The organism is Kribbella catacumbae DSM 19601 (assembly GCF_000372465.1).
Taxonomy (GTDB): Bacteria; Actinomycetota; Actinomycetes; order Propionibacteriales; family Kribbellaceae; genus Kribbella; species Kribbella catacumbae.
The window spans coordinates 1-55,800 of record NZ_AQUZ01000046.1 but is presented as its reverse complement, the minus strand read 5'-3'; the positions used below and the strand labels follow the sequence as shown (position 1 = coordinate 55,800).

The 55,800-nt window shown below is 67.7% G+C and carries 57 protein-coding genes (1 of these 57 only partly in view); 37 read left to right on the top strand and 20 right to left on the bottom strand.

All coding sequences use genetic code 11. From position 1 onward, the window contains the following. Positions 1-537 carry the 3' end of a hypothetical protein gene (locus tag A3ES_RS0134170; protein WP_020391352.1) on the top strand. It extends 768 nt beyond the left edge of the window, so the window shows 537 of its 1,305 coding nt (coding positions 769-1,305); its start codon lies off the left edge, out of view; the stop codon is at positions 535-537. Next, entirely contained in the window at positions 537-1,031 is a 495-nt protein-coding gene (locus A3ES_RS0134165; RefSeq protein WP_020391351.1) for a hypothetical protein, read from the top strand. Before A3ES_RS0134170 ends, A3ES_RS0134165 begins: the two co-directional genes overlap by 1 nt. A 96-nt stretch (positions 1,032-1,127) precedes the next feature. Here the strand turns inward: A3ES_RS0134165 and A3ES_RS0134160 are convergent, their stop codons facing one another. Further along, on the bottom strand, positions 1,128-2,228 hold the full coding sequence (locus A3ES_RS0134160; RefSeq protein ID WP_020391350.1) for a CU044_5270 family protein: 1,101 nt from the start codon (positions 2,226-2,228) through the stop codon (positions 1,128-1,130). Then, positions 2,225-2,857 (bottom strand): RNA polymerase sigma factor, encoded by a 633-nt coding sequence (locus A3ES_RS0134155; RefSeq protein WP_020391349.1) that lies wholly within the window; start codon positions 2,855-2,857, stop codon positions 2,225-2,227. Before A3ES_RS0134155 ends, A3ES_RS0134160 begins: the two co-directional genes overlap by 4 nt. Before the next feature lie 236 nt (positions 2,858-3,093). Here A3ES_RS0134155 and A3ES_RS0134150 point away from each other — a divergent pair, with 236 nt between their 5' ends. Further along, positions 3,094-3,318, top strand: coding sequence for a hypothetical protein (locus tag A3ES_RS0134150; RefSeq protein ID WP_026163465.1), 225 nt, complete (start codon positions 3,094-3,096; stop codon positions 3,316-3,318). Next, positions 3,315-3,677 carry a hypothetical protein gene (locus A3ES_RS51805; protein WP_020391347.1) on the top strand — a complete coding sequence of 121 codons (363 nt, stop codon included), beginning with the start codon at positions 3,315-3,317 and terminating at the stop codon, positions 3,675-3,677. The genes A3ES_RS0134150 and A3ES_RS51805 overlap by 4 nt, the downstream gene beginning before the upstream one ends. A gap of 52 nt (positions 3,678-3,729) precedes the next feature. Here the strand turns inward: A3ES_RS51805 and A3ES_RS0134140 are convergent, their stop codons facing one another. After that, positions 3,730-4,038 (bottom strand): hypothetical protein, encoded by a 309-nt coding sequence (locus A3ES_RS0134140; RefSeq protein ID WP_020391346.1) that lies wholly within the window; start codon positions 4,036-4,038, stop codon positions 3,730-3,732. Positions 4,039-4,213: 175 nt separating this feature from the next. Here A3ES_RS0134140 and A3ES_RS0134135 point away from each other — a divergent pair, with 175 nt between their 5' ends. Then, positions 4,214-5,203, top strand: coding sequence for an NAD-dependent epimerase/dehydratase family protein (locus A3ES_RS0134135; protein ID WP_020391345.1), 990 nt, complete (start codon positions 4,214-4,216; stop codon positions 5,201-5,203). On the opposite strand, the gene A3ES_RS0134130 is transcribed toward A3ES_RS0134135, so the two are convergent. Both A3ES_RS0134130 and A3ES_RS0134125 read right to left on the bottom strand, forming a co-directional pair. Continuing rightward, positions 5,184-5,411, bottom strand: coding sequence for a hypothetical protein (locus A3ES_RS0134130; protein WP_020391344.1), 228 nt, complete (start codon positions 5,409-5,411; stop codon positions 5,184-5,186). The two genes, A3ES_RS0134135 and A3ES_RS0134130, sit on opposite strands and share 20 nt — an antisense overlap. Positions 5,412-5,418: 7 nt before the next feature. Beyond that, positions 5,419-5,805 carry a GntR family transcriptional regulator gene (locus tag A3ES_RS0134125; RefSeq protein ID WP_020391343.1) on the bottom strand — a complete coding sequence of 129 codons (387 nt, stop codon included), beginning with the start codon at positions 5,803-5,805 and terminating at the stop codon, positions 5,419-5,421. A 64-nt stretch (positions 5,806-5,869) separates the two neighbouring features. Here A3ES_RS0134125 and A3ES_RS0134120 point away from each other — a divergent pair, with 64 nt between their 5' ends. From A3ES_RS0134120 to A3ES_RS0134110, 3 genes are read left to right on the top strand one after another with little or no spacing between them, the layout of a single operon-like run. Then, complete coding sequence (locus A3ES_RS0134120; RefSeq protein WP_020391342.1) at positions 5,870-6,943, top strand: Gfo/Idh/MocA family protein; 1,074 nt, start codon at positions 5,870-5,872, stop codon at positions 6,941-6,943. Next, the gene (locus A3ES_RS0134115; RefSeq protein WP_020391341.1) at positions 6,933-7,289 is read left to right on the top strand and encodes a cupin domain-containing protein; all 357 of its coding nucleotides are present in this window, start codon (positions 6,933-6,935) and stop codon (positions 7,287-7,289) included. Before A3ES_RS0134120 ends, A3ES_RS0134115 begins: the two co-directional genes overlap by 11 nt. A gap of 5 nt (positions 7,290-7,294) precedes the next feature. Next, a complete protein-coding gene (locus tag A3ES_RS0134110) occupies positions 7,295-7,786 on the top strand; it encodes a metallophosphoesterase family protein (RefSeq protein ID WP_020391340.1) in 492 nt (163 codons plus the stop codon). Here A3ES_RS0134110 and A3ES_RS55215 read toward each other — a convergent pair. Next, on the bottom strand, positions 7,783-7,938 hold the full coding sequence (locus tag A3ES_RS55215) for a hypothetical protein (protein ID WP_020391339.1): 156 nt from the start codon (positions 7,936-7,938) through the stop codon (positions 7,783-7,785). The genes A3ES_RS0134110 and A3ES_RS55215 overlap by 4 nt on opposite strands. Before the next feature lie 17 nt (positions 7,939-7,955). Here A3ES_RS55215 and A3ES_RS0134100 point away from each other — a divergent pair, with 17 nt between their 5' ends. Beyond that, positions 7,956-8,591 carry a hypothetical protein gene (locus A3ES_RS0134100; RefSeq protein ID WP_020391338.1) on the top strand — a complete coding sequence of 212 codons (636 nt, stop codon included), beginning with the start codon at positions 7,956-7,958 and terminating at the stop codon, positions 8,589-8,591. 50 nt (positions 8,592-8,641) lie between these two features. Here A3ES_RS0134100 and A3ES_RS51800 read toward each other — a convergent pair whose 3' ends face one another. Continuing rightward, positions 8,642-9,304, bottom strand: coding sequence for a DUF6308 family protein (locus A3ES_RS51800; protein ID WP_020391337.1), 663 nt, complete (start codon positions 9,302-9,304; stop codon positions 8,642-8,644). A 175-nt stretch (positions 9,305-9,479) separates the two neighbouring features. Here A3ES_RS51800 and A3ES_RS0134090 point away from each other — a divergent pair, with 175 nt between their 5' ends. Both A3ES_RS0134090 and pyrE read left to right on the top strand, forming a co-directional pair. Then, the gene (locus tag A3ES_RS0134090) at positions 9,480-10,709 is read left to right on the top strand and encodes an exonuclease domain-containing protein (protein WP_020391336.1); all 1,230 of its coding nucleotides are present in this window, start codon (positions 9,480-9,482) and stop codon (positions 10,707-10,709) included. 22 nt (positions 10,710-10,731) lie between these two features. Next, a complete protein-coding gene (pyrE, locus tag A3ES_RS0134085; protein ID WP_020391335.1) occupies positions 10,732-11,250 on the top strand; it encodes an orotate phosphoribosyltransferase in 519 nt (172 codons plus the stop codon). 75 nt (positions 11,251-11,325) lie between these two features. Here pyrE and A3ES_RS0134080 read toward each other — a convergent pair whose 3' ends face one another. The 3 genes from A3ES_RS0134080 to A3ES_RS0134070 all read right to left on the bottom strand — a co-directional run bounded on the left by A3ES_RS0134080 (position 11,326) and on the right by A3ES_RS0134070 (position 12,783). Then, on the bottom strand, positions 11,326-11,589 hold the full coding sequence (locus A3ES_RS0134080) for a hypothetical protein (protein WP_020391334.1): 264 nt from the start codon (positions 11,587-11,589) through the stop codon (positions 11,326-11,328). A 221-nt stretch (positions 11,590-11,810) separates the two neighbouring features. Beyond that, positions 11,811-12,299: an FBP domain-containing protein gene (locus A3ES_RS0134075; RefSeq protein WP_020391333.1), complete on the bottom strand. Its 489-nt coding sequence runs from the start codon at positions 12,297-12,299 to the stop codon at positions 11,811-11,813. Between the two features lie 43 nt (positions 12,300-12,342). Then, a complete protein-coding gene (locus A3ES_RS0134070) occupies positions 12,343-12,783 on the bottom strand; it encodes a hypothetical protein (RefSeq protein ID WP_020391332.1) in 441 nt (146 codons plus the stop codon). Positions 12,784-12,924: 141 nt separating this feature from the next. Here A3ES_RS0134070 and A3ES_RS0134065 point away from each other — a divergent pair, with 141 nt between their 5' ends. Both A3ES_RS0134065 and A3ES_RS0134060 read left to right on the top strand, forming a co-directional pair. Then, on the top strand, positions 12,925-13,476 hold the full coding sequence (locus A3ES_RS0134065; protein WP_020391331.1) for a YceI family protein: 552 nt from the start codon (positions 12,925-12,927) through the stop codon (positions 13,474-13,476). A gap of 387 nt (positions 13,477-13,863) precedes the next feature. After that, positions 13,864-14,277 (top strand): hypothetical protein, encoded by a 414-nt coding sequence (locus A3ES_RS0134060; RefSeq protein ID WP_020391330.1) that lies wholly within the window; start codon positions 13,864-13,866, stop codon positions 14,275-14,277. A 168-nt stretch (positions 14,278-14,445) separates the two neighbouring features. Here A3ES_RS0134060 and A3ES_RS0134055 read toward each other — a convergent pair whose 3' ends face one another. Further along, on the bottom strand, positions 14,446-15,015 hold the full coding sequence (locus A3ES_RS0134055) for a hypothetical protein (protein WP_020391329.1): 570 nt from the start codon (positions 15,013-15,015) through the stop codon (positions 14,446-14,448). A 504-nt stretch (positions 15,016-15,519) separates the two neighbouring features. On the opposite strand from A3ES_RS0134055, the gene A3ES_RS51795 reads away from it, so the two are divergent. The 4 genes from A3ES_RS51795 to A3ES_RS0134035 are packed head-to-tail and all read left to right on the top strand — an operon-like array spanning position 15,520 to position 18,119. Beyond that, complete coding sequence (locus tag A3ES_RS51795) at positions 15,520-15,858, top strand: hypothetical protein (RefSeq protein WP_157630893.1); 339 nt, start codon at positions 15,520-15,522, stop codon at positions 15,856-15,858. Positions 15,859-15,884: 26 nt separating this feature from the next. Then, a complete protein-coding gene (locus A3ES_RS0134045; protein ID WP_020391327.1) occupies positions 15,885-17,063 on the top strand; it encodes a sensor histidine kinase in 1,179 nt (392 codons plus the stop codon). After that, positions 17,047-17,724: a response regulator gene (locus A3ES_RS0134040; protein ID WP_237745140.1), complete on the top strand. Its 678-nt coding sequence runs from the start codon at positions 17,047-17,049 to the stop codon at positions 17,722-17,724. The genes A3ES_RS0134045 and A3ES_RS0134040 overlap by 17 nt, the downstream gene beginning before the upstream one ends. Before the next feature lie 20 nt (positions 17,725-17,744). Further along, complete coding sequence (locus tag A3ES_RS0134035) at positions 17,745-18,119, top strand: MmcQ/YjbR family DNA-binding protein (RefSeq protein ID WP_026163464.1); 375 nt, start codon at positions 17,745-17,747, stop codon at positions 18,117-18,119. Here A3ES_RS0134035 and A3ES_RS0134030 read toward each other — a convergent pair. Together A3ES_RS0134030 and A3ES_RS49405 are read right to left on the bottom strand one after the other, a co-directional pair. Then, the gene (locus A3ES_RS0134030) at positions 18,075-19,001 is read right to left on the bottom strand and encodes a hypothetical protein (protein ID WP_020391324.1); all 927 of its coding nucleotides are present in this window, start codon (positions 18,999-19,001) and stop codon (positions 18,075-18,077) included. The two genes, A3ES_RS0134035 and A3ES_RS0134030, sit on opposite strands and share 45 nt — an antisense overlap. A gap of 53 nt (positions 19,002-19,054) precedes the next feature. Then, a complete protein-coding gene (locus A3ES_RS49405; RefSeq protein ID WP_020391323.1) occupies positions 19,055-19,738 on the bottom strand; it encodes a maleylpyruvate isomerase N-terminal domain-containing protein in 684 nt (227 codons plus the stop codon). 183 nt (positions 19,739-19,921) lie between these two features. On the opposite strand from A3ES_RS49405, the gene A3ES_RS0134020 reads away from it, so the two are divergent. The 3 genes from A3ES_RS0134020 to pgm all read left to right on the top strand — a co-directional run bounded on the left by A3ES_RS0134020 (position 19,922) and on the right by pgm (position 25,908). After that, on the top strand, positions 19,922-22,693 hold the full coding sequence (locus tag A3ES_RS0134020) for a heparinase II/III family protein (RefSeq protein WP_020391322.1): 2,772 nt from the start codon (positions 19,922-19,924) through the stop codon (positions 22,691-22,693). A gap of 23 nt (positions 22,694-22,716) precedes the next feature. After that, positions 22,717-24,222 carry a fused MFS/spermidine synthase gene (locus tag A3ES_RS0134015; RefSeq protein WP_040456244.1) on the top strand — a complete coding sequence of 502 codons (1,506 nt, stop codon included), beginning with the start codon at positions 22,717-22,719 and terminating at the stop codon, positions 24,220-24,222. 63 nt (positions 24,223-24,285) lie between these two features. Further along, complete coding sequence (gene pgm, locus A3ES_RS0134010; protein ID WP_026163462.1) at positions 24,286-25,908, top strand: phosphoglucomutase (alpha-D-glucose-1,6-bisphosphate-dependent); 1,623 nt, start codon at positions 24,286-24,288, stop codon at positions 25,906-25,908. Here the strand turns inward: pgm and A3ES_RS0134005 are convergent. Both A3ES_RS0134005 and A3ES_RS0134000 read right to left on the bottom strand, forming a co-directional pair. Continuing rightward, positions 25,905-26,285: a DUF3037 domain-containing protein gene (locus A3ES_RS0134005; RefSeq protein WP_020391319.1), complete on the bottom strand. Its 381-nt coding sequence runs from the start codon at positions 26,283-26,285 to the stop codon at positions 25,905-25,907. The two genes, pgm and A3ES_RS0134005, sit on opposite strands and share 4 nt — an antisense overlap. After that, positions 26,282-27,019 carry a HipA family kinase gene (locus A3ES_RS0134000; RefSeq protein WP_020391318.1) on the bottom strand — a complete coding sequence of 246 codons (738 nt, stop codon included), beginning with the start codon at positions 27,017-27,019 and terminating at the stop codon, positions 26,282-26,284. Before A3ES_RS0134000 ends, A3ES_RS0134005 begins: the two co-directional genes overlap by 4 nt. 77 nt (positions 27,020-27,096) lie before the next feature. Here A3ES_RS0134000 and A3ES_RS0133995 point away from each other — a divergent pair, with 77 nt between their 5' ends. Further along, complete coding sequence (locus A3ES_RS0133995) at positions 27,097-28,152, top strand: carboxylate-amine ligase (RefSeq protein ID WP_202806658.1); 1,056 nt, start codon at positions 27,097-27,099, stop codon at positions 28,150-28,152. A 275-nt stretch (positions 28,153-28,427) separates the two neighbouring features. On the opposite strand, the gene A3ES_RS0133990 is transcribed toward A3ES_RS0133995, so the two are convergent. The 4 genes from A3ES_RS0133990 to A3ES_RS0133975 all read right to left on the bottom strand — a co-directional run bounded on the left by A3ES_RS0133990 (position 28,428) and on the right by A3ES_RS0133975 (position 35,042). Further along, positions 28,428-30,215 (bottom strand): glycerophosphodiester phosphodiesterase family protein, encoded by a 1,788-nt coding sequence (locus A3ES_RS0133990; RefSeq protein ID WP_020391316.1) that lies wholly within the window; start codon positions 30,213-30,215, stop codon positions 28,428-28,430. 149 nt (positions 30,216-30,364) lie between these two features. Then, the gene (locus tag A3ES_RS49400) at positions 30,365-33,145 is read right to left on the bottom strand and encodes an ABC transporter permease (protein ID WP_020391315.1); all 2,781 of its coding nucleotides are present in this window, start codon (positions 33,143-33,145) and stop codon (positions 30,365-30,367) included. A gap of 52 nt (positions 33,146-33,197) precedes the next feature. Further along, positions 33,198-33,935, bottom strand: coding sequence for an ABC transporter ATP-binding protein (locus tag A3ES_RS0133980; protein ID WP_020391314.1), 738 nt, complete (start codon positions 33,933-33,935; stop codon positions 33,198-33,200). A gap of 129 nt (positions 33,936-34,064) precedes the next feature. Then, complete coding sequence (locus A3ES_RS0133975) at positions 34,065-35,042, bottom strand: helix-turn-helix domain-containing protein (protein WP_020391313.1); 978 nt, start codon at positions 35,040-35,042, stop codon at positions 34,065-34,067. Between the two features lie 145 nt (positions 35,043-35,187). Between A3ES_RS0133975 and A3ES_RS49395 the strand changes: the two genes are divergently transcribed. Beyond that, on the top strand, positions 35,188-37,857 hold the full coding sequence (locus tag A3ES_RS49395) for a S8 family serine peptidase (protein WP_020391312.1): 2,670 nt from the start codon (positions 35,188-35,190) through the stop codon (positions 37,855-37,857). 21 nt (positions 37,858-37,878) lie between these two features. Continuing rightward, on the top strand, positions 37,879-38,541 hold the full coding sequence (locus A3ES_RS51790; RefSeq protein ID WP_020391311.1) for a hypothetical protein: 663 nt from the start codon (positions 37,879-37,881) through the stop codon (positions 38,539-38,541). Positions 38,542-38,880: 339 nt separating this feature from the next. Here the strand turns inward: A3ES_RS51790 and A3ES_RS0133965 are convergent, their stop codons facing one another. Further along, a complete protein-coding gene (locus tag A3ES_RS0133965; protein ID WP_020391310.1) occupies positions 38,881-39,486 on the bottom strand; it encodes a hypothetical protein in 606 nt (201 codons plus the stop codon). A 66-nt stretch (positions 39,487-39,552) separates the two neighbouring features. Between A3ES_RS0133965 and A3ES_RS0133960 the strand changes: the two genes are divergently transcribed. The 14 genes from A3ES_RS0133960 to A3ES_RS0133895 all read left to right on the top strand — a co-directional run bounded on the left by A3ES_RS0133960 (position 39,553) and on the right by A3ES_RS0133895 (position 55,546). Further along, positions 39,553-39,951 carry a hypothetical protein gene (locus A3ES_RS0133960; RefSeq protein WP_040456242.1) on the top strand — a complete coding sequence of 133 codons (399 nt, stop codon included), beginning with the start codon at positions 39,553-39,555 and terminating at the stop codon, positions 39,949-39,951. Between the two features lie 83 nt (positions 39,952-40,034). Then, entirely contained in the window at positions 40,035-41,021 is a 987-nt protein-coding gene (locus tag A3ES_RS0133955; RefSeq protein ID WP_020391308.1) for a GNAT family N-acetyltransferase, read from the top strand. Continuing rightward, positions 40,987-42,069 carry a potassium channel family protein gene (locus A3ES_RS0133950; RefSeq protein WP_420323162.1) on the top strand — a complete coding sequence of 361 codons (1,083 nt, stop codon included), beginning with the start codon at positions 40,987-40,989 and terminating at the stop codon, positions 42,067-42,069. The genes A3ES_RS0133955 and A3ES_RS0133950 overlap by 35 nt, the downstream gene beginning before the upstream one ends. A 372-nt stretch (positions 42,070-42,441) precedes the next feature. Further along, positions 42,442-43,533 (top strand): LacI family DNA-binding transcriptional regulator, encoded by a 1,092-nt coding sequence (locus A3ES_RS0133945; protein WP_020391306.1) that lies wholly within the window; start codon positions 42,442-42,444, stop codon positions 43,531-43,533. Then, a complete protein-coding gene (locus tag A3ES_RS0133940; RefSeq protein WP_020391305.1) occupies positions 43,530-44,453 on the top strand; it encodes a carbohydrate ABC transporter permease in 924 nt (307 codons plus the stop codon). The genes A3ES_RS0133945 and A3ES_RS0133940 overlap by 4 nt, the downstream gene beginning before the upstream one ends. After that, positions 44,450-45,283: a carbohydrate ABC transporter permease gene (locus A3ES_RS0133935; protein WP_020391304.1), complete on the top strand. Its 834-nt coding sequence runs from the start codon at positions 44,450-44,452 to the stop codon at positions 45,281-45,283. Before A3ES_RS0133940 ends, A3ES_RS0133935 begins: the two co-directional genes overlap by 4 nt. 21 nt (positions 45,284-45,304) lie before the next feature. Continuing rightward, positions 45,305-46,591, top strand: coding sequence for an ABC transporter substrate-binding protein (locus tag A3ES_RS0133930; RefSeq protein ID WP_020391303.1), 1,287 nt, complete (start codon positions 45,305-45,307; stop codon positions 46,589-46,591). Beyond that, the gene (locus A3ES_RS0133925) at positions 46,591-47,727 is read left to right on the top strand and encodes an ADP-ribosylglycohydrolase family protein (protein ID WP_020391302.1); all 1,137 of its coding nucleotides are present in this window, start codon (positions 46,591-46,593) and stop codon (positions 47,725-47,727) included. The genes A3ES_RS0133930 and A3ES_RS0133925 overlap by 1 nt, the downstream gene beginning before the upstream one ends. Further along, positions 47,724-49,028: an ADP-ribosylglycohydrolase family protein gene (locus A3ES_RS0133920; RefSeq protein WP_026163460.1), complete on the top strand. Its 1,305-nt coding sequence runs from the start codon at positions 47,724-47,726 to the stop codon at positions 49,026-49,028. Before A3ES_RS0133925 ends, A3ES_RS0133920 begins: the two co-directional genes overlap by 4 nt. Then, positions 49,021-49,905: a ribokinase gene (locus A3ES_RS0133915; RefSeq protein WP_020391300.1), complete on the top strand. Its 885-nt coding sequence runs from the start codon at positions 49,021-49,023 to the stop codon at positions 49,903-49,905. The genes A3ES_RS0133920 and A3ES_RS0133915 overlap by 8 nt, the downstream gene beginning before the upstream one ends. After that, complete coding sequence (locus A3ES_RS0133910; protein ID WP_020391299.1) at positions 49,902-51,893, top strand: SUMF1/EgtB/PvdO family nonheme iron enzyme; 1,992 nt, start codon at positions 49,902-49,904, stop codon at positions 51,891-51,893. Before A3ES_RS0133915 ends, A3ES_RS0133910 begins: the two co-directional genes overlap by 4 nt. A gap of 28 nt (positions 51,894-51,921) precedes the next feature. Continuing rightward, the gene (locus tag A3ES_RS0133905) at positions 51,922-53,109 is read left to right on the top strand and encodes a CaiB/BaiF CoA transferase family protein (protein ID WP_020391298.1); all 1,188 of its coding nucleotides are present in this window, start codon (positions 51,922-51,924) and stop codon (positions 53,107-53,109) included. Beyond that, on the top strand, positions 53,110-53,931 hold the full coding sequence (locus A3ES_RS0133900) for an HpcH/HpaI aldolase/citrate lyase family protein (RefSeq protein WP_020391297.1): 822 nt from the start codon (positions 53,110-53,112) through the stop codon (positions 53,929-53,931). Between the two features lie 28 nt (positions 53,932-53,959). Next, on the top strand, positions 53,960-55,546 hold the full coding sequence (locus A3ES_RS0133895) for a phytoene desaturase family protein (protein ID WP_020391296.1): 1,587 nt from the start codon (positions 53,960-53,962) through the stop codon (positions 55,544-55,546). Positions 55,547-55,800: the final 254 nt, after the last annotated feature.

The following is a 55,800-nucleotide window of genomic DNA, read 5'->3' as shown; positions in this document are numbered from 1 at the left end:
GCCTCGGATGGCGACAACCAGTCCCCAGGCCAAGTCGAAGCACCGGAGATCGACGTCCCCCTCGACGATGGCCCGGACTTCGATCCCGCCTTCCACCCCCGAGCACTCGGCGACGACTTCGCTCCAGGCGTCCACGATCCTCGGAACAAGTTCCTGGCCACTGAGTGGGATACGGCCAATCGACTGGCAGCCGAGGGCTGGCGAGTCGCTGGTCGTCTTGAAGACCCCACTGTGCAGCACAAGAAGAACCCTGATTCGATGGTGCGCAAGCATCGCGCCGATCGAGGCAAGATCGTTGAGTTCAAGACCCCCACGAGCGGGACCGCCAATGCGATCAAGCGAAACATCAACGACGCCAGCGAGCAGGTGTTGCCGGCGGGTGAGGTTGTCATCGATGGTCGGCAAGTCGGACTGACCGAAGGTGACGCCCTGCGCGCCTTCCGCAGAGCATGCGGTCAGCCCGGCAAGACTGTGGCGGACGTAGTACACGTCATCCTCGGTGACGGGCGGTTGGTCACCTACGTGAAGGAGAACTGATGTCGACTGTCGAGAGCATCTTTCTCGGTACGGACTTGCCGGTTCAGCAGGTGCTCGACGATTGGCTGGTGCCTTTGTTCGGGCTCGAGAGTGTGCCTGACGAACCTCCGGAAGGCGAGGAGTTCTACGTCCGTGGCCGAGCCATTGATGCTGATGGATGGCTGGGGTTCGTGGTTCGCCCCAACGGCTATGCGGCGGTCGCCCCGGAGCCTGACGATGTGCAGGCCTTTGATGCGTACCCACTGGAGATTGCCGTCCGCTACGGCGCCCGGATCGAGGGTGTCCAGGAGCAGCAGGCGAGGCTCGTCTTCGAGAAACTGGTCGAGGCACGACCGGACGTACCAATGCTCCTGGTGCATGACTTGGACCGACTCGTCGGCGCTCACCTTCCCGGAGGCGGTACGCAGTACTGGCCAGAGCCACCGACCGTTGACGCACCTGATCAGGACAAGTGGCGCTCGTGGGTGAGGAGCGTCCCGACCGACAGGACATAGTGCCTGTACTGCGGTCGGCCGGCGCGTCTGTGAGCGTGCTGGCTGGCCGGATTGCCGACTATGTCCTGTCGGTCGGGACAGCGAATCTGGGGCGGGTTACTTCGTGGGTGGGTGGGTGGCGGTGATTTGGGTGGTGATGGAGGTGGCGTTGTAGATGTCGCCGGGGCGTAGGTGGCCGGAGACGTTTGATTCGCCGTTGAGTGGGGCGGTGTCGGCTACGACCAGGCGTGAGCCGAGGCTCTGGCCGTTCGAGGGGGAGATGATGATGTCCTGGCGGTAGCCGTTGTAGACGAAGCCGATCGCGCGGCCGTGCCTGCCGTCCAGGGTCACTACGTCATCCAGAAGCTGGATTCCGGGGATTTTCCGGGCGGCTTGGTAGAGGGCTGCTCGCAGGTCGGCCGGCAGAATTCCCGAGGCCAGCGCACCGCTGATGCGGTTGAAAGCCTTCTGGTCCGGAGGCGTGTTCTTCTCGCGGGTGTCCTGAAGACGCGTCATCGGACCCTTGACCAGGGGCTCATTGCGCAGCTTGGCGAGCAGGGCGTCCGGATCCCGTGGCTGCTTGGCGAGAAACTCAGCTGTCGGGTGATGCCAATCGGGCGTGCACGGCGCCTTGAGAACTTGCGGTTGAGTCCTCTGATCGATGACGGCGCCCTTGCAGGTGACGCGGTAGATGCTTGGCTTCGGGCGCTGGAACAGCTGGGGCGCCAACGTGCGGGCGGCCGCCTTGGCCTCGGGAGTCGCGAAGTCCACCCTGACCGGTGACAGGACCCTTTCCAGATGCTGGCGGGTGGCGTCGGCCGGGAGCCATTCGTCGACCTGCATTAGCGTCGTTGCCCTGAACTTGTGGTCGGGGCCGAACTCGTAGATGTAGGTCTGCAGAGTTGTGACCTGGCGGTACTGTCCCGGCGGGATCGGTGCCTCTGGATGGGCCGCGGCCTGCGCGGCGGCGTCGGCGAGGAAGGTGCTGGCGTCGGCGACCGTGCCGGGCAGAGGGCTCTTGTCGGGGCTGATCACGTCGACGGCCAGGAAGCCGCCGGCCAGGGGCAGGGTGAGGGCGGCGGCGACGAGTACGCGCGGTCGCGTGGTACGGCGTACCGGGGGAGGGGACAGCAGGCGTTGGCGCGCTCGGGCCAGGACGACAGGATCAGGGTCTGGTACGTCGTTGCGTACCTGCTTGAGCAGGTCTAGTTCGTTCATGACAGGTTCTCCTCGAATTCGGGGCCGAGGGCCGAGCGGAGGGCTCGACGGGCTCGGTGGAGGCGGGATCGGACGGTCCCGAGGGGGAGGTTCAGGGCTTCGGCGATCTCGGCGTAGCTGAGGTCCTCCCACGCGTAGAGGAGCAGTACGTCGCGCTCCACCTGGCGCAGGCCGGCCAGTACGCCGGTCAGAACCCGTGACACCGAGGCGGCATCGACTCGCGCCGCGACCTCGGTGGCGAGCGGGTCGCTGAGCTGGTCGAAGCCGGCCGGTTCGGAGCGGGCGTACGCGCGGTACTGGCGGACCTCGTCGCGGCGTCGGCGGTGGATCAGGTTGGTGGCGATGCCGTAGAGCCAGGGCAGCGCGCCGGCCGGCGTACCGACGTAGCGGTGTCTTCGTTCGAAGGCGATCAGGAAGGTCTGGCTGAGCAGATCGTCGGCCTCGGTACGCCCGAGCCGACGGGCGCCGTAGCGGTGGATGGTGACGGCGTGCCGGTCGAACAGCCGGGCGAAATCCTCCGCCGTCTCGCCGATCTGGATCGGGTCGGTGGTCGGCTGGATCTGGACAACATCGGCGACATACGGCTCGATCGGGGAGGCCTCGGCGGTGGCGAGTCGGAGTCGGTGCATACCTGCTTCTGCCCGCTCAGCCTGATCCGGTTCCCGCCCCATTCCCCGGAGCCTGCCACCGGCCGAGGGCAAAGCTGAAAAAAGTTCTCCGGAATTCGCGTCATGAAGCCGTCACGGGCACGTCGCTACGAGTGAACCCATCCCCACAGGGAAGTGGAAGTGATCGACGTGAACCGCAGAGTTTCGAAGTCGCTGATGGGAACACCGAGTGGCACTAGCGGGCGGCGGGTGCACTGATGTCCGATGACCCCGCTGGACCGCAACGTCGCCGCGTACGAGTGTGGTTCGGGGACCACGTCGTCGCGGACTACCGGGCGGAGGCCGATGTGGCCGACCGCTATGCAGCCGCCATGTCGCGCCGGTTCGCCGGCTTGCGCGTGACGAGTGAACCGATCCCCGCTTTGGACCCCGGCGGCCGGTCGCTGCCGGGGGAGAGGTTGTGGGAGGTAGCACCGAAATGACTGCCCGTCGCTTCCGGCTGATTCGCCATCAAGACGTCTCCGGGGTGAGTGGTACCGGCCCCGTCGCCGAAGGCGTCCAGTTCACCGACGAAGCCGTCGCGCTCCGCTGGTACGGCGACTATCCGACCACCACGGTCTGGGACGGCATCGAGTCGGTGATCGCGATCCACGGTCACCAGGGCGCCACCGAGATCGAGTGGCTCGACCCCGATCCGGGCCCGGACCCGGAGTTGCCGCGCCGCGCCGATCTGCCACCTCAGCCGTGGCCGGAGCTGCACTCGGCCCCCGAACCCCCGCCGGACGAGTTCGCGTCCGGCCGGCAGACCACGACCGGATCCGGCGCCGCGGACCCGGTCTGACCCGGAACGGGCCGGCGCCGAACTCCCTCCGGCGCCGGCCCGCTCATACCCCTCAGCCCATCTCCATGGTCTCCTCGAGGTCCAGGTTGTAGAACTTCGTGGGACCGTCGCACAGCTCCATCATCTTGGCGGCGAACTCGGAGGTGTCCGCGCGGTCGGAGTTCGCCTTCGCTTCCTCGTAGGAGCCGAACTCGACGATGGTGAAGTAGCGGCCCGGCTCGTCCCGGTCGGCGCAGGACATCGCCCTGGTCGGCCCGGGATCCTCGTCGGCCTCGCGGTCCTTGCTGTACTGCTCGGTGAGCGCCCGTACTTCGTCCGGCTTCGACGTCCGGTACTCGATGATCTGAACGAAACCAGCCATGTCTTCCCCCTTGGTTGCTTGAACGTCCTAAACCTGACAGTGCGCTTGGCGACCCGGAGGCCGCAAGAGGTGAAACACAGCTGTGACGCGGTGCGGACGGCAGGCCACGAAGCGTGGTTGTCTGCCCTCGGCAGAGCGGCTGGGCTTTGTCCACGCGGCCTGATTGGCTGGCGCCGTGGACATTCTGATTCTTGGCGGTACGGCGTTCGTCGGGCGCGAGCTCGCAACTCACGCGTTGGCCCGTGGACATGCGGTGACCTGTCTAGCGCGCGGTGAGAGCGGCGGCGTTGCCGAAGGCGCCAGGCTTCTCGCCATCGACCGGAGCCTGGCGGACGCGTACGACGCAGTTCCGGCGCAGGAGTGGGACGCGGTTTTCGAAGTGTCATGGCAACCCGGTTTCGTCCGGGGTGCGCTGGAGGCCTTTGGTGCGAAGGCGAAACACTGGACCTATGTGTCATCCGGCAACGCGTACGAGAAGTACGACGTACCGGGTGCCGACGAGTCCGCGCAGTTGCGAGAGGCAACTGACCAGGAGGTCGTGGACCGGGAGCTGTACGGCGAGGCCAAGGTCGCCTGTGAGCTGGCGTCGGTGGCGGCGGTCGGGGATCGGCTGGTGATCGCGAGGGCCGGGCTGATCGGCGGGCCGGGGGACAAGAGCGATCGTGGTGGCGCCTGGGTGGCTCGTGCGGCGCGAGCGCCCAAGGAGCCGTTGCTGGTGCCGGACACGCCCGATCTCGCGACGTCGGTGGTCGACGTACGGGATCTCGCGTCTTGGTTGCTGGACTGTGCTGAGAAGGGCACGACCGGGACCTTCGACGCGGTAGGGCCTGTGATTCCGTTCGGCGAGTGGATCGACCTGGCGCGCAGGGTGGGCGGACACACCGGGCCGGTGGTGCTCGCGCCGCAGGAATGGCTGGAGGAGCAGAAGGTCGAGCAGTACATGGGGCCCGAGTCGATCGCGATGTGGATGACTGAGCGCGGCTACGAGGGCTGGTCCTCGCGGAGCGGCGCCGCGGCGTTCGAAGCGGGGCTGAAGCATCGGCATCGTGAGGAGCTCATGGTCGACACTTTGGCCTGGGAACGTGAGCTCGGCCTCGACCGTGATCGCAAAGCAGGCTTGAGTCTCGCTCGCGAACAGGAGCTGATCAAGTCGCTGCCGAAGTAACGGCGGCATCGCTGACGCCGCGTTCGACGTATGCCTGCCATGCCCGGCCGAGCCGCTCGACACCTTCTGTCAGCGTCTCGGTCGGCGCGGCGTAAGGGAGGCGCGTGTACTGGTCGCTGCCGCCGAAGACGGCCCCCGGCAGCAGCGCGACGCCGTACCGGAGAGCGACCTGGCTGAAGTGGGTCGCGTTGCCCTGCGGCAGGCGCACCCGGCGATCACCATCGAGGATGGGCGAAGTCGATGGTGGCCAGCGGCCCGTCGAGGAATTGAGCCGACGCCTGCTCGCCCGCCAGCTCACCACTCGACACGAGCGGCCGCCGGGTCGCGCTCACCGTCGTACCGCTGCCGCGACGCCGCTCGACCCGCCCGTCGTCGCCCAGCACCCGGTACGCCGCTACGACGGTCGTGCGGCTGAGCGTCAACGCCTCGGCGAGAGCGCGTTCGGGTGGCAGTTGCGCGAGTGGCGGGAGCTCGCCGCGATCGATCAACTCGGCCAGGCCCTGACTGAGCCGCCGGTACAACGGGCCGGAGCGGGAGCCAATGCCGACGAGCATGCGGGCGATCTGAGCCGCGGAGTACTTCAAATCTGCGGAGTACGTCAAAGCAAGTCCAATTCGGCCGAGGTGGCCCTTGTCGTCGCTGCTGGATCGGGCCAATCTAGCGCGGGTGATCAGTTACCAGTTCGAGTACTCCGAACGGTTGCGGTGCGCGTTCATCGGCGCGGGCGAGCATTCCTACCGCAACGTGTATCCGGCGTTCCAGTACGCGCCGGTCGAGTTGCTGGCGGTTTGCGACGTACGGATCGAGCGCGCCCGGCAGTACGCGCGGACCTTCGGGGCGGCGGCGGCGTACGGGGATCATCACGAGATGCTGGCCCGGGAGCGGCCCGACGCGGTCTTCATCGTGACCTCGTACACCGAGGACGGTCAGGTCCAGGCGACGCAACTGGCCGAGGAGTGCATGCGGGCCGGGGCGCATGTCTGGATGGAGAAGCCGACCGCGACCAGTCTCGCCCAGGTCGACCGGCTCGCCGAGGTGTCGGCGCGGACCGGCCGGCAGCTGATGACCGGGCTGAAGAAGATCTTCACGCCGGCGATCGAGAAGGTGAAGGCGATCATCGAGACGCCGGAGTTCGGCCGGGCGAGCTCGATCTCGGTCCGGTACCCGCAGGCGATGCCGCCGCCGGACGAGCGGGGCGACGACTGGCGGATGATCGGGTTCCTCGATCACCTCTTCCACCCGGCCGCGATCCTCGGGCACCTGATGGGGCGCGTCGATCGACTGAGTTACGAGTGGGAGCCGCGGACCGGCGCGAGCGTGTCGAGCCTGCGCTTCGAGTCGGGCGCGATCGGCACGTTGCATCTCACCGCGGGATCGGCCGCGACGAGCCCGCTCGAACGGGTCGAGGTGGTCGGCGAGGACGCGAACGTTGTCGTCGACAACGGTACCCGGCTGACCTATTACCGCGCTGGGGCAACCATTCCGTACGGCCGCACCGGTTCCTTCGTGGTCGACGACGCAATGGCGCCGTTGCATTGGGAGCCGGAGTTCTCGCTCGGGCAGCTCTCGAACAAGAACCTGTTCCTGCTCGGCTACGTGCCCGAGGTGCTGCACTTCTGCGAGAGCGTGCTGCGGGACGAGCCGCTGACGAAGGGCACGCTGGCCGACGTACGGCGAATCGTGGAGTTGTACGAGCTGTACCGGAAGACACCGAGTGGAGTGGTCGTCGATGCACCCTGAACTGATCGAAGCCGACGAGGTGGTCGTCGACGAGCAGGAGTGGGGGCGGCTTGAGTGGATGGTGTCCGGGGCGCTCGGCAACTCCTCGACGATGACCATCGGGCGCTGCTACATCCGCCCGGGGCAACAGAATCCGCGCCACCATCACCCCAACTGCGACGAGGTGCTGCACGTCCTGCAGGGCAGCATCGAGCACTCGCTGGACGACCGGGTCTTCGCGATGGGCCCCGGAGACACGGTGAGCATCCCGTCGGGCGTGGTACACAACGCCCGCAATGTCGGCGCCGACGAGGCGATCTTCGTGATCGCGTTCTCTACGCCTGATCGGCAGGTCGTGGGAGAGTAACGGGCATGCGGTTGCTGCTGATCTCGGACACCCATCTGCCGGCCCGCGCGAAGAAGTTGCCCGCTGTTGTCTGGGCGGCGGTCGACGAGGCAGATGTGGTGATCCACGCCGGCGACTGGGTGAGTGTCGAGCTGCTCGACGAGCTGACCGAACGCGCGAACCGGTTGATCGGCTGCTGGGGCAACAACGACGGACCGTTGCTCAGGGCAAGGTTGCCCGAAGTCGCACGGGTCACGCTGGATGGCTTGTCCGTCGCGGTCGTCCACGAGACTGGTACGGCGAAAGGCCGCGAGGAGCGCTGTGAACGCGCCTATCCGGACGTCGACCTGCTCGTCTTCGGGCACAGCCATATTCCCTGGGACACCACATCGCCGCGCGGGTTGCGACTACTCAACCCGGGATCACCCACCGATCGCCGACGTCAGCCGCACTGCACCTACCAGACGGCCGTGATCGAGTCAGGCCGCCTGACAAAAGTTGCCCTGCACAACCTTTAGGCGTTGGCTGCTTCCTTGACGCGGGTCTTGATCCGGTCGCGAACCTCTTCCGGGGTGTAGGCACGGCGCTTGCGCTCGCCCCGTGCGATGACGACGCCCGTGGCGGCGACTCCGACGATCCCAGCCAGTCCTATGACCTTCCATGCCTTCATGTCACTAATCTAGCGACGTGGAGACACGGATTTCACTGGATGACGCTACGGAACTGACACGAACGGGTGACATTTGGCTGTTTCGCGGTGGGAGCGCCGCCGATCGCGCGATCCAGCTGACCACCAACAGCCCGATCAACCACGTCGGGATGGCGATCGTGCTCGAGGACCTGCCGCCGCTGATGTGGCACGCGGAACTCGGCCGCTCTCTGCCTGACGTGTGGACCGGCAACCACCAGCGCGGAGTACAGCTGCATGATCTGCGCGATGCGGTGCTCACCTGGTCGCGACGGTACGGGCAGCGGGCGTGGCTGCGGCAGCTCGAGTACCCGGTGACTCGGGAGACAGAGGACGCCGTACTGCGTACTGTGGCGCGCCTGGACGGTACGCCGTTCCCGTCGACGGCGCGGCTGGCGTCACGCTGGTTGCGCGGCCGGATCCCGCAGTTCCGCCGGGGCGAACGGGACTTGAAGCTGGAGAGCGCGTACTGCGCGGAGGTGGTCGCCGTGACGTACGAGGACATGGGGCTGCTCCCGGCTGGCCGGCGACCGAACTGGTACGACCCGGGGCGCTTCTGGAGTGGTGACGACCTGGACCTCATCGACGGCGCGACGCTGGGCGAGGAGATCGCAGTGGACATCCCGCCGGCGTAGTACGGGCTGCGCCGACGCTGCGGTCGTACGGGCTGCTTCGCGGGTGAGCGCTAGGCGGCGTGGCGGGCGCGCATCCAGAGGATGACGTCGAGGGTGCGCAGTGGGGTGATCATCGGGCCGAGCTCGGCGGCTTCGTGGGCGCGATCGAGATGGCTGCGGACCTCGAGGGTCAGTGCCTCCTGCAACGAGATCCACCAGCTTGCGCCCTTGCCCAGATCGACCAGCTGGCTGACCTGCTGGTCGTAGATCGGGATCAGCCGGGGCCGTTTGCGCGCCAGCAACTTGCTCGCGGTGACTCCCGCGGTGCCGTGCTCACCGCCGTTCCAGGCCATCGCCCGGAACTTGGTGAACAGCCGGTACGCCGCCGACTTCGGGCTCAGCTCGGATCTCGGCACGGTCCACAGATCGGCATCGGCGGGGATCTCGGTCAGCAGACCGCTGATCTCGTCGGCGTCCGGGCCGAGCAGACGCGCGGAGACCGTGATGGGCAGCCGGATGCTGAGTGAGGACAGCGCGACGATGTCGTCCGCGGTGAGTCGGTTGCGGTTGTGGTCCTGGTCTTCGGCCGAGCCGATCTGCTCGAACCAGCGGCCGGCGTAGCCCGTGTTCGGCGGACCGTCCTGGAAGTAGGTGCGCAGATCGTCGAGGGCCTGCGGATCCGCGACGATCCGCAACAGCCTCGTGGACAGGCTGGTGTCGATACTGAGCTGCATGGTCCCCCCGCGGTTTGCCTGGCCGCGGCGCCTTCCGGCTTCCCCCCGCGCTTCCATACGGCCTATCGACAAGATCAGGTGGCTCGTTACATCTGATCTCGGCCGATCCTGAAACTGTCGGTGGCACGTGATTGGCTTGTAGTAACCGGATTCGAGCTGAAGGAGGCGCCCGGGGATGTATGCCGTCATCGACACCGAGACCACCGGTCTGTGGCCCGGTCATCGCCATCGGGTGATCGAGGTCGCCGTCGTCCTGCTCGATGCTCAGGGGCGATTCGAGCAGGAGTGGGTCACGCTGCTGAATCCGCAGCGCGATCTCGGGCCGCAACACATCCACGGGATTCTGACCGCCGACGTGCTGGCGGCGCCGGAGTTCGCGGATGTCGCGGGCCGGCTGGGGGAGTTGCTGGCGGGGCGGATGGTGGTCGGGCACAACGTCGAGTTCGACCTGGGGTTCCTGCGGGCTGAGTTCGCCCGGCTGGGATTCACGGTGCCGTTGATCACCGAGCGGTCCATGTGCACGATGGCGCTGGCCGGCTACCTCCATCCCGGTGCCAAGCGGACGCTGGGAGCTTGTTGCTCGGCGGCCCGGATCTCGCTCGAGGGCTGGCATTCGGCGCTGGCCGATACGCGAGCGACGGCGCAGCTCTTCAGCCACTATCGGCAGGCCTTTCCATCGCCTCCTCCGTGGCAGTGGGCTTATGAGGAGGTACGGCGCCTGCGGTGGCCGGCCTTGCCAGGTACTGATGGCATGGCGACTGTGCGGCCCGTGCATGCGGGCGGCCGGCATGGCTGGATGAGCCGGCTGGTCGACCAGTTGCCGCGGGTGCCGGAGCCGCCGCAGGCCGACTCGTATCTCGCCGTCCTCGACATGATCCTGGCCGATCGGGAGATCAACCAGGCCGGGGCGGATCAGCTCGTCCACGTGGCGACGGATCTCGGCCTGACTCGATCGCAGGTGGACGAGTTGCACCAGGTTTACGTCACCGATCTCGCCGACGCGTTGTGGAGCGAGGGGCCGGTCAGCCCGGACGAACGCGACGACCTCGATCGGGTCGCGGTGATGCTCGGGCAGCGGGTCGCGGATGTCGACGATGCCTTGCTCCGAGCGAGCGGCGGGCGGTATGTCGTACCGGCTCGGCCTGGGGCGCAGGGGTTTCCGGTGGGGAGCAGTTTGGTGTTCACCGGGGACATGGTGGAGCCGCGGGAGGTGTGGTGGGATCGCGCGGTGTCGGCAGGGTTCGTGCCGCAGGAGGCGGTTCGGCCGGACACCACGTTCGTGGTCGCGGCCGATGTGGACAGCCTCTCGGTGAAGGCGCGGGCGGCGCGGGAGTTCGGCGTACCGATCATCGCTGTGGAGGACTTCGTCCGGCTCGTGCAGCCGGATCAGCGGAAGGCCGGGTGAGTTGGCTGGGTAGGGTGCGGGCGTGGACAAAGCGGAGCTGGGCCGGCGGATTCATCAGGTGTCGCATCTGACCGGCGAGTTCAGGTTGCGGTCGGGGATCACGACGACGGAATACTTTGACAAATATCGGTTCGAGGCTGATCCGGTCCTGCTGGACGCGATCGCCGAGGCGATGGTTCCGTTGGTGCCTGCTGGGACCGAGGTGCTTGCTGGGCTGGAGATGGGCGGCATTCCGGTGGTGACGGCGCTTGGCCGGCGTACGGGGTTGCCGTGCGCCTTTGTCCGCAAGGAAGCCAAGTCGTACGGGACCTGCCGGCTGGCGGAGGGCGCCGAGGTCGCCGGGCGCCGGGTGCTGGTCGTCGAGGACGTCGTCACCAGTGGCGGGCAGATCGTCCTGTCCACGAAGGAGTTGCGTACTCTCGGCGCGGAGATCTCGCACGCCCTCTGCGTCATCGACCGCAACCAAGGCGGCCCAGAAGCCCTAGCCGCCAACAACCTCCAGCTGCTCTCCCTGCTAACCGCCGCCGAACTCCGGGCCTAGCTCCCAGACGTGCCGCGGTGGTGACCTTCGCGCTTCGTCTCCAGTCTTGCTGGTGACCCGCGGTGGGTTGTGCGGCTAGGCCTCAGTGGGCTCGTCGTCTTCGCGTTCGATTTCGAAGCGGAGGGTTTTGCCTGAGCGGAGGCGTTCGATGGCGGACAGGCAGGCTTCTTCGCTCATGTTCACGCCGATCTCGCCGAGCTTGTGGCGCAGAACGAGCGCCGCGTCCTCGGCCGACCGGGCGCTCGACTCGTTGATCGCCTCGATCGTGGTGGCGGTGAGCTTCTCGCGGATGTCCGGGTGAACCTCGTGAATCTCATGGGTGATTCTGAACTCCGACATCGCGCCCTCTCCCTGTGACGACCTGCCTGACCAGCTGCCACTAAGCCTAGTGCCCTGAAATCGCCTTCAGCAGTCTGCGCGCCGGTCCGGATTCTGGGTCGGCGACAGGGCAGCCCTCGTGACAGGCCGCTGACAAGAGCCGGCTCGATGGTGGTGTCACGGGCCGGAGACGGCCTGCTACAGCACGCCACAAAGGACGCCTGACCTGACGCCTGACGTCGTCAGGTCAGGACGCGGGTGACGAAGCTGTCCAGGCGTTCGGCGAGCTGTTCGGTCCGGATCTCCGGGCCGACGGTTCCGCCTTGAGGCACCTCGGGGTCGCGGAGGCCGCGGAGGTACAGCGAGCACGCGAGATCGGCGCAGATGTAGGTGCCCACGGTGTTGCCCGCCTTGCCTGCTGAACCCGCTCGGCGGGCGACGAACAGAGAGACCTCGGTGATCTGGTGCGCCGTATGGCAGAGGTCGCACAGCCCAGTACCCCGGCGCGGTTTGCCCGTTGCCGCCGTGTTGACGGCGATCCCCGTGACGCCGACCTCACGCGGTACGACGAGGTAGCCGCGGGCCGGTGCCTTCGGGTCGCGCCAGCCGAGGTAGTCCAGGCTGTCCCACGGCAGTTCGGTGAAGTCGCGCGGCAGCGTCATCGCCTTCACCAGACTCTTGGACGAGTTCACGAATGAGCGTCTGATCTCGTCCGCGGTCAGCGGTTGCACGATGGTCCTCCGGGTCTACTTTCGTGGTCCCGTCCAGCCAACCTCAGGCCGGCCGGCGCCCGCAACCCGAATAACCAGTTGCCTCTAGCAACCGTCGACGTACCCAGCGGTGCGGTCCGGGTCGTGGTTGCGAAGATCGGCGCCGAAGTCGACGTGGGCCCTTGAGGCGGAGCAGGAGCGAGACCCAAGCGGCGCTGCTACCGCCTTCGAGGGTGAGGGTGAGGTCGGTACCGTTCTTCTCGTCGGGCGTCAGAGTGAAGGCGACGCGATGGCCGAGCAGGCGGACGGCGTACAGCTGGTCCTGGACGGCTTGCTCGATCGGGGCGTCGTCGGTCTTGCCGTCGGGCAGGACGAAATGGATCACCCCGTTGGTCTCTTTGGCCGATTCGGCCCAGAGGCGGGACCGGCCCAGCGGGGTACTGATGGCTCGGTAGACCTCGCTGGGTGCCGAACGGAAGTGGACTTTCCACCGGGACGAACTCACGGGACCTCCTCGTCAGCCGCTGGGTCTGCGGCCGCACCCCTGATTATCCGGTATAGACCGGTCGCTGGGGGTGGACGAATCAACCTGAGCCTGCCAGGGTTGACGATGCAAACTTAAACTATTCCTCTGGAGGCAGGCTGTATGTCCACTGACTACTCCGAACTCACCGGTGACTACACGATCGACGCCTCGCACAGCCGGATGGGGTTCGTCGCCCGGCACGCGATGGTCGCGAAGGTGCGCGGCGGGTTCGACGAGTTCGCGGGCTCGGTCCACGTCGACGGCGCGAAGCCGGAGAACTCGACGGCTCAGGTGACCATCCAGGCCAAGAGCATCGACTCCCGCAACAAGCAGCGCGACGACCACCTGCGCAGCAACGACTTCCTCGACATGGACAACCACCCGGAGATCACCTTCGTCTCCACCTCGGTCGCACCGGCCGGCGACGACCACTTCACGGTGACGGGTGACCTGACGATCCGCGGCGTGACGAAGTCGGTGGACGTCGACTTCGAGTACACCGGCCGCGCGGTCGACCCGTTCGGCAACGAGCGGCTGGGCTTCGAGGGCGCGGTGGTCTTGAACCGCAAGGACTTCGGCGTCAGCTGGAACGCGGCCATCGAGGGCGGCGGCGTCCTGGTCAGCGAAAAGGTCACCCTGGAGATCGAGGTCTCCGCAATCAAGAACCCCTGATCCCTCCCCGTCCTGCGGTGGCATGGCGGGCGCTCAGTCGTTCCCGTACTGCACGGCGGGCGCTCAGTCGTTCCCGTACTGCAGTGCGCGGCGCCGCTCAGTCGTTCCGCGTATCGCGGTGCGCGGCGGCCACTCGGCTCGTTCCTGTGCACGGCGGCGTGGTGCCGGTGTTGCAGTCAGAGGCCGGTTCGTCGCAATGGTGTCACAATCGTCGGCGGACTCCATCCGGATCTGGTTCGTGCTATTCCGCACTGAGAGACTTCTTTCCAGTGTTGGCCAGGTCCAGGGGGTCCGCCGATGATCGACACGAGGTTGTATCGATGGCTCCGGCCCCTGCTAGGGCGCCGGCGTCGAGGTCTGCGCGCGCCGGCGGAGTTCCGGCCACGCGTGACCAGTTCCAAGGTCAGCCGGCTGGCCGCCCGGTACGACGCCGAGGTGGATGCCGCACTCGAGCGACTCTGGCCGAAGGCGCGGATCTATCACGATCGGGAGTTCACTCGTGATCGCGCCGACTTCCTGCTGGTCGTCCGCGGCCGCGGCGTGATGGTGGAAACGAAGGTGAAGAGCGACCCGGGCTTGTTCCGTGGCTCGACCTTGCCCCCACTACTCGACCGCCTGCAACGCGACGGCCGCCGGCTCGTGGTACTGCTGAACCAAGGAGACCCGACTCCCGCCCAGGAATTAGTCGCCACCAAACTCGGCGACAAGGCACGAGTCATCGTCTGGTCAGGCCCGGCAGACGACGCCGCCCTCTACGAAGCCGTCGAATCCCTCCTAAAACAATCAACCCGCCACGCCTAACCCATAGCCCCGGCAGCATTGGTGCGGGGTTCTGGTAGGTGGAACAGACAGCGCGGAGGGCAGGGTGGCTGCTCTCCGCGCTGTGAGTTGGCTCCGGACCGCGAGGTGTGCCCTGGGACGGGCAGCGGGACGGAGTCGTCTGTGGGGTACTGCGGGGTGGTGGTTCGGTCAGCAGGATTGGGGGGTGGTGCTGCCGCCGTCGACGACCCAGCGGCCTTGGACCAGTTCGACGCGCATCTGGTCCAGCCAGCGGGTCGGAGTACGGGCGGGGAGGACGCTCCTGCCTGAGCTGTCGACCGTGAGGGCCTGAGTGGTGTCGTAGCAGGCGCGGACGATCACGCCCTTCGAGAGCAGGACGCGTTTGGCCCAGATCACCTTGGTGGCGCCGGTGTTGTGCAGGCGCTTGGCGCGGTAGTACTTCGCTTGCTGGCTGATCGCCGTGAACATGGCCGGTGTCATCACCGGGGCGAGTTGCTCTGTCGAGCGGCCGCCGCTGCGCATCATCACATCGAAGGCGATGCGGTAGTTGTAGTACGCGTTGATCACCGGGTCGTCCGATACCGGGACGTCGGCCCCTGGTTCGGAGCCGTTGGCGATCGCGTCGGTCAGGCCGGGCTTGGCTGCCTTGTGAGCGCCAGGCGAGGACGCGGCCACGTCAGCGGACTTGTCGTCACCGCAGCCCGCGAGCATCAGGACCGGGATCAGCGTGGCGGTCACCGCCAGGTTCTGAATGCGCATTTTGTCCGAACCTCCTGTCGGGCGCGGCACTGCCGCTCGCACCCACCGGCACTGACCGTGTAACGCTGAGATACGGATCGTGGTCACTGTGACCTGGGTCACAGGTGACCCGTACGGGGGTAGGGGGTGCGGTTTGGCTCCCTGGCGGGATGTCTCCGGGCGCGCTGATTTCTAGGCTCGATCTCAGGTAATGAGACTGAGGAGTCAACCATGACGGACACCGCTCGACCCCACCCATCAACCACAGACGGACCGCTATCCGGTCACCACCCCTTGACAACCCACCACCCCATGCAACTCCGCCGACCGTTTGCGGCTCGGTTGGTTCGGTCGATCGGGTACGGCGTTGCGCTGGCGCCTGTGGGTTTGTGGGTGATGGTGAGGTCCCTGGTTGGCCAGGGGGATGCCGTTCATCGGGTGTGGCGGCGGCTTGCGCGGTTTCAGGGGTCGGCGGATCCGATCAGGTTGCGCCGGCCTGGGGTGGTTGCCGGGACGCTGACGGGATTGCTGAGTCTGGCGTTGGGACTGCTGAGCTTGTTCCTGGTGATGTTGCTGGTGATCGCGATCGTGCGGGGGCCGTTCTACGGGTTCGTCGAGGACGGGCCATTCGGACCGGGGACCTGGGGCGGTCCGACCAAGGCCGGCGCCTGGGCGGTCCACGCGGCGATCGCGGTGCCGATCATCGTGGGGCTGCCGTTCGCCGTGCGTGGAGTCGGATTCCTGCAAGCCGCCGTGATCCGTCGTCTGTACGGTTCCGCGACGTCGCGATTGGTGCTCCCGGCAACCATCCTGCTCGCGGTCGGTGGTGCCCTCCTCTTCTCCTCGTGGGCTCAGCAGATCTGAGCCGGTCTATCACTAAGGTCGATGAAGTGAGCTCGAAGTGGCCGGCTGGACGGGCTGGAGCCGGCGCGACTGCCGGGGTCGTCGCGCTGCTCGTGCTGACCACGGCCGATCTCGGGCAGCACTATCGGTTGCCGCTCGGCGCTGCGCTTGCGTTGGGCGCGGCACGTGCTCTGGGCCTGGCGCTGGTCTGGTTGAGGCCAGCCGGGGCCTTGCCGGTTTCGTTGGCCACCTCGGCTGTGACTGCGGCGGTTTGTGTGCCGGTCTCACCCGGTGAGCCGTGGCCGTGGCCAGTGACTGGAGTCTTCGGGCATTCGGTGGTCCTGGCGATCGTCGGCGCTCGGGGCGCCTCCCGTCGAGAGTTGGCCGGGTGGTGGCTGGCCACCCAACTGGTTGGCGTGGCCGGCATGACCGTGGCGCCGGAGCGCGGGTCGTGGCCGGGTCTGTTGACCATGGCGGTGTTCTCCGCAGTGGCCGTGGTTGTGGCCGACCTGCTGAGGTCGCGGACCGAGGCTCGGCAGCAACTTGTCGAGCAGGAGGGCATCAGCGCTGCCGAGCGGACACAGCGCGCTCGGTTGCAGGAGCGGGCACGGATTGCACGGGAGCTGCACGATGTCGTTGCGCACCACTTGTCGGTGGTCGTGGTGCGAGCGGACAGCGCGCCGCATCGGTTGACCGGGCTGCCAGATGATGCTCGTGAGGAGTTCGCCGGAATCGCTGAGGATGCTCGGTCTTCGCTGACGGAGATGAGGCGGGTACTGCGGTTGCTTCGGGAGGATCCGGGCGACGGGCCGAGCGCCCAACTCGGACCGCAGCCGGCGCTCGGAGATCTGGCGGAGCTAGTGGCGGGAACTCGGCGGGCCGGTGCCGACGTGCGGCTGGACGTCGAGCCTCTCACCGGACTGGATCCTGCCGTCGAGCTGACGGCGTACCGGGTGGTGCAAGAGGCGGTCAGCAACGCGGTGCGGCATGCGCGAGGAACGGTTGTGGACGTACAGGTTCGACGGGTCGGTGGCGAGTTGATGGTTAGGGTCGTGAACGGGTCTGCGGGGGAGCAGGCAGCGACAGCGCCGGGAAGTGGGCATGGGCTGGTCGGCATGCGTGAGCGGGTCGGCTTGCTGGACGGTCGATTCGACGCTGGGCCCACCGCAGACGGCGGGTATGTCGTGGAGGCCGCACTACCGCTGGAAGGTGAGGGGATGGCATGACGGTTCCGTGCTGGTCGTGGATGATCAGGCCGTCGTCCGCGCCGGCTTCGCCGCCTTGCTCGGCGCCCAGCCGGATCTGACGGTGGTTGGCGAGGCGGCCGATGGAGCGGAGGCCGTCGAGCTGGCCGAGCAGCTTCGGCCTGAGGTGATCCTGATGGATGTGCGGATGCCGGTGATGGACGGGCTCGAAGCCACGCGGCGGATTCTCGCCGGCGCCGCTCCGGGGGAGCCGCCGCGCGTCATCATGCTCACCACCTTCGATCTCGACGAGTACGTCTACGACGCGTTGCGAGCCGGGGCCAGCGGGTTCTTGCTCAAGCACTCCTCCCCGGATGAGCTCGCTGCCGCAGTACGGGTGGTTGCGGCCGGGGACGCGCTCCTGGCCCCATCGATCACTCGGCGGCTGGTCGAGGATTTCGCTCGGGTGCGACCAGTCCTGCCGGCCACTGCCGCCGAGCTCACCCCGCGCGAGACCGACGTACTCCGGCTGGTGGCCCGCGGACAGTCCAATCGGGAGATCGCGGCAAGCCTGGTGCTGGCCGAGCAGACCGTGAAGACTCACGTCAGCCGGATCCTCACCAAGCTGAACCTGCGGGATCGGGCGCAGGCCGTCGTCTACGCCTATGAAGCCGGCGTGGTCGCCCCCGGCCCACGCCGGTGAATGGAGAACAGGAGTCAGGGATGGATGCATTGGAACGCTTGAGAAGCCTGTGTCTGGCCATGCCGGAGACCACCGAACGGTTGAGTCACGGTGAGCCGACCTGGTTCGTGCGGGACAAGAAGACGTTCGTGATGTACGCCGATCAGCACCATGACGACCGGACAGGCTTCTGGTGCGCAGCGCCCGAAGGCAGCCAAGAATCACTGATCGCCAGCGACCCGGAGCACTTCTTCCGCCCGCCGTACGTCGGGCACCGCGGCTGGCTCGGTGTCTACCTGGACGTTCCCGCTGTCGACTGGCCGCAGATCGCCGAGCTCGTCGAGGACGCTTATCGCCAGATCGCTCCCAAGTCATTGGTAGCTCGGCTCGAAGAATCCGGCAGCGCCGGGAGCTGACAGCCAGGCCGATTCCGTGTCGTGGCGGCACGGCATCGCGGTTCGGTAGGTCGCCGCGGACAGCAGCAGGATGGTCAGTTCGCCGAGACTGACGCCGAGGTTGCGCGCGTCGCGGCGCAGCGCGGACACCAAGGCCTCAGGCAGGTTGTCGAGCACCACCTGTTGCCCGCCGCGGGGACCGTCGACCGACTCGATGGAGAGCTCGCGCCCCCAGCGGTCATTGCCCAGTTGGAGGACCTCGTCGAGCGGTGGCAGCGGATCGATCAGGAGATCTGGGATCTCGGCCAGCGCACGGAGCATGACCGCGCCCAAGGTGTGGTGACTCTGCCACTGACTCAGCCCGTCCTCGGACCTCAGATAGCGTCGCAGCACCACCCGGAGCCGCTCGGTGGCGGGACTTGCGGGCGACGGTTCGTCGAGCACCGGCTCGACCGCGACGCGCCCGTTCCGGAGGCGGAACGCGAGCAGGGTGTCGGCGCGGACGTCGGGAAGCCAGTCGGGTGGACCACACCAGCCGCCGAACTCGCCGAACGACGACGTGACCGCGCCACCTGCCGACAGTGCCAAGGAACCTTCGTGCAGGAGTAGCTGATCGAGCATTGCCAACTCCGGCCCGGCGTAGAGAACCTGCCGGCTCTTGGTGGGATAGCGGACCCGATGGGTGAGGGCAGCGCCGTCCAGCATCCGTCGGGCGCTGTCGAACCGCCCGTCCGGCAGTTGCACCATCACCGGTGACTGGCGCAGCGCAGTACGGACGGCGGCCGCTGGGTTGGTGGATCTGGTCAGGCCGGCGGCCAGCACGCGTGGCGCGAGGTCGTCGGGGGTCAGTGGCCCGGAGGAGTTGATCTGGTCAGCGCAGAAGGTGACGATTCGTTTGCTCATGCCTAGAAAGTACGAGCCCCGGACCCCCGATCAGCCTTTATCCACAAGGCAATTCAGTCGATCAGGTCGACTTCGGTCTGCGGCAGGCGGGGCAGCTCAGCCGACCATGCCTCGGCTCCAGGCGTGGTCCACTGCCACGACTGGATCTGGCCTGCCGAACGACGTCCGAAGGTTGCCCGGAACAACTCATACGTGTCGGTGTGAACCTCGGCCACAGGCTCCCCAGTGCCCAGCTGATAGGTCTCGTCCGGCGTCACGATCGAGAGCGTGCCGGGCGCCCCGTCCGTAGGACCCGGATCGAGGAAGACCCACTCCAGCGTCGCCAGCCAGAGCTCCTCAGGTGGCCGCTCGATCCCGATCGCACCATGCAGATCGGCCTCGTGCGTGCCGGAGTCGACGTACGGGTTGCCGACCAGCGGATGCGCAGCGCCTCCGCTCAGGATCAGCTTCTCCAGGGCCGGCCCGGTCGTCGCCCACTCGTCCAGCACCGCATCGATCGGCACTGACCGGCGAGCATCCACCTGTACTGCGGTCCAGGGCGGGCTCGGCGCCTCGGCGAGATTGCCTGCGACGAAGTCGGTGGCGACTCCGGCCAGGTGGCAGATGAGGTTGTGCACGGTCCACTCCGGGCAGGCCGGCACCCGGCCAGCCAAGGTCTCGGGACTGAACCCCATTGCCGCATCAGTCAGCCGCACCCGCGTCCCGGCGTACAGGTCGGCGCTTCTGGTCGCGTTCATCGCTCTTTCCTCCTGAGAACGGTCTTTCGGGGATGACGAACGACCAGCCCCAGGATCGACAGGCGCCACCAGGAGGGCGCTGCTTTCTGTTGGCTTTCTGGAGGCTTTCCGGTCCGCGCGGCCGGACCAGGCGGACACCTACGCTCGGGGTCGTTCATGGAGACGGCTTGGGGAGATCGGCGTATGCGTACCAGTTTGCGGGCGACTGTTGTCGCTGCCGCCACCGCGTTGTTGGTGCTCGGCGGGACACTGGGTGCCCGGGACGCCTCAACCGCCGAGAATCTGTCCGACGCGGAGTTCTTCCGGCTCCTCGACTACGGCGTCGCCGGTTTGAGCGGGGTCCAGGCCGCCGTACAGAAAGGTGACTACGCCGCGGCCAAGCGTGAGCTCCTCGCCTACTACCGCGCCCGTCCGGCCAACGATGCCGGCAAGTTCTCGAACACCGACTGGCCCGGCGTTCTCGAGTTGACGCCCGACCACATCTGGACGCTGGGCTCCGGCGAGGCCTACCGGACCACGGTGCGATTCGGAACCCAGGAGGCGGCGGTCAGCGCCGATGTCACCGCCGCCGCGACCGCCGCTGCGGGCCGAACTGCCGGCTTCCTGCTGATGGCCCGGATCAAGAATCCGGTCACTGTCGCCATCAACAGCCGCGAGAAGGCTTCGGGCAAGCCGGCGTTGCGACTGACGCTCAATGACGGATCGGTGCGGACGCTCAATCCCACGGCCGACACCTACATCAAGGCCGGCACGGACGCCGGTACGGCGTACGGCGCGAAGGACACTGTCCAGGTCCGTGACCAAGGCAGCGGTCCGTTCACGGCCGAGACCCGGAAGGCCTACCTGCAGTTCGACCTGACCGGCGTCTCCGGTGTGCGCAGCGCGACACTGACGCTGACCGGGCGTGCGGACGCTGCCAAGGACGTCATGGTGTTCAGCAACTCCGAGGCGTTCGTGGAGAGCACCCGCACCTGGAACAACACCGTGCAGAACACGTACTCCTGGCAGGGCGACCCCGGCGGCTTCGACTGGCTGCTGCCGGCCGGCGCCGACAAGGAGTACTGGTACCAGCAGGCGCGCTTCTTCTTCGCCGGTCCGCTGGCCAGGGCGTACCAGAAGACCGCCGACGAGAAGTACGCCGACGCCTTGATCGGCACGATGACCGACTTCATCGCCGACGCCGACGGTTACGGCACCGAGTACGGCGCGGGGTCGTACCCGCGCAGCCTGGACACCGCGCGGCGGCTGGACAACTGGACGGCGGCGTACGAGATCCTGCGCACGAGCCCCTCGCTGAACGCGGAGGAGAACGTCCAGATCCTGAAGACGATGTATCGATCGGGCGTCCACCTGCAGGGCAACGTTCACGACAGCCCGAACTGGATGCAGACCCAGAAGATCTCGCTGCTGCACGCCGCGGTCTACCTGCCGGAGTTCACAGCGGCTGCAGGCTGGCGGGGTAATTCGGTCGCCTTCCTCGCGGATCAGCTGAACGACTCGACCTACGCCGACGGCGGGTACCGCGAGGCGACCAGCGGCTACGCGCGCGGGTACGTCTCGCAGTACGTCGATCTCGTGGAGTTCATGAAGAAGCACGGGATCGCCTTCACCGCCACCGAGAAGCTTCGTAAGCTCGGCCATTTCCTGATGGACCAGACGCTCCCGAACGGCTACACCGCGAACTACGGCGACAGTGGCAGCGATGACCAGCGCTCGGTCCTGCGCCGCCTCGGCGAGTTGCTCGGCGACCAGGAGCTGATCTACGTCGGCACGTCGGGGAAGGCCGGAACGAAGCCGGCCCACGTCGCGGCGCGGTATCCGGACACCCGGGTGGCGGTCTCCCGCTCCGGCTGGTCGGCGGCCGACTCCTACCTGCGGTACAACATCGATCGCGGTCCCCACAGTCATCCTGACGAGTTGTCACTTGTCACCTACAAACACGGCCGCGAGTTGCTGGTCGACCCGGGCGCGTACTCCTACAGTTCCGATCCACGATCGGACTGGTTGCGGAAGACCACCGAGGCCCACAACACCGTCGAGGTCGACAACCTGGCGCAGAATTCCAAGGCCGCCGGGGAGATCACCCATTTCGTCAGCAACCCGGCGTTCGACCTGATCAGCGGGAACACCGACGCGTCGGCCAACGCCTGGCACGCGAGGTCCGTGCTGACGCTGCGCTCGGGTGTGTCGCTGGTGTCCGATCAGCTCAAGCCGCGCGACACCGCTTCGCACCGCTACGAGCAGAACTGGCATTTCCTGCCGGACGCGAATCCCGTACAGACCGCCACGTCCAAGGCGACGGTCACCAAGTTCGCCTCCGGCGCGAACCTGACCGTGGTCCCGGCGGATCCCGAGAAACTCACCCCCTCGGTCCGCAAGGGGTACTACTCGCCGGCGTTCTATCACGTGAGTGACGCGAAATACGCCTCGTACGTCAAGCAGGGCAAGGGAAAGACCACATTCGACACGTTGCTGTTGCCGGCGCCGGCGGCGGCCGATGGCGCAGTACGGATCAACCGCCTGGCGGTCGGCACACTGACGCCGGATCTGGCGACGGCACTCGACATCCGGTACGGCGATGGCGGCCGTGGCACCTACTACAAGTCATGGGCTTCGAAGGCCGCGCGCGCGTTCGGGTCGTACAACTTCAACGGGAAGATGCTCTACGTCCAGGGCGACCCGAGCGGAGCCGTCCAGTCCTTCGTCATGTACGACGGTTCGTCGGTCAAGCGAGCCGGAAAGGTTGTGCTCAGCTCGCCGGTCGCGGTCAACGATGTCGCGGTCACGTATGCCGGTTCCACCGTGCGCATCGACGGCCGGGCGCTGACTGCCTCGACCGATCCGGCGAAGGCGATCGGCATCGCCGCTCCGAACGCGACCGAGGTGCTGCTCAACGGCGTACGCGTCGACTTCTCCCGTACCGGCGACCTCGTCTACGCGGCGGCAGCGCCCTGAGTGGCCATCGGTAAGGTGGCGCGGTGAATGCTGTGGAGGACGTTGCCCGGGAAGCGCCAGGCAGAGTGGTTAACGACAAGGTCGCGATCGCCCTGGCGTTCGGGAGTTCCGCGGCTGTGATGGTGCTGGAGCTGGTCGCGTTGCGACTGGTCGCGCCATATCTGGGGCTGACGTTGGAGACCAACACCGCGGTGATCGGTGTGGCCTTGGCGGCGATTGCCACGGGGGCCGCGATGGGTGGGCGGCTTGCTGACGCGATGCCGCCTACGCGGACGCTCGGGCCGATGGTTGTGCTGGCCGGTGCGTTGGTGTTGCTGATTCTGCCGGTGGTGCGGTGGACGGGCGAGGCAGTTCGCGGGGGCGGCGCCGATGCGGTCTTCCTGGCGCTCGCCGTGGCTCTGTTCCTGCCTGCTTCGCTGCTGGCCGCGGTGACGCCGATGGTGACCAAGCTCAGGTTGTCGACGCTGGCCAAGACCGGGACGGTGGTCGGCCGGTTGTCCGCCTTCGCGACGGTCGGCGCGATCGCGGGTACGGTCCTGACCGGCTTCGTGTTCGTGGCCAAGATCCCGACCAGCACGATCGTCTTGTGCCTCGGCGGCCTGCTGGTCGCCGCGGGGGCCGTCCTGACGATTTTCTTCCGCGGCCTGAAGGCAGCGGCCCGGCCCTTGGCCCTGGCGCTGATCGGCACCGGCCTCACCGTGGTCGCGCCGCGGCCCTGTGAGGTCGAGACGGCGTACCACTGCGCGCGGATCGAGAGAGACCCAGAGCGGGCGAGCGGTCGCGTGCTCTACCTCGACCAGCTCCGCCACTCCTACGTCGACCTCGACGACCCGACCTACCTCGAATACGACTACGCGAAGAACTTCGCGACCGCGATCGAGACCAGATGGCCGGACAAGTCCCCTCTGGAGGTGCTGCACATCGGCGGTGGCGGCCTCACGATGCCGCACTACCTGACGGCGACCAGGCCGGGGACCGAGAACAAGGTCTACGAGATCGACTCCGGCGTGATCGAGCTCGACAAAGCCGAGCTCGGTGCCAGGCCAGGTCCGGACCTCGATCTGCAGATCCGCGACGGGCGGCTCGGCATCCGGTCCGAGCAGGCGGACAGCCGGGACCTGATCGTGATGGATGCGTTCGGCGGCGTCGCGGTCCCGTGGCATCTGACCACCCGCGAGATCGTCGCGGACATCCGGCGAGTACTCAAGCCGAACGGGCTCTACATCGCGAACATCATCGACTTCGGCCCGCAGTCGTTCCTCAAGGCCGAAATCCGCACGGTCGCGGCGGAATTCCCGTACGTCGGCGTGATCGCGGAGCCGTCCGAGCTGGCCGGACGGACCGGCGGCAACTTCATCCTGGTGGCGGCCGACCAGCCACTGCCCGGTACGGCGATCCGCAAGCGGTACGGCGACGACGACGGCTATCTCGACGACCCGGCGGCCATCCGGAAGTTCATCGGCGATGCCCCCTTGCTCACCGATGACTACGCGCCAGTAGATCAACTCCTCACCCCCTACGCGAGCTAACGGCGGGCGAGACGCGCCACGGGTGGAGTTGTGATCGGCGCCGAAGGCTTGTTGCATGTGCACATGCACCCACGCGCAGGTCAGCCCGCTCAGCCCGAGGATCTCGTCGACGTCGACGCGCTGCTCGCGGCGTACGAGGGGATCACGCCGGACGTCGAGAACCCCGCCCAGAAGGTCGTCTTCGGTACGTCGGGCCATCGCGGTTCGTCCCTCGACGGTGCCTTCAACGAGGCGCACATCCTGGCCATCACGCAGGCGGTCTGCGAGTACCGCGCGGGGGAGGGGACGACCGGGCCGCTCCTGGTCGGGCGCGACAGCCACGGCCTCTCGGAGCCCGCCTGGCGGACTGTGCTCGAAGTACTGGCCGGCAACAACGTGCAGACCCTGGTGGACAGCGCGGACCGGCTGACGCCGACCCCTGCCGTGTCGCATGCGATCCTGCGGCTCAACCGCGGGGCGGGTGCGGGTGCCGACGGCATCGTCATCACGCCGAGCCACAACCCGCCGCGTGACGGCGGCATCAAGTACAACCCGCCACACGGTGGTCCGGCGGACTCCGACGCGACCGGCTGGATCGCCGCCCGCGCGAACGAGCTGATCGCCGGTGGCAACCGCGAAGTCCGCCGTACGCCGTTCGAGGCGGCGCGGGCCCAAGTGGGGGAGTACGACTTCCTCGGGCACTATGTCGACGATCTGCCCTCCGTGCTCAACCTCGACGCGATCCGGACCGCCGGAGTCCGGATCGGCGCCGACCCTCTGGGCGGCGCGAGCGTGGACTACTGGGCCGCGATCGCCGAGCGGCACCGCCTCGACCTGACCGTGGTGAACCCGCGGGTCGACCCGGCCTGGTCGTTCATGACGCTCGACCACGACGGCAAGATCCGGATGGACTGCTCGTCGCCGTACGCGATGGCCTCGCTGGTCGCCCAGAAGGACCGCTACGACGTCGCGACGGGCAACGACGCGGACTCCGACCGGCACGGCATCGTCACGCCCGACGCGGGCCTGATGAACCCGAACCACTACCTGGCCGCGGCGATCTCCTACCTGTTCGCGAACCGGCAATGGGGTCCTGAGGTCGCAGTCGGCAAGACGCTGGTGTCGTCGTCGCTGATCGACCGCGTGGTCGGCGACCTCGGCCGCCGGCTCTGGGAGGTACCGGTCGGGTTCAAGTGGTTCGTGCCCGGCCTGATCGACGGGTCGGTCGGCTTCGGCGGCGAGGAGTCCGCGGGCGCGAGCTTCCTGCGCTTCGACGGCACGGTCTGGACGACGGACAAGGACGGCATCCTGCTCGCGCTGCTGGCCAGCGAGATCACGGCGGTGACCGGCGAGACGCCGTCGCAGGCGCACGCCAAGTTGGTGGCGAAGTTCGGCGCATCGGCGTACAGCCGGGTGGACGCGCCGGCCAGTCGCGAGGAGAAGGCCAAGCTGGCCGCGCTGTCGGCCGACGCCGTGACCGCGACCGAGTTGGCCGGCGAGCCGATCCTCGACCGGCTGACGAGCGCGCCCGGCAACGGCGCGGCGATCGGTGGGCTCAAGGTCACCACGGAGTCGGCCTGGTTTGCCGCGCGGCCGTCCGGGACCGAGGACCTGTACAAGATCTACGGCGAGTCGTTCAAGGGTGAGGACCACCTCGCCGATGTCTTCGCCGAGGCCCGCGACGTGGTGTCGGCGGCGCTGGCCTAACGCACGAAGGCGTCGACCAACCGGTCCAGGTCCGCGGCGGGGTCGTTGGTGAGCCCACTGTGGATCGGGCCCGGGTGGACGACCGTACTGCGTGGTGCCGCGAGCCAGCGGAAGCGTTCGCCGATCCGGGTGGCGGCTGCCGGGCCACCCTCCGGGTCGCCCGCGCAGATCGCGCGGAGGTGCTCCAGGGACGCGCACACGACGTCCACGTCGACCGCTGGGTCGAGTGCTCGCAGCCGGAGCGGGTCGACGTCCCAGGAGGCGCCGAGGAAGTCAAGCGAACGGCAGTAGAGCACCGCGCCGACGTTGACGAACTCGCCGCGGTGGATGCGTGGTGCCGCGCGCAGGATGACGTAGTCGAAGGGCACCAGATTCACCGCGCACCACCCGGCAGCCACGCGGACCGGTCGGCGAGTCTGGCCGTCAGATGGCCGAGGTACCGCTCGCGGTCTCCCTCGGTGATCCACTCGTCCGGCACCAACGCGATCACTTCGGTCAGCAGGTCCGGCGTGATCGCTGCCGCCAACTCGGCATCAGCAGCCGGTACTGCGGGCGCAGCGTCCCGGAACACGTGATCCTGCGCGTCGTAGGCCAGGCCGGTGAACTTCTCGGCCGCCATCCAGGAGTGGTGGAAGTACAACGCTGCTCCATGGTCGATCAGCCAGAGTTGCTTGTGCCAGACGAGCAGGTTGGTGTTGCGCCAGGAGCGGTCCACGTTGGCGACGTACGCGTCGAGCCAGAGGATCTTGGCCAGGGTGGCGTCGTCGGGTTTGCCGCTGGAGCCGTCGTACCCGAAGGAGCCGGGCAGGAAGTCGACCGCGAGATTGAGGCCGGCGCTGCGCAGGAGCAGGTCCTGGATCTCCTCGTCGGGCTCGGACTTGCCGATCATCGGATCGAGCTCCATGAGCTTCAGCTCCGGCACCCGCAGGCCCAGCCGGCGGAAGAGCTCGCCGACGATGACCTCGGCGACCAGCGCCTTCGGACCCTGCCCGGCGCCATGGAACTTGAGCACGTAGGTGCCAAGATCGTTGCCTTCGACAACACCGGGCAGCGAACCACCTTCACGCAATGGCAGCACATACCTGGTTGCTGTGACGATCGGCAGACTCACGCTCCGAAGCCTAGTGCCACGGTTTCCACCCCGATGGCGCCGGGTACCTCGATGGCAGCGAGAAGGAGGAGAAACCCTTGAGCCACCCGTCCATGGGCGTCGAGGAGGAGTTGCTACTGGTCTCGGCCGGCGGCAACCCTTTGCCACGCAGCAAGGCCGTCGCCGCAGGGACGCACGGTATAGACGTCGAGCTGGAACTGACCCGGGCCCAGGTGGAGATCAACACGCCTGTCTGCCAGACGGCTGAGGAGCTGCGGATCCAGCTGTGCTGGGCGCGGTCAAAGCTCGCAGAAGCAGCAGCGGAGGAGGGTGCGCGGTTGCTGGCGATCGCGGCGCCTCCCGGTGGGGTGGCGGCTCAGTTGGTGACCCACAAGCCGCGGTACGAGGAGATAGCGACCCGCTACGGCTTGCTGGCGCGCGAGCAGGCCGTTTGCGGTTGCCACGTGCACATCGGCGTACCGAACAAGGAAGCCGCTGTTCGGGTCAGTAACCACGTGCGGCCGTGGCTGCCGGTCTTGCTGGCGCTGACGGCCAACAGTCCCATCTACCTTGGCTCGGACACCGGCTTCTCCAGTTGGCGATCGATCATGTGGTCGCGGTGGCCGTGCTCGGGCCCACCCCCGTACTTCGAGTCCGCTGAGCACTATGACGCCCTGGTCGCCATGCACATCGCGACCGGCGCCATCATGGACGAGCGGATGGTCTATTGGGATGTCCGGCCGTCCAGCCACCTGCCGACGGTTGAGGTACGGGTCAGCGACATTCCGCTGACCGTCGACGAGACAGTGCTGCTGGCGACCCTCATCCGCGCGCTGGTGATGACGGGTTTGGCCGACGGCGGCCTCGGCCCGAAGCTCGAGCCGGCCGTACTACGAGCGGCGTACTGGCTGGCGGCCCGTGATGGCATCACCGGTAATGGCCTGGATGTCCTGAGAGCCCGGCCACTACCAATGGCCGAGCTCCTCGGCTTGCTGCAAAGGCACGTCTTCCAGGCACTCGAACAGCTGGAAGAAGCGGACATGGTCGCCGAAACCATCCAGCGAGTACTCCGGGATGGCAACGGAGCCGTCAAGCAACGCAAGGCCTTCGCAGCCGGCCAAGACATCGTCGCCCTGACCGCCGTCGCCGACTGACGGCCACCCAACTAGTAGCGTGTCGCGCCAAAATCTTGGCGCTTGCGGCGCCCAGGCACGCACCTCGCGGCAGCGGAGAAACGGCAACGATGGAAAGCATCGATGCCGCTCCTCCGCCACCGCGATGCACGCACCTGGACGCCGCAATCACCCAAGCTTTTGACGCGACACGCTACTAGTTGATCATTCGCCCCCTTTTGACCCTCGTCACCTGAGCAGAGCGCCGAAGGGTCTGCTGGAGGGGCAAAAGGGGGCGAATGATCAGGTGGTTGCGGCTAGCGCAGGAAGTCCTCCAGGCCGTGGAGGTCGTCGGTGTTGAGGTGGTCGACGCCGGCTGCGGTGAGTTCGGACCAGACGGCCTCTCGGGCGGCGCCCGGGGTGTCCGGGGTTGCCCAGAAGCGGACGCGGTAGCCGGCGTGGTGGGCGGTGGTGACGATCTCGTGCAGCTTGGCTCGCTCGTTCGCCGGGAACGGGCCGACGCCGGTCCAGGTGAAGTTCTTCGTCCAGTTGTCGCTCACCAGCGGCATCAGCGAGGCCGGCATCTTGGAGGTCAGGTCGGTGAGCCGGCCGTCGTACCCGGCGTACCGGACCTTCTGTGCCTTCAGTACGTCGAGTGGACGGTTGCCGCTGATCACCGAGGTGACTGCTCCGCGGTAGGCGCGTCCGTCGGCGAAGATCGTGCTGATGCCGCGGTACTTCCGCAGCGCCTTGTCGATCGCCGCGTAGGTGGTCGGCCCATCGCTCTTGATGTCGATCAGCAACTGGAAGTCGCGGCCACGCCGATAGACCTGGCCGTGATTCTCCCGGACCTGTTGCTCAAGCGGCTTCAGGTAGAGGCTCTCGAGGTTGCGACCCGGTACTGCGTCCTTCAGGTCGTGCGCGACGCGTAGCTCACCGTCGACCAGCCAGACGTCCGCCTCGACACTGTTGAAGCCACGGTCGAGCGCGTCCTGCAGCGGCCGCCGGTGCTCGTAGTCGTTGTGAGCGTGCGCTGCCGGAAGCGCGCGTATCGCCGGTGCGTCGTACGCGATCGGCAGCCGGAACCCGTTCTCGCGGGCGACCGTCCGCACCCGATCCGGGTAGTCCGAGATGATGCCGTCGACGCCCTTGTCGACCAGCGACTGCATGGTGGCCTGGTCGTTGACCGTCCACGGCACGACCTTGATCCCGACCCGATGAGCCGAGCGGACCATATCGGCGGTGACATAGGGCCTGTACGCCGGATCGCTCACCTTTCCGTCCTGCGGGAACCCGTGCACCGGCGAGACGGCGTTGGCGTTGAAGGACTTGACCGCCTTCACCAGATCGCCGCCGAAGTCGTCGATGTCGATCCCACCCAGCCACGGCGACTTGCCGGGCTGGCCGGTCTGCAGGAAGTCGTGGTTCGTCAGCGCGACGATCGGCAGCTCGGGAGCCACCTCGCGCATCCGCATCAGTGCGCCCCAGTCGAAGCTCTGGATCGTCACCTGACGGCTGATCCGGGCCTTGCGGATCTCCTCGGCGACCACCTGGACGAACTGCTCGCGCGGCGCGGTCTCGCTCGGCGCGCCCGCCTCGACCTTGGTCTCGATGTTCAGCTTGACCTTGTTCGCCTTGAACCGGTGGACCAGGTCGAAGACGTCCCGCAGCTCGGGCATCCGGGCGCCCGGATCGGGCGTCTGGCCGGGATGCGCGGGCTGGGTCAGCGAGCCACAGTCGAGTTGCTTGACCTGCTTCAGGCTCAGCGTCTTGATGAACTTCCCGACGTACGGGTACTCCGGGTCGCCGGGCGTGTAGGGCGCGGTGTCCTTGCATTTGCTGCCGGACACCTTGCGATCGTGGGTGACGACCGCGTAGCCGTCCTCGGTGATCTGGACGTCGAGCTCGAGCGTGCTGACGCCGATCTCGAGGCCGTGCGAGAAGGAGGCGATCGTGCTCTCCACGGTCAGCCCGAGACCGCCACGGTGGGCCTGGACGTCGAACTCGCGGCCCCGCCCGGCACCGGCGGGGATGGCGACGAGCGTCTGGCCGAGCAGACCGGCAGCGAGGGCAAGCGGAAGCAGCGCGCGGGGGAGGCGGCGCATGAGGGGTTCCTAACACGTAGGGGCCAAGGGCGGTGCCGATGATGTCCCGCTCAGGGATACCCCGGCCCTCGTGAAGGTAGCCGATAAGAGGCCGAATGGTGACCCCTCGCCGTCATGTCCTTACCTACGGTGGCGAAAACTACTCAGCGCTACTCGTATTGCAGCGCCTCCAAGGGGTTCAGCCGGGCGGCGCGGCGGGCCGGCCAGATGGCGGCGAAGATGCCGACGACGACCGAGACGATGGCGAAGATGACCAGCTGCCCGGTCGGTACGGCGAAGCTGACCTCGTCCAGGCGGGCCGCGAGCAGTGACGCCAGGCCGAGGCCGAGCAGGATCCCGATCACCGCCCCGATCAGCGCGGTGATCACGCTCTCGTGCCGGATCATCCGTTTCACCTGCCGCCGGGTCAGCCCGATCGCGCGCAGCATGCCGAGCTCGCGGGTTCGCTCGAAGACGGTCAGTACGAGCGTGTTGACGATGCCGAACAGGCTGACCAGCACCGACAGCGCGAGCAGCACGTAGAGCACGTTCAGCAGACTCTTGATGCCGTCCGACTGCGCGGTCTTGAACTGCTCGCGCGTCTGCGCCTTGGCGTTCGGGAAGGCGGACAGCGCCGACTCGAGAGCCGCGGTGTTCGCGGCTGTCACGCCACCGTCCATTGTCAGGAAGGTCATGAGGTTCAGTGGCTGCGGGCTGCTCGCGTCGAAGGTCGCGGTCGAGATCGTCACGTTGCCGAACGGAGAACCACCCGCCGGCGGTGTGAAGATGCCGCGCACGGTCAGCTGGAGCGTACGGCCCGCGACCGTTGTCATCGCGAACTGCGAGCCGAGCTGCAGGTTGTGCTTCTCGGCGTACTCCTCGTCGAGGATCGCCCCGTTCGCGCCCAGCTCGCCGAGGGTCGCCTGGGATCCGCTCTTCCAGTCGAAGCTGAGCACGGTCGGTGCCTGGCTGTCGATCGCGGTGATCGGGATCGACTCGTCGAACGCCTGGCCTTGCCCGGTACGCACACTGGACACCGCCTGGACCCCGGGCACGGTCGCGACCGCGGCGGCGACCGTCGGCGGGAGCGGGCTGAAGTTGTTCTGGGCCGCGACCGCGTAGTCGCCGCTGAAGATCCGGTCGACGGCATCCTCGAACGGCTTGATGATGCCCGCGCCGAGCGTCGCCACCAGCGTGACGAGGGCCAAACCGATCATCAGCGCGGCAGCGGTCGATGCTGTCCGGTGCGGATCGCGCTTGCTGTTCTGCCCACCGATTCCAGCCGCGGGCCGATCAGTCAGTACGCCGGGGAGCTCCGCAGGCCATTCGGGCTGCCACGAACTCGCCTTTCGGCGTACGGCCATGGCTGTGACGACCACGAGCAGCACCGGATTCAGTACTGCGCCAAGCACGAACCCGCCGATCCGTTTGCCGGTGGCCCCCGGTCCCCAGAAGCCGCGGCGCAGCAGCCAGTACGGCAACGAGAACAGCGGCCAGGCCAAGATGCTCAGGACCAGCACAGACCCACGCGCGACCGGATCGGACGCAGCCGCGAGCGGACGGACCAACCGTGCCGCGAACAGCGCGATCCCGACGAAGATCAGCAGTACGCCGATCGCCAACGCCGCCAGCAAGCTGCCAGTGCTCAACCCATCGACGAACAACCCGACGACTACAAGCGCGATCCCTGCAAGGGTGAGCAGCGCGGCACCGAGCGCGCGATAGCGCTGGAAGCGTCCAGGCGGCAGCTTCGCCCCTTCGCGGACGGCAGCGATCGGCGGTACGCGAGTGGCTCGCCAAGCCGGGCGCAGGCTGGCCAGCAACGTCACCAGGATGCCGACAGTCAGCGCGACGACGACGGTCCGAGGGCGGAACACCAGTCCGTTGTTGGGCAGCGTCAGCCCAGCCGCGTCGAAGATCTTGAACAACCCGGTCGCGATCCCCAGACCAAGGAACAGCCCGGCGACCGCTGCCACCACCCCCGTCGCGAGTGCTTCGAGCACCACCGAGTTCATGACTTGGCGCCGCGAAGCGCCGAGTGTGCGCAGGGTGGCGAACTCGCGGGTCCGCTGCGCGATCGTGATCGACAGGGAGTTCGCGATCACGAACGATCCGACGAACAGCGCGATCCCGCCGAACACCAGCAGGAAGGTCCGGAAGAAGGTCAGGAAGTCGCTCGTCCCAGCCGCGTCCTCGGCCGCCTGGTCGTCGGCGGACCGGACCTGTGTGCCTTCGGGCAGAGTCTTCTGGACGGCGTCGATGAGCTGCTGCGGAGAAGTACCGCTCTTGGCCTTCAGCAGGATCTGGTCGAGCTTGCCCGGCTTGTCGAACAGCCGCTGCGCGGTCGGCAACTGGAAGCCGGCCAGCGTCGCGCCGCCGATCGAGGAGACCGCACCGAACTCGACCAGCCCGGAGATCCGCATCGGCTGGACCTGGCCGCGGGCCTGGACGCCGATCGTGTCGCCGGTCGAGAACCCCTTCTTCGAGGCGGTCTGGGTGTCGATCACGACCTGGTCGGGTCCCGGCCAGTCGCCCTTCACCAGCGCGAGCGAGTTGAACTCCGGCCGGTCCCGATCGATGCTGAAGCCAAGGTTCGGCGCACCGCCGAAGACGATCGCCTTGCCGTCCTTGCCGATCAGTTGCGCCTCGCCCGCGACCGCACCGCCGGCCACGCCGACTTCGGGCAGCTTGGCGACCGTGGCCAGCAGCGACTCGTCGAACGACGGCGCCGGGACAGTCCCGTCAGCCGGTACGTCGAAAGCGGTCTTGCCGGTGATCGCCGCGTCGGTGTTCTTGTAGTTCTCGGAGAAGATCGAGTCGAACGCGGTCGAGATCGAGTCGGTCAGCACATACGTTCCCGACACCAGCGCCACCCCGAGGACGACGCCGATCGCGGTCAGCGCGGTGCGCAGCTTCCGGGCCAGCAGGCCGCGCAACGCGAAGCCGATCACGACAACCCCCGTACTGCGTCGCCGATCGACAGCACCCGTACTGCGTTGCTGCTCACTGCAGGTCCAGCGAGTCGATGATCTGCAGGATCTCGTGCTGGTCGGTCCGCCCGGTCTCCTTCACGATCACGCCGTCGGCCAGGTAGAGCACCCGGTCGGCCATCGCGGCCGCCTTGGCGTCGTGGGTCACCATCACCGTCGTCTGGCCGTACTCGTCGACCGAACCGCGCATCAGCTGCAGGATCTCGTTGCTGGTCCGGGAGTCGAGGTTGCCGGTCGGCTCGTCGGCGAAGATCACCGTCGGCCGGGACACCAGCGCGCGAGCGATCGCGACCCGCTGCTGCTGGCCACCGGACAGCTCGGCCGGGCGATGGGTGAGCCGGTCGGTCAGTCCGACCCGCGCGACCAGCTCGTCGAAGTACGCCGGATCTGGTTTCTGGCCGGCGATCGTCAACGGCAGCACGATGTTGTCGCGAGCGGTCAGCATCGGCAGCAGGTTGAAGAACTGGAAGATGAACCCGATGTGCTTGCGGCGCAGCTTGGTCAGGTCGTCGTCGCCGAGGGTGGTGATCTCGGTGCCGCCGACCTGGACCGTTCCCGTGGTCGGCTTGTCCAACCCGGCCAGGATGTGCATCAAGGTCGACTTGCCCGAACCGGACGGCCCCATCACCGCGGTCAGCTGCCCGGCCGTGATGTCCACCCCGACGCCACGCAACGCGTTGACCGCGGTATCCCCCTCGCCGTACGTGCGGTGCAACTCGTCCGCCCGTACGACAGTCGTCTGTCCATCCATGTGCCGATCGCCCTCCCTGGCTGATCAGCGGCCTCCTCCCCCAGAAGCCGTCGATAGTGCTCCGAGTCTGCTCCTAGGACAGCCGGCAGCGACAGGGGGATGCCCCCGACCGGACCCCGAGATCCGGCACTAGATCCAGCCGCGCCTAGCCGCGTGGAAGCCCAGCTGCAGGCGGGTGTCGGCTGAGACGAGGTCCATCAGGGCACGGACGCGGCGTTGGACCGTGCGCATCGACAAGCCGAGCTGGTTCGCTACTGCCTGGTCCGTGAGCCCTGCCAGCAGTAGGCCGAGGATGCGGGCGTCCAGCTCCGGCAAGCTGTCGCCGGTGCGACCTTCGACGACGCCGTCGGTTCCAAGGACCAGCGGTAGGCCGTCACGCCACACCCTGTCGAACAGTGCGATCAGTGCGTCCAGCATGCCGCTGCGGTGGACTATCAGGGCGCCGATACTGCGATCCGACCCCGACAGCAGCGGGACCAGCGCTATGCGGCGATCCACGATCAGTAGACGGATCGGCAGCTCCTGGACGACCCGGACCTCTTCGCCAGCTTGCAGGGAGTCAGAAGCTGCAGCGAAGAAGCCCGGCCGTTCGAACGAGCTGCGCTCGATCACTACCCGGTACCGGACGCCGCGGGTGACTGCAGCGTCTTCCTCGGTGTTCTCCTCGGGCGGGACGACCGCGATCTCCGCCTTGACGAAGCCGAGCACTTCTTCGCGTGCAGCCATCTGCAGCTGGGCGAAGCGCTGACCAACCGCCTTGGCGCCGCGGACCACGTCCACCACGTCGCTCACGGACCTGTCGGTGTCAGTGCCCCGGTAGACCTCGGTCAGCGACTCGATCTCCCGCTGGGCACGCCGGAGCTCCTCCTCGCGCTGCACTGCCAATGCAGCAAGGGCCACCGAGGGCGGCGACGCGACGTACCGGTCGGTGCCGCCGCTGGAGCGGGCAGCCAGGCCCAGCGTCTCCAGCGCGGCCAGCGAGCGGGCTGCCTCGATGGGGTGGCAGCCGAGGCGCTCGGCGAGGCTGCCGGCGTCGTACGACGGCACCTCGACGAGGGCGCGGTAGGCCAGTTCTTCGGCGTCGTCCAGTCCGAGCACGTCGAGCACGATGCCTCCTTGACGACGGTCGCGGGCGGTCTGCACCTGGCAGATTCCGGAATTGTCGCAATCTTGCCAGCACCGCAGGCCCTTTGGCTGGCGGATTTGCGATGAACTACGGCGCAGTCCGTCCTAACTCTTCGAAGGTGGTCCGATGGTTCACCGATTCCTGGTCGGTGCGGCGGCGACCGCGCTGCTGACCGCAGTCCTTGTGCCGGCGACGGCCGCGCCGATCCCACAACCCGAAGCCCAGTCCGGCCCACCGGCTCTGCCGGTCCAAGCCGATGCCGACGCCGCCAGGACGATCACGTTGCTGACCGGCGACAAGGTCCAGCTCACTCCGGCCGGGCAGGGCCGGAGCAGTGTCCGCTTCCTCCCGATCGATCCGGTCCAGTCCGGCTACGAAACACGCACGGTCGGCAAGGACCTGTACGTCGTACCGGACAGCGCGGCGAAACTCGTCCAGCGCGGCAAGGTCGACAAGGCGCTGTTCAACGTGAGCGCCCTGGTCCGGCAGCGGTACGACGACGCGTCCACCCGGAGCATCCCGATCATCGCGACCTACCGCTCGACCCGTTCGCTGGCCCAGCAAGCGATCCCGGCCGGCTCGACCAGGACGAGAGCGCTCCCCTCCGTCGGCGCCGCTGCGTTGCGAACCGGCAAGGAGCGCGCCCGGGAAACCTGGAGAGCGCTCACTGCGCAGTCCGAGGTCGACAAGATCTGGCTGGACGCGAAGGTGACCAAGACCCTCGACCAAAGCGTCCCGTACGTCGGAGCGCCCCAGGCATGGCAGGCCGGGTACGACGGTTCGGGCGCCACGGTCGCAGTACTGGATACCGGCGTTGACGCTGAGCATCCCGACCTCGCCGGTGCCGTCAAGGCCCAACAGAACTTCACCGACAGTCCCGATGCCGCGGACCACGACGGTCACGGCACGCACACGTCGTCGACGGTCGCGGGTCGCGGCGTCGCCTCGGACGGCCGGAACAAGGGGGTCGCGCCGGGCGCTCAACTGCTCTCGGGCAAGGTCCTGAACGACTCGGGGAGCGGCGAACTGTCGTGGATCATCGCCGGGATGGAATGGGCCGTTGCTGAAGGCGCCGATGTGATCAGCATGAGTATCGGTACGTCGGAGCCGGCCGACTGCACCGACCCGATGGCAGCGGCCGTCGACCGGATCAGCGCGAGTTCCGGCGTACTGATCGTGGTTGCTGCGGGCAACCTTTACGGACCGGCCGAGACGATTACCAGCCCCGGTTGCGCTGCATCCGCACTCACGGTGGCGGCGACGGATCTGACCTCGGCGACTGCCGACTTCTCCAGCCGCGGACCAGTGATGGGCAGTCATACCGTCAAGCCGGACATCGCTGCGCCGGGGGTGGACATCACCGCGGCAAGGGCCGGTGGGCGCGGCGATGCGGCGTACACGGACATGAGCGGTACGTCGATGGCGACGCCGCACGTCGCCGGTGCGGCAGCGATTCTCAAGCAGCAGCATCCGTCGTGGACCGGTCAGCAGTTGAAGTCGGCGCTGCAGAGCACGGTGCGGTCGGCCTCGACGGTCGGCATCTACGACCAGGGCGCCGGCGAGCTCGACATCGCCAACGCGATCCGCCAGCAGGTCAGCGGTCCCGGCACTGTCGACCTCGGCACCTTCACCTGGCCGCACAAGCCATCGCAGCAGACCACCAAACAACTCACCTACACGAACTCCGGCAAGACTCCGGTGACGTTGCGATTCACCGCCGACGTTCGCGGCAACAACGGCAAACCGTTGCCCAAGGCAGCGGCCAGACTCGGCGCCAGCTCACTGACGATCCCGGCCGGCAAGTCCGCGAACCTTCCGCTGATCGTCGATCCCGCCGCCAAGCTCGACTACGGCCTGTACGGCGCGGTCAGCGCGCGAGTGGTTGCCACCAGCAACGACGGCCGCACGGTCGTCACCCCTGTTGGGTTCTACCTCGAACCGCAGCACGTCGACGTCACCTTCAAGGTGCTCGACCGCAACGGCAAGCCAGCGTCATCGATCAGCACGCTGGACGTCTTCGACCTGGACAGCATCGCGAACCACGGCACCGGCCTCGACGGCATCAGCCCGACTCTGCACCTGCGGGCCGGCACCTACTCGCTGTCGGCACTCGTCGCCACACCCAGCGCCGACGGCCTAGTCGAGTCCTATACCTACCTTGGCGACCCCGAGATCACGCTGACCAAGAACACCACCATCACGTACGACGCCCGCCGCGCAACCGAGGCGAAGGTGACCACCCAACGCCCGTCCGTACGCCGTGGCGGCAGCCTCACCTTCGGCCGGGTGATCGACGACTGGGTGCTGGCCAGCACGCGAACCTTCGGCAACTCGGTCAAGGCGGTCTACCTCGGTGGCTCGAAATCGAAGGCCAAGCGCGGCACCTACGAGGTGGTCGAGGGCTGGCAACTCGGCTCACCCGAGGGAGCGCCCTCGCCGTACCTCTACAGCCTGGCGTTCACGCACTCGAAGCAGGTCAAGGGTGGCACTGTTCACCGGGTGCGCGACCGTCAGCTCGCCTCGATCGACGCCACCTACTACACGCCGGGAAAGAACGCGACCTACTCGGAGTACGTCGATGTGTGGCGGCCGTGGAGCCTCAATCTGATCCCGACAGGCAGTCGCGGACAGGTCGCAGCGCCTGGCCGGGTCGAGCACCTCGTCACGGCGGAGAGGAGCACGAAGGTCAGCCAGATGGTCGGACACAGCGACTCCATGTCGTGGCCGTTCGCGACCTTGATGACGTCGACCGCGACGGCGTACCGGCCGGGAAGCCGGCACACGGAGACGTGGTGAAAGGCGGGGGTGCGGCCGGGCATGCTGCGCGATCAGACGACCGGGCTGACCAGGGTCCCTGCGGGCAGGGTGGGCAATACCGTGTGGAGCAACTTTCCGGGCTGGACCGATACGCAGGCCGGGCACTTCTCGATGCAGGGGTTCCTGGATCTGGGTTCGACCGAGTTGCTCGCGGACGGAGTTTCGCTGGGCGAGTACGGCTGGTTCGGTCAAGGGTTTTGGGACGTGCCGGCGGAGGCGAGTGAGCTCGAGCTCGTCTACAAGCTGCACCACTGGCAGCGGAACGGGTATGTCTGGGAATCGCCGACCGATGCCGAGACTCGCTGGCGCTGGCAGAGCTCGTCGGCCGATGCGGGCAAGCCGCTGCCGCTGCTCTTCCCGGACTACGACCTGTCCGTCGACGCGAATGATCGCGCGCCCAGGGTCGCGAACTATCCGATCACGGTGACGGTCGCGGCGGGGGAGTGGTACCGGCCCGGCAAGCTCACCTCGGCCCGGGTGCAGGCGTCGTACGACGATGGCGCGACGTGGGTCGACGTACCGGTGAAGAACGATGGCCGGAAGGTCGTCGCGGCGGTGGACAACACGGCGGCCGGTGACTTCGTGAGCCTGAAGCTCGAGCTGACCGACGCCAACGGGAAGTCCGTGACGCAGACGCTGCGGCGTTTCTACGGAATCCGCTAGGAAGCGGGCGGACGGCCACCACTACTAAACCTCGCCAGCAACCGCTTCCCTCGGCGTGTCGAGGCATCGGTGTCGGGTTCAGTAGTGGTGGCGGTCCGCGGCCGCCGGGGTCAGCCCTCGCTAGGAGCAAAAGAGGATTGTTGGTGCCGGACCGGGAAGCGCCTCACGGCGCGTGGCCGCTCGAAGCGGCTATATTTGGGACCCGGGGCTACCGCGGCCCGACACCTCTGACAGTGTAACGGGTGACCAAACCCCTTGTCCTGTTGACTTCTCACGCTTCGGTTGCCGTTACCACCAAGTCTGCAAGGACGCAAGGACCGCAGCAGAACTGACAGCCAACTACCAGAGTTGACCGGCGCGTTCGGTCCGCGCCGCGGTCTGTAACTGGTCGGCCATCTCGACCAGTCGGGACGCCGACCGGACCTGGTCGTGGGTGTCCTCGGCCAGGTGCGCCCGGCCGGTCGCGACGATCCGCGCAAAGGCCGCCGCGCGGTCCAGGGTGGTCGCGAAATCACCGGTCGCGACGCCACGCAGTACGGCGTCGACCATGTCCCGCACCTCGGTCGGGCCGGGCGGATCGGCGACGCCGGCCACCACCGCGTGCACCTCGGCGTACTTGCGGCCGCTCGAGTACTCGCGGGAGACCTCTTCGGAGTTGCTGTGCACCCACGAGCGCAGCAGATAGAGCCGCCACAGCGTGCCGGGCAGCGAGTCCGCGGGCGCGTCGGACCACAGGTCGGCGAGCTCGTCGAGACCGTAGTCGTCGGCGAGTTTCACCACCCGGGCGATCACGTCCGCGTCCTCGGTCGAGCGCGCGCCGCGGACCAGCAGCTCCGCGGTCCGGTGCGCGACCTCAGCCACCGCGGCCGGGTCGTGCGCGCCAGGCAGCGACTCGAACAACTTGGCACCCGGCAGAATCGGCCGGCGCGGCGTAGGAACGGTCACCCGCCCATCGTGCCTGACCGGCCCCAACTCCGCATTTCGACCCGGCGGAGTCAGTACAGTCGAAGTATGGCGGGTGGAAGAGGGCGGTTGGCCAAGAACGTGGTCAAGTACGGCGTGCGGTACGGGCCGATGGCGTTCGAGGCGGTCAAGCATGGGCGGGAACCGGCGCAGCAGGCCCTGCAGGCGGCGCTGGCGAAGCGGAATGCCCGGAAGAAGGCGATCGAGCACGCGCTGACCGTGCGAGATGGGTCACTGCTCAAGGTGATCAAGGACGGGCAGGCCGTGTTCTTCGTCTTCAGCGGCGACGCGATCGTCACGACCTATCCGCCGGTGCCGCAGGCGACCTATCCCGAGCTGCTCCGGCACGCCGACCTGGATCGCCGGGAGAACGCGCTCGCGCTCGCGGCGAGCAAGCCGAGGCTGACCGACCGTCTCCCCAACGTGAGGCGGCGCCGCAAGGCTTGACGTCCGTGTAACACGGAGGACCCCGACCGGCAACACCTCCCACGCACAGTGGAAGGACGTTTCCACGAGGGGAGGGCGTCACCATGCTCTGGAAGATCAGGACTGAACTCGCCGACCGGCCAGGTGCGCTGGCCGAGCTCGCTGCACGCTGTGGTGCGGACGAGATCAACATTCTGAGCCTGGAGGTCTTCACCGCCGAGTCCGGAGCGGTCGACGAACTCGTGGTCTCCACCGGCATCGGCTGGACCGCCGAGGGCCTCACCGCCCTGGTCGCCGAAGCCGGCTGCACCCGTACTACGGTCCGCCCGTGTCAGGCCGACGTCCTCCACGACGCCCCGACCCGCTACCTGCGCGCGGTACTGCGGCTCATCGACGACCCGCTGTCGGTGGACGAGGAGCTGGAGAGTCTGCAGGGATTCGACGAGTACACGCCGGCCGAGTGGGCGCGTGCCGACGTACTGGTCGAGATCGCCGGCCGGCTGGCCGAGCGGGAGGCCGGCCCGGTCCAGGAGCCGCCTCGGCCTGGCAGCGCAGTACCGGAGTTGCGCAAGGCCTCTGTCGAGGATGCGGACGCAGTAGTCGCCATGCATGACCGGTGCTCGTATGAGAGCCGCACGAGGCGCTACCACGTCCCCATGCCGAAGCTCACCGCTCGTACTGCGCGTCACCTGTCCGCACCTGCCGGTGGTGTCTCCATCGTCGCCGCAGCCGATGGGGCCGTTGTCGGGATGGCTACTGCGGCTCCCTGGGACGAGTTGAGTGGCTCTGCGATGGAGATCGCAGTACTGGTCGAGGACGGCTGGCAGCGGCACGGTCTGGGCACGCAGTTGCTGCGTCGGGTGATCCAGGAAGCTCGGGAGCTCGGTGCCGATCGTGTGGTCTGCATGGTGCAGCCGGAGAACGTCGCGATGCTGCGGACCGTCGAGGGCCTGCGGATGCGGACCAGGGTCGTGCAGGACAGCGGGCACCTGATGGTGACGGTCGCACTGTCCGACCAGAGCCTGTCGCATGCGGTGGATCGGCCGTCGGTGCCCTATCGTCAGACGCGTGCCATCCCTGCCCGGTCGTAACCCGCACGGCCTTCTCGTCAACCTGCCCGCGAGCACTCGCTCGCCGGTGGTGGAGTTGTCCCGGCGGCTACTGATCGCGCTGGGCCTGCTGACGTTGATGGTGATGATCGTGGTCGTCGATCGCGACGGCTACAAGGACACCTATGACGGTCACGTCGGATTGATCGACAGCATCTATTACGCGACCGTCACGCTCACCACGACCGGGTACGGCGACATCACTCCGGTGACGCCGACGGCCCGGCTGGTGAACGCCTTCGTCGTCACGCCGCTGCGGATCTCCTTCCTGGTGGTGCTGGTCGGTACGACTCTGGAAGTCCTGGCGAACGAAGGTCGCCGCGTCATGCGCGACACGCGATGGAGGAAGCGCATGAAGGACCATGTGGTTGTCGTCGGCTACGGAACCAAGGGCCGCGCGGCGGTACAAACCCTGCTGAGCAACGGGGTCAAGCGCGAGGACATCGTCGTGATCGACCCGCGCGCGCAGGCGATCGGTGACGCGGGCAACGATCAGATGGCCGCCTTCCACGGCGACGCGACGAACCGGACCGTACTGCGCCGCGCGGAGGTGATGACCGCCCGCGAGGTGATCGTCACCACCGACCGCGACGACTCGGCGGTACTCGTCACGCTCGCGGTCCGCCAGCTCAACCCGAACGCCCACATCGTCGTCGCGGTCCGCGAGGAGGACAACGTCCCGCTGCTGCGGCAGAGCGGCGCGGACGCGGTGGTCACCTCATCCGAAGCGGTAGGCCGGCTGCTAGGCCTGTCCGCCGTCAGCCCGAACCTGGGCGAGGTGATGGAAGACCTGCTGACCTACGGCGAAGGCCTCGAGGTTGCTGAGCGCCCCGTACTCGGCCGCGAGGTCGGCAAGGCCCCGTCCTCAGTGCCCGACCGGGTGGTCTCCGTCGTCCGCGACGGCAAGGTCCACCGGTACTACGACTCGTCGGTCTCGGTGCTTGCGGCCGGCGACAAACTCATCGTCGTCCGCCCGGCCAAGGAAACCCCCTGGGCCGAACGCCCAGGCGCCGACGACCAGGACGAGTAACCCCCGGCCCACCGCCCCTCGCCGGCCGAGTGCGAGCCCACCACTGGTGGGCGTGAACCCCTAGAGGCGACCTTGAACAAGGTATTTCCTGTTCAAGGTCGCCGCTTGCTGTCCGAGCCCACCAGTGGTGGGCTCGCCAGGTCCGGGCCAGGTCTGGGGTCGGAGGGTGAAGGGTTTTGGTCGCTCTGTGGCAACAATTCTTCACGCGGTGCGAGGGGTAGGGCGATCGCCTCGATTCCGGGCCTGTCCGCTGGCTGAGTTGTTGCTCGGTGTACAGACCATGTGACGGGGTGGTCCGGTATTGACGGGGGCTGGTGAGGGGTCTTACAGTCTGGGCTGTAAACGATTACAAGAACGATTACAGGAGGCTGCGTGAGCCGGCCGACGATCGCGGGAGTGGCGCGGGCCGCCGGAGTTTCGGTGGCTTCGGTGTCGCGGGTGCTGAACGGGCTGGCCGCGACCGAGGAGATGGTCGAGCGGGTGCAGCGCGCCGTCCAGGAGCTCGGGTATGTGCCCGATTCCCGGGCCCGGTCGCTCAAGGTCGGGCGGACCTACCAGCTGACCCTGGCCGTGGCCGACGTCGGTAACCCGGTCTACGTGACGATGATGCGCGCGGTCGAGGAAGTGGTCTCCGCCGCGGGGTACCGGCTGGTGGTCACCACCACCGGGCCCGATGTCGTCGACGAGGTCGCGTTGGTGCGGGGGATGGCTCGCGGGTACGCCGACGGGCTGGTGATCAGCCCGCTGCGCGTCGATGACGACCTGATCAAGTCGATTCGCGAGTGCGACGTACCGGTGGTTGTCGCCGGTAACGTGCCGGCCAGTGCGGGTGTGGACACGATCCGTGCCAACTCGCCGAAGGGCATGCTGCTCGCGGTCGAACACCTGCTGGCCAAGGGCCGTCGGCGGATCGCCTTTGTGAACGGCCCGGTCGACACTGTTCCCGGTACGGCGCGGGCGAAGGGATTCGCCGATGCGATGAAGGCGAACGGCCTGAGCCCGGTCGCCGAGGTCGAGGCGGTCGACTTCACCTTCGCGGCGGGTCGCGAGGCGGGGGTCGAACTGTTCGCGGGGCTCGACAGCGCCGGCGAGCCGAGCGGGAAGACGGGCGTCACCGGCGAGGCGAGTGGGACGACGGGAGTCGCCCGGGAGGCGAGCGGGCGGGCTGGCGTCGCTGAGCAGCTCGATGCGGTGATCGCGGCCAACGATTTGCTTGCCGTGGGCATCATGCATGAGCTGGCCGCGCGCGACCTCGCAGTACCGGGAGATGTCGCGGTGATCGGGATGGACGACAGTGAGCTGGCCGAGCAGTCGTTCCCGCCGTTGACAAGTGTCAACCTCGGGTCGGCCGAGCGTGGTCGCCGGGCAGCTGAGTTGCTGCTGGCAAGGATCGAGGACGACACCCGGACGCCCCGGCGGATCGTCGTCCAGCCGACGCTGAGTGTGCGGAAGTCCACGCCATGAGCGCCGCGACCAGGACCGTGGCTCCGAAGCAGGCGCCCAAGAGAGGCCGGCCGAAGCAGAACAGAGAGGCGATCTTTCTGTTCCTGCCCGCGTTGCTGCCCGTTCTCCTGCTGAGCGTCTACCCGCTCATTCGCGGGATCGCGCTCGGATTCACCGACGCTCGCGCGGGCCTCAACGTCGACACGAACTTCATCGGCTTCGGCAACTTCGGCAAGCTGCTGCACAACGACCTGTTCTGGAGCTCGTTCAAGATCGGCCTGATCTGGACGCTGGCGGTGACGATCCTGCAGTTCGTCGCAGCGCTCGGACTCGCACTGCTGCTGAACACCAACCTCCGGTTCCGCGGCGTCGCGCGCACGCTGGCGCTGATCCCTTGGGCGATGCCGCCGGTCGTCGTCGCGATCATGTGGCGGCTGCTGCTGCACCCGACCAACGGCCCGGTCAACGAGATCCTGCAGAACCTGCACCTGACCGACCACCCGATCAACTTCCTCGGCGACTTCAGTACTGCGCTGCCGGCGGTGATCGTGGTCGGGATCTGGGTCGGCATGCCGATGACGACCGTCACCTTGCTGGCCGGTCTGCAGAGCATCGACCGATCCCTGTACGAGGCTGCCGCGGTCGACGGAGCGAGCGCCTGGTCGCAGTTCTGGAACATCACCCTGCCGCAGCTCAAGACGGTGATCGTCGCGATCACCAGCCTGGACATGATCTGGAACTTCAACTCGTTCGGCCTGGTCTACGTGCTCACCGCGGGCGGCCCGGGCGGCAAGACGATGTTGCCGATGCTGTTCGCCTACAACGAGGCGTTCCGGTACGGGAACTTCGGGATGGCGGCCGCGATGGGTGACGTGATGGTCGTGATCATCATCGTGTTCCTCGGGTTCTATCTCAGGAACCGGCTGAGGAGCGAAGCATGAGAACGCGTCCCGCAGCCCGCGCAGCGCAGTACGTGGCCGTGATCTGCTATCTGATCTTCCTCGGTTTCCCGTTGCTCTGGCTGATCTCCAGCTCGCTGAAGTCGCCGCAGGAGTTCGCCAGCATCACGCCGTCGATCCTGCCCAAGCACCCGAACCTGTCGAACTTCACCGATGCGCTGGAGGAGCAGGGCCTGGTCCGCTCGATGTGGAACAGCCTGCAGATCTCCGTGGCGTCGACGGTGCTGGTGCTGGTCGTCTCGCTGCCGGTGGCCTACGCGCTGGCGCGTTTCCGGAGCCGGCTCCGGCCGCTCACGAACGGCTGGATCCTGGTCAGCCAGGTGTTCCCGGTGATCCTGATCGTGATCCCGCTGTTCATGATCCTGCGGCCTCTGCATCTGACCAACACGATCCCGGGCGTGGTGATCGTCTACATGGTCTGGTCGATGCCGTTCGCCCTGTGGATGCTGCAGGGGTACGTCGCCGCCGTGCCGCGCGAGCTGGAGGAGGCCGCGTCGGTGGACGGCGCGAGCCGGCTCCGTACCATCGTGTCGATCGTGATGCCGTTGCTGCGGCCGGGGCTGATCGCGACCGCGATGTTCACCTTCATCTCGGCGTGGAACGAGTTCTTCTTCGCCCTGGTCCTGTTGCAGGACCCGGAACTGAAGACGCTGCCGCTGGTCCTGGCCCGCTTCGTCGGTGCCGAGGGTCAGGTCCAGTTCGGGCCACTCGCGGCCGCGTCCGTCCTGGCCACCGTGCCAAGCCTGGTGTTCTTCGCCTTCCTGCAACGCCGGCTGACTTCCGGCCTGCTGTCCGGCGCAGTCAAAGGTTAGAAATCCCCCTGAGGAGAGAAGATGTTGAGGAAACCGATCATTGCGTTGCTGGCGGCAAGCGCCTTGGTGACACTTGCGGCCTGTGGCAGCGGCGACGACAAGTCCGGCTCCGGTGATTCGGGGTCGACCGAGAAGGTGACGCTGAAGTTCCAGAGTCTCGCCTTCCAGAAGACGACCGTCGCCGCGACCAAGAAGATCGTCGCGGACTGGAACGCGGCCAATCCGAACATCCAGGTCGAGTACGTGCAGGGCAGCTGGGACTCCGTGCACGACCAGCTCGTCACCCAGTTCCAGGGTGGTACGGCGCCGGACGTGATCCAGGACGAGTCCGCCGACATCACCGGCTTCGCGAACCAGGGGTACCTCGCCGACCTGTCGCAGTACCTGAGTCAGGAGACGAAGGACGCCGTCTCGCCGGGCGTCTGGGAGACGGTCTCCAAGGACGGCAAGGTGTTCGCCGCGCCGACCCTGCTCCAGTCGTACGTCGTGTTCGGCAACACCGCTCTGCTCAAGCAGGCCGGCGTCGCGACCACGGGCGACTCTCTCAGCTGGGACGACCTGCAGGCGAACGCGAAGAAGCTCACCGCCGGTGGCAAGTACGGGCTCGGCTGGGGACTGAAGAGCCCGACCGCGACCGTGCTGAACCTCGGGATGAACTTCGACGGCGCCTTCTTCGAGGGCACCGGCCGGGACGCCAAGGCGAAGATCGGCGATGCCGAGCTCGAGGTGCCGAAGCGGATCCACTCGATGGCCTACACCGACAAGTCGATCGACCCGACGTCGCTGACCCAGAGCGGTTCCGACGTCCTGCCGGGCTTCTTCGGCGGCAAGTACGCGATGATTGTCGGCGGCAACTATGCCGCGCAGCAGATCGTCGAGCAGGCGCCGAAGGGCTTCCAGTGGGAGGTGCTGCCGCCGCTGAAGGGTACCTCGGAGAAGCAGGCCGCGAACCCGCAGACGCTGTCGGTACCGGCCGAGGGCAAGCACATCAAGCAGGCCGCGCAGTTCATCGACTACTTCATGAAGGCCGACAACCTGGCCGCGGTCGGTCAGGGTGACTGGCTGATCCCGACCACGAAGGCGGCCCGGGACGTGATCGCGAAGGAGACCGGCGGCAAGAACGGCTGGACCCAGACGCTGGCCAGCGGCGAAGAGCTGACCAAGGCGCCGTTCCAGAGCGTGGAGAACTACCCGAAGTGGAAGGACCAGATCGCCACCCCGGCGCTGCAGGAGTTCCTGGCGAACAAGATCGACCTGGCCGCGCTGGGCAAGAAGCTGAACGATGGTTGGGGGCAGGTCAACTCCTGATGTCGGCACTGGAGCAGAGGTCGGTAGGGGCGCTCGTCGGCTCCGCGGTCGGTGACGCGATCGGCGGTGCCGTCGAGGGCTGGACCCCGGAGGCGATCCGGGAACGGCATGGCGGCTGGGTGACCGGCATCGTCGGCCCGTGGTACGACGACTGGCGCAACGCGCGCCCGATCGCGCCGTACCACAAGGGCGACGGGCACATCACCGACGACACATTGATGACGCATGCGCTGGTCGAGGTGTACGACGAACGCCGCGAGCACCTGGACGCGTACGCGATCGCGGAGTCGCTGGTGCCCAAGCTGCTGACCGAGAAGCGCTGGATCCCGGAGCTGGAGACCGAGGCGTTGCTGCTGCAGCGCGTGTTCCTGGCCGAGAAGTGGCTGGTCGCCCGGTTGCACTACGGGCATGTCGACCCGCGTGAGGCGGGTGTCGGCAACATCGTGAACTGTGGTGCGGCGATGTACGTGGCGCCGGTCGGGATCGCCAATGCCGGTGATCCCGCCGGGGCCTACGCCGAGGCGATCGACCTGGCCGGCGCGCATCAGTCGAGCTACGGGCGGGAGGCCGCCGGGGTGTTCGCCGCGGCGGTCGCGGCCGCGATGATGCCTGAGGCAACGGCTTCGTCGGCGGTCGCGGCGGCGCTGGAGCTGGCGAAGGACGGTACTCGCACCGCGGTCGAGGCGGTGGCGTCGGCGGCCGACGGGTTGAGCGATTGGGAGTCGGCGATCCCGGTACTGCGGAAGGCGGTCGAGCCGTTCGACACGGTCGGACCGGAGTACCGGAATCAGTCGCTGGACGCGCGCCGGCCGAGCCGGACGAAGGCGATCGAGGAATTGCCGGTCGCGCTGGGTTTCGTCCTGGTGTCCGGTGGGGATGTTCGGGAAGCCGTGCTGGGTGGCACCAACTATGGGCGTGATGCGGACTCGATCGCGTCGATGGCGGGGGCGATCACGGGTGCGCTGAGCGGGCTGGGCGGCGTACCGGAGGAATGGGCCTCCGTGATCGCGGAGGCGAGCAAGACGGATCTGGAGGAACCGGGGCGGGTGATGGCGTCGGTCGCGGTGGAGTTGCACGAAGCCGACGCGCGTCGTCTCGAGCGCCGGAGTGAAACGTTGGAGAGACTGACTCGATGAGAATGACCTGGGTGCAACCGGAGGACCTGCTCCCGCACCAATTGGTCCAATCCACCGCCGAGGGCGTCGATGTCACGGACGTCGCCGACCGCTGGCAATCCGCAGGCGGTACGACGACCGCTCCGGCGTCAGGCGCCTCGGACAAACCGGCCGGCGCCGAGCTGCGTGCGCTGGCCCGGGAGTTGCTGGACGAGCTTGACCGACGGGCTGTGGAGTGGGTCGCACCGGTGATCCCGGAACTCCCGCTGCTGGGCAATGCGCCGGAGCGGCGGGTGTTGAATGCCTGGCTGGGGCGGGCCGCGGGAAACCTGCTCGGGAAGCCGGTGGAGAAGATTCCGCGGGAGGGGATTCGGGAGATTCTTCAGAGCTCTGGGCAGTGGCCGCTGAGGCAGTACGTGACGGCGGTGGGGGTGCCGGAGGAGGTGCTGGGGCGGTGGCCGTGGAACAGGCGGTCCAAGCCCACCAGCCTCAGGGAAGTCATCGACGGGATGCCTGAGGACGATGATCTGAACTTTGCGATTCTGGCGTTGCAACTGGTGGAGCAGCATGGGGACGGGCTGACCACCGAGGACGTGGCGTTGGCTTGGCTGAACGATCTGCCGGCGGGACGGGTGTTCACGGCCGAGCGGGTGGCCTACCGGAACCTGCTCGACGGCGTGGATCCGTTGCGGGCGGCGCTGGTGCGGAATCCGTTCCGGGAGTGGATCGGGGCACAGATCCGGACCGACGTGTACGGCTGGGTGAATCCGGGAGATCGGAGCGCGGCCGCACGGCTTGCATTGGCAGATGCCAGGCTCAGCCACACGGGTGCGGGCGTCGACGGCGCGATCTGGGTAGCCGCGATGTCGGCCGCCGCGATGGTGCTCGACGACCCCGTCGGCGTAGCAGAATCCGGGCTGCAGGCGATCAACCCCGACGGTGAACTGGCGAGGGCGGTGCGGTTCGGTTTGGCTCTGGCGGGAACCGGTTTGGACGAGGCTCTCGACGCGTTGCACGCGCAGTACGGGCAGCTGCATTGGGTGCACTCGGTGAACAACAGCGCGCTCACCGCGTACGCACTGACGGCGCCGGACTTCGCGACCGGGATCGGCCGTGCGGTGATGGGCGGCTGGGACACCGACTCGGCCGGCGCCACGGTCGGTGCCGTGCTTGGCGCGGTGCTCGGCGTTCCGGCAGAGTGGGCCGGACCGCTGGACAACCGGCTGGCGACCAGCCTGCCCGGGATGGACCAGGTGGCGATCGACGAGTTGGCGGCACGGACGGTGGCAGCACAGAAGGCGGAAGGGGCTCGGCGTGGCTGAGGTCGTAGTCGTGGGCAGCGCGAACGTGGATCTGGTACTACCGGTCCCGCGGATCCCACGACCCGGCGAGACGCTGCTGGCGAGCGGCCTGACCCGCGGCCCCGGCGGCAAGGGGGCCAATCAGGCGGTCGCGTCGGCACGGGCCGGCGCCTCGACGGCGTTCGTCGCCTCGCTCGGCGCGGACGACGGCGGTGCCCTGTTGCGCGCGGCCCTCGGCGACTCCGGAGTAGACCTCTCGCTGGTCTCGACCTCCGACAGCCCGACCGGTACTGCGATCATCACCGTCGCCGCCGACGGGGAGAACGCGATCGTCGTCGCGCCGTCGGCCAACGCCGAGCTGAAGCTGTCAGCGGAGGCGCTGGATGCCGTGGGCAAGGCGAAAATCGTCCTTTCCCAATTGGAGATCCCGTTCGCCACGGTTCAGGCGGCGGCCGAGGCGAGTGTGTACTTCATCCTCAACGCGGCACCGGCTGCCGAACTGCCCGACGAACTGCTCGCGCAGGTCGACCTGCTGGTCGTGAACGAGACGGAGGCCGAGGCGGTGGCGGGTCCGAAGTACTCGGCGTTGCTCGACCGGGTGCCGGCCGCGGTGGTGACGCTCGGGGCCGAGGGCGCGGTGATCCTGTCCCGGGATGCCGCGGAGATCCGTGTCCCGGGCGTGTCGGTCGAGGTCGTGGACACGACGGCCGCGGGGGACACCTTCTGCGGAGTCCTCGCCGCGACCTTGGCTGCCCAGTCAACTACAGCCCGCGACCTGACGAATGCGGTCCGACGCGCTAACGTTGCTGCTTCATTGAGCGTTCAAACCGCAGGGGCGATCCCCTCGGTGCCTCACGGGGAAGTCATCGACGCGCGTTGTGCGGAGGTATACCTGTGAACCCCCTCGAGCCCAGGCCGATCGATCAGCCCGCGAAGGTCGATCTCGGCCTGCGGGCCGAGCTGGCCTTCCTCGACGATGCCAAGATCCTCGGTGCCCCGGAGGACCCGACCGACCTGCCCCGCTGGCGCGGCAAGCTGGCCGAGTGGCTGATGGGTGCCTACGACCGGACGGCGTACGACGGTGGCTCGCACTACGAGGAGCCCGGGCGCGAGTGGACCCAGACGGCGTACTCGGTGGCGCTCGTCTGGCTCTGGGACGACCAGCTGTACGACGTCGACGCCGGCGTCTTCACCCCGGAGAAGTTCGTCCAGCACGGGATCGACGACTTCGGCGGGTACGACGCGGTGGTGCTGTGGCACGCCTACCCGGTGATCGGGATCGACTCGCGCAACCAGTTCGACTTCTACCGCGACGTTCCGGGCCTTCGGCAACTGGTCGACGATCTGCACCGGCTCGGGCTCAAGGTCTTCTTCGACTACAACCCGTGGGACGTCGGCACCCGTCGCGCTGTCCGTCCCGACGGTGACGAATTCGCTGCCCTGGTTGCCGATTTCGGGGCCGATGGCGCCTTTCTCGACACTCTGAAGGAGGCCGACCCGGGCTTCACCCGGCCGCTGCGCCGGGCCAACCCGGCGATCGCGCTGGAAGGCGAATCACGGTTGCCGCTGGCAAGGATCGGCGACCATGCGCTGTCCTGGGCTCAGTGGTTCGCCGACACCCGGGCGCCCGGCGTACTGCGGGCGCACCTGTTCGAGCGCCGGCACATGATGCATCACACCCGCCGCTGGAATCGCGATCACAGCGACGAACTGCAGTCGGCCTGGGTGAACGGCGTCGGCATCCTGGTCTGGGAGTCGGTGTTCTCGGCCTGGGTCGGCTGGAACGCCCGGGATCGCGCGACGCTGCGCCGGATGGTCGCGGCGCAGAGAGCGTTCTCGCCGATCCTGATCGGCGGCGACTGGATCCCGCTGACACCGGAGATCCCGGACAAGGCTCGCGAGCATGGTGTCTTCGGCTCGCGGTTCGAACTGGCCGACGTCACCTTCTGGACCCTGATCAACCGCGACGAGGAGGACTTCGAGGGCGTCGTACTGCGCTCCGAGGACCAGGTCGGCGACTGGTACGACGTGACGTCGGGCGTGCCGATCACCTCCGACGACGACGGCGTCCACCTGGTCGTGCCCGGGCGTGGGGTGGCCGGCGTGGTCCGCGTCGGTGCCACGGCCGGACCGACCTGCCGGGCGACCGCGCGCCGACTGGGCTCGATGTCGCGCCCGCACGTGAAGGACTCGGCGTTCCCAATGTCACCCGCTGTCCGAGTTGCCGTGCCGGAGGTCTCTGGTGCGGCGACGATCGGCGGGACGGTCGAAGTACCGGCCGGGGAGCGCTCTCTGACGGTTCGGCACCGGCGGCGCGAGACCGGGTTGTACGACCAGGCGCCGTACGTGGAGGAGTGGAAGCCGTTGCCTCCTCGGCTGCACGACCTCCAGACGGTGCAGCGCGAGATCGCGCTCTCTGGGATCTCTGTCGCGGTCCGCGAGGTCACCAACGCGGAGTACGCGGAGTTCCTGAAGGCGACGAAGTACCGGCCGAAGGTGGCGAACAGGTTCCTCGCGCACTGGGTCGACGGCGCTCCCGTGGCCGGCACCGAGGACCAGCCGGTGACCTATGTCGACCTGCCGGACGCCCGGGCCTACGCGGCCTGGCGCGGTGGCCGGCTGCCGACCGAGGACGAGTGGCAGGTAGCCGCTGGTCTGGATGGCTTCAGCCGCTTGGAACCCTTGGTCTGGAACCTGACCGAGAGCGAGCACCGCGACGGCCGCAGCCGGTTCTGCATCCTCAAGGGCGGCTCGTACTTCGTTGCCGAGGGCTCCGACTGGTACGCCGACGGTGGCCCGCAGGAGCCGGAGGTCAGCTTCAAGCTGGTGCTCACCGGTGGCGGGCTGGATCGCTCGGAGACCATCGGCTTCCGGTGCGCGGGATGAGACCTGGACTTCTGAGAGGCAGGACGGGATGAGGCCGGCGCCACTCGAAGGTGTGAAGGTGCTGGAGGCGGCGACGCTGTTCGCGGGGCCGCTGGCGGCGACGTTCCTCGGCGACTTCGGCGCGGACGTGACGAAGATCGAGCACCCCTCGCGCCCGGACGCGGCTCGGACACATGGAACGAGCAAGAACGGTGTCGGGCTCTGGTTCAAGACGCTCGGCCGGAACAAGCGGCTCGCGACGCTCGACCTGTCCCAGGGTCGTGACGTGTTCCTCGACCTGGTCCGTGCGAACGACGTCCTGGTGGAGAACTTCCGCCCGGGCACCCTGGAGCGTTGGGGACTCGGTCCGGACGTGCTGCTCGAGGCCAACCCGCGCCTGGTGATCGCGCGGGTGACCGCCTTCGGTCAGGTCGGACCGTGGTCGAGCCGGCCCGGCTTCGGGTCGTTGGCCGAGGCAATGAGTGGCTTCGCCGCGGTCACGGGGGAGCCCGACGGACCGCCGACGCTGCCGCCCTTCGGTCTCGCCGATGGCATCACGGCGCTGGCGACCGCGTACGCCGTACTGGTGGCCCTGCGAGAGCGCGATCAGTCAGGCGCCGGCCAGGTGATCGACATGGCGATCATCGAACCGATTCTGATGATGCTCGGTGGTCAGATCACGGCGTACCAGCAGACCGGGTACGTGCAGCCGCGACTCGGCAACCGCTCGTCGAACAATGCTCCGCGCAACGTCTACCGGACCGCCGATGGTCGCTGGGTGGCCGTCTCCACTAGCTCGCAGAGCATCGCGGAGCGGGTCGTCACGCTGGTCGGCCGGCCCGATCTCGTTGCGCAGCCGTGGTTCGGGACCGGCCGGGAGCGCGCCGAGCATGCGGACGAGTTGGACGATGCCGTGGGTGGCTGGATCGGAGAGCGCTCCCTGGACGAGGTGATGATCGCCTTCGAGAAGGCCGAAGCCGCGGTCGGGCCGGTCCATGACATCCGCGGCATCGTCACCGATCCGCAGTACGCCGCGCTGAACACGATCGTCGAGGTGGACGACGAGGAACTCGGTGGCCCGGTGCAGATGCAGAACGTCCTGTTCCGGTTGTCCGAGTCGCCCGGCTCGATCCGCTGGCCGGGCCGCCCGCACGGTGCGGACACCGATGCGGTGCTGGCCGAGATCGGCGTTTCACCCGAGCAACTTGCCGCATTGCGTGAAGCTGGAGTTGTCTAGGTGCTCACCGCTCTTTATGTACCGGCCAACCGGCCGGATCGGTTCGCGAAGGCTGTTGCCTCTGGCCCCGATCTGGTGGTGTTCGACCTGGAGGACGCAGTACCGGTCGACGACAAGGCGGACGCGCGTGGTTGGGCGATCGCCTGGATAGCGGCGTTCACCGGGAGGACGTCGGTCGAGGTCCGGGTGAACGCGCCGGGGACGCCGTGGATCGAGGACGACCTTGCGGCGCTGGCCGCAGTACCGGATGCGCGGGTGCGGTTGCCGAAGGTGGAGAGCGCCGATGATGTCCGGCGGGTACTCGACCAGGTGCCCTCGGCAAAGATCACCGCGCTGATCGAATCTCCGCTGGGATTGGAGCGGGCGTTCGAGATCGCAACCGCTGATCCGCGAGTGGTCGCGGTCGCGCTGGGTGAGGCCGATCTGTCGAGCTCGTTGGGCGTGGACGGACCGGAAGGGCTGGCCTGGGCTCGCGGCCGGTTGGTGTCGGCCTCGCGGGCGGCCGGGCTCGGAGCGCCGATGCTGTCGGTCTATCCGTTCGTGAACGACGAGGAAGGGCTACGGCGAACCTGCCTTGAAGGCCGCGCACTGGGCTTCGTCGGCCGGAGCGCGATCCATCCCCGCCAACTGCCGGCGATCGTCGAGAGCTTCACGCCGTCCGCGACCCAGGTAGCAGACGCTGCCGCCCTAATCGCGGCGGTAGAGAAGGCGGGCGTCGCCGAGGGCGGCGTTATCGTGCTCCCCGACGGCCGGATGGTCGACCCCGCCATGCTCGGCCGCGCCCGCGAAATCATCGACCTGATGAGCAAGATCGACCTCTGACAGGAGCAGAGCGGCTAAGGTCGGTCGCATGCGGGTGGTTGATGCTGTGGTGATCGGATCCGGGCCGAACGGGCTGGTGAGTGCGATCGCCCTGGCTGACGCGGGCTGGGACGTGCTGGTGCTCGAAGCTGCTGACGAGTTCGGCGGTGCGGTGCGCTCTACGACCGTCGACGGCTGGGTCAGTGATCGGTTCAGCTCCAGTTATCCACTCGGCGTCGCGTCACCGGTACTGCGTGCTCTGGAGCTGGAGAGGTTCGGCCTGCGCTGGGCACACGCGCCGCTCGCGCTGGCGCACCTGCTCGATCCCGACGACCAGGACGCGGCCGCGATCCACCCGGATCCTGCCGACACCGCCGCGTCGGTCGGGCGCGATCACCCGAAGGACGGCGACGCCTGGCTGCGGCTCTACCAGGACTACGTCAAGATCCGAGCGCCCTTCCTGCAGTCGTTGCTGACCTCCTGGCCGCCGGTGGCTCCCGGTCTCCGGCTCGCGCGCAAGCTCGGGTCGGCGGGGGAGTTGGCCAGATTCGCGCGCTTCATGGCGATGCCGGTGCACCGGATGGGCCAGGAGCTCTTCGAAGGACCGCGCGGCCGCGCCCTCCTCGCAGGCAACGCGTTCCACGCCGATGCCCCGCTGAGCGGCAGTGTCAGCGGGACCATGGGCTGGCTCCTGGCGATGCTCGCCCAGGACGTCGGCTTCCCTGTCGCAGAAGGCGGTTCGGGCTCCCTCTCGTCAGCCCTGGTACGCCGGGCCGAGCACGCCGGCGCCGACTTGATCCCCAGTACGCCGATCACCGCCATCGACGTCTCGGCCGGCAAGGTCACCGCAGTACGGACGGCAGGTGGCGAGACGATCGCCGTACGCCGCGCGGTGATCGCGGACGTCTCCGCCCAGGCCCTGTACGGCGAACTGTTGCCGCCAGCAAGCATTCCGGCCGGCCTCCGTCGCGACCTCGAGAACTTCGAATGGGACTACCCGACGGTCAAACTCAACTACCGGCTGAGCGGCCCGATCCCGTGGCGCGCCGCCGAGGCCCGCGAAGCCGGAGTCGTCCACCTCGGCGGTACTGCGGACGAGCTGGTCCACGTCGGCGCCGACCTCGACACCGGACGGTTGCCCACGACACCTTTCCTGCTGATCGGCCAGACCACCAAGGCCGACGCGTCCCGCTCGCCGGCCGGTACCGAGGCCGTCTGGGCCTACTCGCATCTACCGCGCGGAGTGGCCGATGACGCGTCGGCCGAGAAGCTGGCCGGCCGGATGGACCGCGCCATCGAACGCCACGCACCCGGCTTCCTCGACCTGGTGATCGCCCGGGACCTGCAGCGGCCGAGCGACTTCGTCCACGCGAACGCCTCGCTCGGCCTGGGTGCCCTCGGCGGCGGCACCGCTCAGCTCCACCAGCAGCTGATCTTCCGCCCAACGATCGGCCTAGGCAGCCCGCGCACAGTCGTCTCTGGCCTGTACCTGGGCAGCTCCGCGATCCACCCCGGCCCCGGCGTCCACGGAGCCTGCGGCTACCTCGCCGCCCGCGCAGCCCTCCGCGACGCCTCCCTGCTCGGCCCACTCACCCGCATCCCCACCACAGCAGCCCTCCGCCACCTCCAGCGCTAGACGCAAAGCCAGGTGGACGGAGCGCCAGTTCGTCAAGGACCTGCGGGCGGCATCCACGTCCGACCAGGTGCAGCGTTGGCCGGATCGGCGCGCCAGCCGGCCCGGACCGGCAGTGGGTCCGCCCGATAGCGCCTGATCCGACCACTAGCCGGTTACAGAGCCTGTTGGGAAATGGGTCTGGGGTTCGCGTTGTGTCCCGACCGACAGGAAGTAGTGCCGGTTCTGCGGCCGGCCGCGGCCTGCGTGAGCGTGGC

Excerpts from the sequence above, each read along its gene's own strand:
- A3ES_RS0134165 (WP_020391351.1), top strand. The coding sequence starts at position 537 with ATGTCGACTGTCGAGAGCATCTTTCTCGGTACGGACTTGCCGGTTCAG.
- A3ES_RS0134160 (WP_020391350.1), bottom strand. The coding sequence starts at position 2,228 with ATGAACGAACTAGACCTGCTCAAGCAGGTACGCAACGACGTACCAGAC.
- A3ES_RS0134155 (WP_020391349.1), bottom strand. The coding sequence starts at position 2,857 with ATGCACCGACTCCGACTCGCCACCGCCGAGGCCTCCCCGATCGAGCCG.
- A3ES_RS0134150 (WP_026163465.1), top strand. The coding sequence starts at position 3,094 with ATGTCCGATGACCCCGCTGGACCGCAACGTCGCCGCGTACGAGTGTGG.
- A3ES_RS51805 (WP_020391347.1), top strand. The coding sequence starts at position 3,315 with ATGACTGCCCGTCGCTTCCGGCTGATTCGCCATCAAGACGTCTCCGGG.
- A3ES_RS0134140 (WP_020391346.1), bottom strand. The coding sequence starts at position 4,038 with ATGGCTGGTTTCGTTCAGATCATCGAGTACCGGACGTCGAAGCCGGAC.
- A3ES_RS0134115 (WP_020391341.1), top strand. The coding sequence starts at position 6,933 with ATGCACCCTGAACTGATCGAAGCCGACGAGGTGGTCGTCGACGAGCAG.
- A3ES_RS0134110 (WP_020391340.1), top strand. The coding sequence starts at position 7,295 with ATGCGGTTGCTGCTGATCTCGGACACCCATCTGCCGGCCCGCGCGAAG.
- A3ES_RS55215 (WP_020391339.1), bottom strand. The coding sequence starts at position 7,938 with ATGAAGGCATGGAAGGTCATAGGACTGGCTGGGATCGTCGGAGTCGCC.
- A3ES_RS51800 (WP_020391337.1), bottom strand. The coding sequence starts at position 9,304 with ATGCAGCTCAGTATCGACACCAGCCTGTCCACGAGGCTGTTGCGGATC.
- A3ES_RS0134090 (WP_020391336.1), top strand. The coding sequence starts at position 9,480 with ATGTATGCCGTCATCGACACCGAGACCACCGGTCTGTGGCCCGGTCAT.
- A3ES_RS0134080 (WP_020391334.1), bottom strand. The coding sequence starts at position 11,589 with ATGTCGGAGTTCAGAATCACCCATGAGATTCACGAGGTTCACCCGGAC.
- A3ES_RS0134065 (WP_020391331.1), top strand. The coding sequence starts at position 12,925 with ATGTCCACTGACTACTCCGAACTCACCGGTGACTACACGATCGACGCC.
- A3ES_RS0134055 (WP_020391329.1), bottom strand. The coding sequence starts at position 15,015 with ATGCGCATTCAGAACCTGGCGGTGACCGCCACGCTGATCCCGGTCCTG.
- A3ES_RS0134035 (WP_026163464.1), top strand. The coding sequence starts at position 17,745 with ATGGATGCATTGGAACGCTTGAGAAGCCTGTGTCTGGCCATGCCGGAG.
- A3ES_RS0134030 (WP_020391324.1), bottom strand. The coding sequence starts at position 19,001 with ATGAGCAAACGAATCGTCACCTTCTGCGCTGACCAGATCAACTCCTCC.
- A3ES_RS49405 (WP_020391323.1), bottom strand. The coding sequence starts at position 19,738 with ATGAACGCGACCAGAAGCGCCGACCTGTACGCCGGGACGCGGGTGCGG.
- A3ES_RS0134020 (WP_020391322.1), top strand. The coding sequence starts at position 19,922 with ATGCGTACCAGTTTGCGGGCGACTGTTGTCGCTGCCGCCACCGCGTTG.
- pgm (WP_026163462.1), top strand. The coding sequence starts at position 24,286 with ATGCACCCACGCGCAGGTCAGCCCGCTCAGCCCGAGGATCTCGTCGAC.
- A3ES_RS0133990 (WP_020391316.1), bottom strand. The coding sequence starts at position 30,215 with ATGCGCCGCCTCCCCCGCGCGCTGCTTCCGCTTGCCCTCGCTGCCGGT.
- A3ES_RS0133980 (WP_020391314.1), bottom strand. The coding sequence starts at position 33,935 with ATGGATGGACAGACGACTGTCGTACGGGCGGACGAGTTGCACCGCACG.
- A3ES_RS49395 (WP_020391312.1), top strand. The coding sequence starts at position 35,188 with ATGGTTCACCGATTCCTGGTCGGTGCGGCGGCGACCGCGCTGCTGACC.
- A3ES_RS51790 (WP_020391311.1), top strand. The coding sequence starts at position 37,879 with ATGCTGCGCGATCAGACGACCGGGCTGACCAGGGTCCCTGCGGGCAGG.
- A3ES_RS0133960 (WP_040456242.1), top strand. The coding sequence starts at position 39,553 with ATGGCGGGTGGAAGAGGGCGGTTGGCCAAGAACGTGGTCAAGTACGGC.
- A3ES_RS0133955 (WP_020391308.1), top strand. The coding sequence starts at position 40,035 with ATGCTCTGGAAGATCAGGACTGAACTCGCCGACCGGCCAGGTGCGCTG.
- A3ES_RS0133940 (WP_020391305.1), top strand. The coding sequence starts at position 43,530 with ATGAGCGCCGCGACCAGGACCGTGGCTCCGAAGCAGGCGCCCAAGAGA.
- A3ES_RS0133935 (WP_020391304.1), top strand. The coding sequence starts at position 44,450 with ATGAGAACGCGTCCCGCAGCCCGCGCAGCGCAGTACGTGGCCGTGATC.
- A3ES_RS0133930 (WP_020391303.1), top strand. The coding sequence starts at position 45,305 with ATGTTGAGGAAACCGATCATTGCGTTGCTGGCGGCAAGCGCCTTGGTG.
- A3ES_RS0133925 (WP_020391302.1), top strand. The coding sequence starts at position 46,591 with ATGTCGGCACTGGAGCAGAGGTCGGTAGGGGCGCTCGTCGGCTCCGCG.
- A3ES_RS0133920 (WP_026163460.1), top strand. The coding sequence starts at position 47,724 with ATGAGAATGACCTGGGTGCAACCGGAGGACCTGCTCCCGCACCAATTG.
- A3ES_RS0133905 (WP_020391298.1), top strand. The coding sequence starts at position 51,922 with ATGAGGCCGGCGCCACTCGAAGGTGTGAAGGTGCTGGAGGCGGCGACG.
- A3ES_RS0133895 (WP_020391296.1), top strand. The coding sequence starts at position 53,960 with ATGCGGGTGGTTGATGCTGTGGTGATCGGATCCGGGCCGAACGGGCTG.